Source organism: Leifsonia sp. NPDC080035 (assembly GCF_040050925.1).
Lineage (GTDB): Bacteria > Actinomycetota > Actinomycetes > Actinomycetales > Microbacteriaceae > Leifsonia.
Genome location: NZ_CP157390.1, coordinates 3,087,794 through 3,144,485, shown reverse-complemented (window position 1 = coordinate 3,144,485; position 56,692 = coordinate 3,087,794). Strand labels below are relative to the sequence as shown.

53 protein-coding genes and 1 tRNA gene (2 of these 54 cut by a window edge) are annotated in these 56,692 nt (G+C 70.6%); 29 read left to right on the top strand and 25 right to left on the bottom strand.

Annotated elements, in window-relative coordinates; genetic code table 11:
• The 7 genes from AAME72_RS15215 to otsA form a co-directional block, all read right to left on the bottom strand.
• On the bottom strand, positions 1-210 hold the 5' end (the start) of the coding sequence (locus tag AAME72_RS15215; protein ID WP_348787393.1) for a copper homeostasis protein CutC. 534 nt of this gene lie to the left of the window's left edge; only the first 210 of its 744 coding nucleotides appear in the window; the start codon lies at positions 208-210; its stop codon lies off the left edge, out of view.
• Positions 211-297: 87 nt separating this feature from the next.
• Complete coding sequence (gene ilvC / locus AAME72_RS15210) at positions 298-1,326, bottom strand: ketol-acid reductoisomerase (RefSeq protein WP_348787392.1); 1,029 nt, start codon at positions 1,324-1,326, stop codon at positions 298-300.
• Positions 1,327-1,377: 51 nt separating this feature from the next.
• Positions 1,378-1,887 carry an acetolactate synthase small subunit gene (gene ilvN, locus AAME72_RS15205; RefSeq protein WP_348787391.1) on the bottom strand — a complete coding sequence of 170 codons (510 nt, stop codon included), beginning with the start codon at positions 1,885-1,887 and terminating at the stop codon, positions 1,378-1,380.
• Positions 1,888-1,891: 4 nt separating this feature from the next.
• Positions 1,892-3,697: an acetolactate synthase large subunit gene (locus AAME72_RS15200; protein WP_348787390.1), complete on the bottom strand. Its 1,806-nt coding sequence runs from the start codon at positions 3,695-3,697 to the stop codon at positions 1,892-1,894.
• Positions 3,698-3,754: 57 nt separating this feature from the next.
• Positions 3,755-5,449, bottom strand: a complete 1,695-nt coding sequence (gene ilvD, locus AAME72_RS15195; RefSeq protein ID WP_348787389.1) for a dihydroxy-acid dehydratase — start codon at positions 5,447-5,449, stop codon at positions 3,755-3,757.
• Positions 5,450-5,514: 65 nt separating this feature from the next.
• Positions 5,515-6,321: a trehalose-phosphatase gene (gene otsB, locus AAME72_RS15190; RefSeq protein WP_348787388.1), complete on the bottom strand. Its 807-nt coding sequence runs from the start codon at positions 6,319-6,321 to the stop codon at positions 5,515-5,517.
• A 17-nt stretch (positions 6,322-6,338) separates the two neighbouring features.
• Entirely contained in the window at positions 6,339-7,817 is a 1,479-nt protein-coding gene (gene otsA, locus AAME72_RS15185) for an alpha,alpha-trehalose-phosphate synthase (UDP-forming) (protein ID WP_348787387.1), read from the bottom strand.
• A gap of 179 nt (positions 7,818-7,996) precedes the next feature.
• Here otsA and AAME72_RS15180 point away from each other — a divergent pair, with 179 nt between their 5' ends.
• On the top strand, positions 7,997-8,794 hold the full coding sequence (locus AAME72_RS15180) for a sugar phosphate isomerase/epimerase (RefSeq protein ID WP_348790147.1): 798 nt from the start codon (positions 7,997-7,999) through the stop codon (positions 8,792-8,794).
• Between the two features lie 28 nt (positions 8,795-8,822).
• Here AAME72_RS15180 and AAME72_RS15175 read toward each other — a convergent pair whose 3' ends face one another.
• Positions 8,823-9,704, bottom strand: a complete 882-nt coding sequence (locus AAME72_RS15175; RefSeq protein ID WP_348787386.1) for an SGNH/GDSL hydrolase family protein — start codon at positions 9,702-9,704, stop codon at positions 8,823-8,825.
• Positions 9,705-9,751: 47 nt separating this feature from the next.
• Positions 9,752-10,426 (bottom strand): helix-turn-helix domain-containing protein, encoded by a 675-nt coding sequence (locus AAME72_RS15170; RefSeq protein ID WP_348787385.1) that lies wholly within the window; start codon positions 10,424-10,426, stop codon positions 9,752-9,754.
• Between the two features lie 111 nt (positions 10,427-10,537).
• On the opposite strand from AAME72_RS15170, the gene AAME72_RS15165 reads away from it, so the two are divergent.
• Together AAME72_RS15165 and AAME72_RS15160 are read left to right on the top strand one after the other, a co-directional pair.
• Entirely contained in the window at positions 10,538-13,429 is a 2,892-nt protein-coding gene (locus AAME72_RS15165; protein ID WP_348787384.1) for an MMPL family transporter, read from the top strand.
• Entirely contained in the window at positions 13,426-15,378 is a 1,953-nt protein-coding gene (locus AAME72_RS15160; RefSeq protein WP_348787383.1) for a YhgE/Pip domain-containing protein, read from the top strand. Before AAME72_RS15165 ends, AAME72_RS15160 begins: the two co-directional genes overlap by 4 nt.
• A 6-nt stretch (positions 15,379-15,384) precedes the next feature.
• Here the strand turns inward: AAME72_RS15160 and AAME72_RS15155 are convergent, their stop codons facing one another.
• Positions 15,385-16,554, bottom strand: a complete 1,170-nt coding sequence (locus AAME72_RS15155) for an MFS transporter (protein ID WP_348787382.1) — start codon at positions 16,552-16,554, stop codon at positions 15,385-15,387.
• A 110-nt stretch (positions 16,555-16,664) separates the two neighbouring features.
• Between AAME72_RS15155 and AAME72_RS15150 the strand changes: the two genes are divergently transcribed.
• The gene (locus AAME72_RS15150) at positions 16,665-17,054 is read left to right on the top strand and encodes a hypothetical protein (RefSeq protein WP_348787381.1); all 390 of its coding nucleotides are present in this window, start codon (positions 16,665-16,667) and stop codon (positions 17,052-17,054) included.
• A 63-nt stretch (positions 17,055-17,117) separates the two neighbouring features.
• On the opposite strand, the gene AAME72_RS15145 is transcribed toward AAME72_RS15150, so the two are convergent.
• Entirely contained in the window at positions 17,118-18,272 is a 1,155-nt protein-coding gene (locus AAME72_RS15145; protein ID WP_348787380.1) for an SLC13 family permease, read from the bottom strand.
• A gap of 72 nt (positions 18,273-18,344) precedes the next feature.
• On the opposite strand from AAME72_RS15145, the gene AAME72_RS15140 reads away from it, so the two are divergent.
• Together AAME72_RS15140 and AAME72_RS15135 are read left to right on the top strand one after the other, a co-directional pair.
• Positions 18,345-18,542, top strand: coding sequence for a hypothetical protein (locus AAME72_RS15140; protein ID WP_348787379.1), 198 nt, complete (start codon positions 18,345-18,347; stop codon positions 18,540-18,542).
• 207 nt (positions 18,543-18,749) lie between these two features.
• Positions 18,750-19,253 (top strand): hypothetical protein, encoded by a 504-nt coding sequence (locus AAME72_RS15135; RefSeq protein ID WP_348787378.1) that lies wholly within the window; start codon positions 18,750-18,752, stop codon positions 19,251-19,253.
• A gap of 37 nt (positions 19,254-19,290) precedes the next feature.
• Here the strand turns inward: AAME72_RS15135 and AAME72_RS15130 are convergent, their stop codons facing one another.
• Positions 19,291-20,667, bottom strand: coding sequence for a glucose-6-phosphate dehydrogenase (locus tag AAME72_RS15130; protein ID WP_348787377.1), 1,377 nt, complete (start codon positions 20,665-20,667; stop codon positions 19,291-19,293).
• A 29-nt stretch (positions 20,668-20,696) separates the two neighbouring features.
• On the opposite strand from AAME72_RS15130, the gene AAME72_RS15125 reads away from it, so the two are divergent.
• The 3 genes from AAME72_RS15125 to AAME72_RS15115 are packed head-to-tail and all read left to right on the top strand — an operon-like array spanning position 20,697 to position 23,292.
• Entirely contained in the window at positions 20,697-22,502 is a 1,806-nt protein-coding gene (locus AAME72_RS15125; protein WP_348787376.1) for a glycoside hydrolase family 15 protein, read from the top strand.
• On the top strand, positions 22,499-22,789 hold the full coding sequence (clpS, locus tag AAME72_RS15120) for an ATP-dependent Clp protease adapter ClpS (protein WP_348787375.1): 291 nt from the start codon (positions 22,499-22,501) through the stop codon (positions 22,787-22,789). The genes AAME72_RS15125 and clpS overlap by 4 nt, the downstream gene beginning before the upstream one ends.
• The gene (locus AAME72_RS15115) at positions 22,786-23,292 is read left to right on the top strand and encodes a DUF2017 family protein (protein WP_348787374.1); all 507 of its coding nucleotides are present in this window, start codon (positions 22,786-22,788) and stop codon (positions 23,290-23,292) included. Before clpS ends, AAME72_RS15115 begins: the two co-directional genes overlap by 4 nt.
• A 15-nt stretch (positions 23,293-23,307) precedes the next feature.
• Here AAME72_RS15115 and AAME72_RS15110 read toward each other — a convergent pair whose 3' ends face one another.
• Complete coding sequence (locus AAME72_RS15110; protein ID WP_348787373.1) at positions 23,308-24,429, bottom strand: hypothetical protein; 1,122 nt, start codon at positions 24,427-24,429, stop codon at positions 23,308-23,310.
• Between the two features lie 168 nt (positions 24,430-24,597).
• Between AAME72_RS15110 and AAME72_RS15105 the strand changes: the two genes are divergently transcribed.
• From AAME72_RS15105 to AAME72_RS15060, 10 genes are read left to right on the top strand one after another with little or no spacing between them, the layout of a single operon-like run.
• Positions 24,598-26,664 carry a hypothetical protein gene (locus AAME72_RS15105; protein ID WP_348787372.1) on the top strand — a complete coding sequence of 689 codons (2,067 nt, stop codon included), beginning with the start codon at positions 24,598-24,600 and terminating at the stop codon, positions 26,662-26,664.
• Positions 26,661-27,683 carry a LacI family DNA-binding transcriptional regulator gene (locus AAME72_RS15100; RefSeq protein WP_348787371.1) on the top strand — a complete coding sequence of 341 codons (1,023 nt, stop codon included), beginning with the start codon at positions 26,661-26,663 and terminating at the stop codon, positions 27,681-27,683. Before AAME72_RS15105 ends, AAME72_RS15100 begins: the two co-directional genes overlap by 4 nt.
• A gap of 36 nt (positions 27,684-27,719) precedes the next feature.
• A complete protein-coding gene (locus AAME72_RS15095) occupies positions 27,720-29,009 on the top strand; it encodes a sugar ABC transporter substrate-binding protein (RefSeq protein WP_348787370.1) in 1,290 nt (429 codons plus the stop codon).
• A gap of 2 nt (positions 29,010-29,011) precedes the next feature.
• Positions 29,012-29,968, top strand: coding sequence for a sugar ABC transporter permease (locus tag AAME72_RS15090; RefSeq protein ID WP_348787369.1), 957 nt, complete (start codon positions 29,012-29,014; stop codon positions 29,966-29,968).
• Positions 29,968-30,888 carry a carbohydrate ABC transporter permease gene (locus AAME72_RS15085; protein ID WP_348787368.1) on the top strand — a complete coding sequence of 307 codons (921 nt, stop codon included), beginning with the start codon at positions 29,968-29,970 and terminating at the stop codon, positions 30,886-30,888. Before AAME72_RS15090 ends, AAME72_RS15085 begins: the two co-directional genes overlap by 1 nt.
• 22 nt (positions 30,889-30,910) lie before the next feature.
• Positions 30,911-31,930, top strand: coding sequence for a hypothetical protein (locus tag AAME72_RS15080; protein ID WP_348787367.1), 1,020 nt, complete (start codon positions 30,911-30,913; stop codon positions 31,928-31,930).
• 35 nt (positions 31,931-31,965) lie between these two features.
• Positions 31,966-32,994, top strand: a complete 1,029-nt coding sequence (locus AAME72_RS15075) for a glycosidase (protein WP_348790146.1) — start codon at positions 31,966-31,968, stop codon at positions 32,992-32,994.
• A gap of 53 nt (positions 32,995-33,047) precedes the next feature.
• The gene (locus tag AAME72_RS15070; protein WP_348787366.1) at positions 33,048-33,386 is read left to right on the top strand and encodes a YciI family protein; all 339 of its coding nucleotides are present in this window, start codon (positions 33,048-33,050) and stop codon (positions 33,384-33,386) included.
• Positions 33,387-33,393: 7 nt separating this feature from the next.
• The gene (locus AAME72_RS15065; RefSeq protein ID WP_348787365.1) at positions 33,394-34,674 is read left to right on the top strand and encodes a sigma-70 family RNA polymerase sigma factor; all 1,281 of its coding nucleotides are present in this window, start codon (positions 33,394-33,396) and stop codon (positions 34,672-34,674) included.
• A 40-nt stretch (positions 34,675-34,714) separates the two neighbouring features.
• Complete coding sequence (locus AAME72_RS15060; protein WP_348787364.1) at positions 34,715-35,557, top strand: NAD(P)-dependent oxidoreductase; 843 nt, start codon at positions 34,715-34,717, stop codon at positions 35,555-35,557.
• 25 nt (positions 35,558-35,582) lie between these two features.
• Here AAME72_RS15060 and AAME72_RS15055 read toward each other — a convergent pair whose 3' ends face one another.
• From AAME72_RS15055 to AAME72_RS15025, 7 genes are all read right to left on the bottom strand, one after another.
• Positions 35,583-36,638 carry a Gfo/Idh/MocA family oxidoreductase gene (locus AAME72_RS15055; RefSeq protein ID WP_348787363.1) on the bottom strand — a complete coding sequence of 352 codons (1,056 nt, stop codon included), beginning with the start codon at positions 36,636-36,638 and terminating at the stop codon, positions 35,583-35,585.
• The gene (locus AAME72_RS15050) at positions 36,635-37,660 is read right to left on the bottom strand and encodes a Gfo/Idh/MocA family oxidoreductase (RefSeq protein WP_348787362.1); all 1,026 of its coding nucleotides are present in this window, start codon (positions 37,658-37,660) and stop codon (positions 36,635-36,637) included. The genes AAME72_RS15055 and AAME72_RS15050 overlap by 4 nt, the downstream gene beginning before the upstream one ends.
• A gap of 23 nt (positions 37,661-37,683) precedes the next feature.
• Positions 37,684-38,553 (bottom strand): carbohydrate ABC transporter permease, encoded by an 870-nt coding sequence (locus AAME72_RS15045; protein WP_348787361.1) that lies wholly within the window; start codon positions 38,551-38,553, stop codon positions 37,684-37,686.
• Positions 38,546-39,511: a sugar ABC transporter permease gene (locus AAME72_RS15040; RefSeq protein WP_348787360.1), complete on the bottom strand. Its 966-nt coding sequence runs from the start codon at positions 39,509-39,511 to the stop codon at positions 38,546-38,548. Before AAME72_RS15040 ends, AAME72_RS15045 begins: the two co-directional genes overlap by 8 nt.
• A 2-nt stretch (positions 39,512-39,513) precedes the next feature.
• Positions 39,514-40,779, bottom strand: a complete 1,266-nt coding sequence (locus tag AAME72_RS15035; RefSeq protein ID WP_348787359.1) for a sugar ABC transporter substrate-binding protein — start codon at positions 40,777-40,779, stop codon at positions 39,514-39,516.
• Positions 40,780-40,922: 143 nt separating this feature from the next.
• On the bottom strand, positions 40,923-42,086 hold the full coding sequence (locus AAME72_RS15030) for a Gfo/Idh/MocA family oxidoreductase (protein ID WP_348787358.1): 1,164 nt from the start codon (positions 42,084-42,086) through the stop codon (positions 40,923-40,925).
• Complete coding sequence (locus tag AAME72_RS15025; protein WP_348787357.1) at positions 42,086-43,297, bottom strand: ROK family transcriptional regulator; 1,212 nt, start codon at positions 43,295-43,297, stop codon at positions 42,086-42,088. Before AAME72_RS15025 ends, AAME72_RS15030 begins: the two co-directional genes overlap by 1 nt.
• 228 nt (positions 43,298-43,525) lie before the next feature.
• On the opposite strand from AAME72_RS15025, the gene AAME72_RS15020 reads away from it, so the two are divergent.
• Positions 43,526-44,623, top strand: coding sequence for an AI-2E family transporter (locus AAME72_RS15020; RefSeq protein WP_348787356.1), 1,098 nt, complete (start codon positions 43,526-43,528; stop codon positions 44,621-44,623).
• Positions 44,624-44,767: 144 nt separating this feature from the next.
• Complete coding sequence (locus AAME72_RS15015) at positions 44,768-45,529, top strand: SDR family oxidoreductase (RefSeq protein WP_348787355.1); 762 nt, start codon at positions 44,768-44,770, stop codon at positions 45,527-45,529.
• 61 nt (positions 45,530-45,590) lie between these two features.
• Here the strand turns inward: AAME72_RS15015 and AAME72_RS15010 are convergent, their stop codons facing one another.
• A complete protein-coding gene (locus AAME72_RS15010; protein WP_348787354.1) occupies positions 45,591-45,902 on the bottom strand; it encodes a hypothetical protein in 312 nt (103 codons plus the stop codon).
• A 318-nt stretch (positions 45,903-46,220) separates the two neighbouring features.
• Positions 46,221-46,988 (bottom strand): hypothetical protein, encoded by a 768-nt coding sequence (locus AAME72_RS15005; protein ID WP_348787353.1) that lies wholly within the window; start codon positions 46,986-46,988, stop codon positions 46,221-46,223.
• 352 nt (positions 46,989-47,340) lie between these two features.
• Between AAME72_RS15005 and AAME72_RS15000 the strand changes: the two genes are divergently transcribed.
• Positions 47,341-47,937, top strand: coding sequence for a TetR/AcrR family transcriptional regulator (locus tag AAME72_RS15000; RefSeq protein ID WP_348787352.1), 597 nt, complete (start codon positions 47,341-47,343; stop codon positions 47,935-47,937).
• Positions 47,938-48,011: 74 nt separating this feature from the next.
• On the opposite strand, the gene AAME72_RS14995 is transcribed toward AAME72_RS15000, so the two are convergent.
• A tRNA-Lys gene (locus AAME72_RS14995) sits at positions 48,012-48,087 on the bottom strand.
• 151 nt (positions 48,088-48,238) lie between these two features.
• Here AAME72_RS14995 and AAME72_RS14990 point away from each other — a divergent pair.
• A complete protein-coding gene (locus AAME72_RS14990; RefSeq protein ID WP_348787351.1) occupies positions 48,239-49,033 on the top strand; it encodes an inositol monophosphatase family protein in 795 nt (264 codons plus the stop codon).
• 124 nt (positions 49,034-49,157) lie between these two features.
• On the opposite strand, the gene AAME72_RS14985 is transcribed toward AAME72_RS14990, so the two are convergent.
• Entirely contained in the window at positions 49,158-49,631 is a 474-nt protein-coding gene (locus AAME72_RS14985; RefSeq protein WP_348787350.1) for an SRPBCC family protein, read from the bottom strand.
• Positions 49,632-49,636: 5 nt separating this feature from the next.
• A complete protein-coding gene (locus AAME72_RS14980; protein ID WP_348787349.1) occupies positions 49,637-50,005 on the bottom strand; it encodes a metalloregulator ArsR/SmtB family transcription factor in 369 nt (122 codons plus the stop codon).
• Between the two features lie 137 nt (positions 50,006-50,142).
• Between AAME72_RS14980 and AAME72_RS14975 the strand changes: the two genes are divergently transcribed.
• The 6 genes from AAME72_RS14975 to AAME72_RS14950 form a co-directional block, all read left to right on the top strand.
• Complete coding sequence (locus AAME72_RS14975) at positions 50,143-51,018, top strand: ATP-binding cassette domain-containing protein (RefSeq protein WP_348790145.1); 876 nt, start codon at positions 50,143-50,145, stop codon at positions 51,016-51,018.
• Between the two features lie 2 nt (positions 51,019-51,020).
• Positions 51,021-52,265, top strand: coding sequence for an ABC transporter permease (locus AAME72_RS14970; protein WP_348787348.1), 1,245 nt, complete (start codon positions 51,021-51,023; stop codon positions 52,263-52,265).
• Entirely contained in the window at positions 52,265-53,242 is a 978-nt protein-coding gene (locus AAME72_RS14965) for an NAD(P)H-quinone oxidoreductase (protein ID WP_348787347.1), read from the top strand. The genes AAME72_RS14970 and AAME72_RS14965 overlap by 1 nt, the downstream gene beginning before the upstream one ends.
• A gap of 455 nt (positions 53,243-53,697) precedes the next feature.
• Positions 53,698-54,711 (top strand): adenosine deaminase, encoded by a 1,014-nt coding sequence (locus AAME72_RS14960; protein WP_348787346.1) that lies wholly within the window; start codon positions 53,698-53,700, stop codon positions 54,709-54,711.
• Complete coding sequence (locus tag AAME72_RS14955) at positions 54,699-55,547, top strand: alpha/beta hydrolase (protein WP_348787345.1); 849 nt, start codon at positions 54,699-54,701, stop codon at positions 55,545-55,547. The genes AAME72_RS14960 and AAME72_RS14955 overlap by 13 nt, the downstream gene beginning before the upstream one ends.
• A 141-nt stretch (positions 55,548-55,688) precedes the next feature.
• Positions 55,689-56,692: the 5' portion of an L-lactate permease gene (locus AAME72_RS14950; protein ID WP_348787344.1), read on the top strand. The gene runs 625 nt beyond the window's last position; only the first 1,004 of its 1,629 coding nucleotides appear in the window; it begins with the start codon at positions 55,689-55,691; the stop codon falls past the right edge of the window.

Genomic DNA, 56,692 nt, shown 5'->3' with positions numbered 1-56,692 from the left:
GCCCCCGCGCGGCCGGATGAGCGCGTGCACGAATCCGTCGGCGCCGGCCTCGGCGGCCACGGCGACGGCGGAACGCAGCAGTCCCGCAGACGGCGTCAGACCGCCGAGCCCGAGCGCGGAGCACAGCTCGATGCGCGTCGCCCCCTCGGTGAGCGCCACCCGGGCGCCCGCCACATCCTGAACGGCGATCTCGACGGCGACGGTGCTCACGGCTGCTCCCCTGCTCTGCGGAACGACGAAGGGTGCCGCACGTGGGAACGTGCGGCACCCCAGGCTAGCGCGTGAGACGGGCTGCGCTCAGCGCGCGACCTCGCCGTCCACGTAGTCGTCGTCGTTCGACGCGTTCCACGCGAAGAGCTTGCGCAGCTCGCGGCCGGTGGCCTCGATGGGGTGCTGCTCGCCCTTCTTGCGGAGCTCGAGGAACTCGGGCGCGCCCGCGTCCTGGTCCGCGATGAAGCGCTTAGCGAAGGTGCCGTCCTGGATGTCGGAGAGCACCGCCTTCATGTTCTCCTTCACGTGCGGGTCGATGACGCGCGGGCCGGAGACGTAGTCGCCGTACTCGGCGGTGTCGGAGACGCTCCAGCGCTGCTTGGCGATGCCGCCCTCCCACATCAGGTCCACGATGAGCTTGAGCTCGTGCAGCACCTCGAAGTAGGCGACCTGCGGCTGGTAGCCGGCCTCGGTCAGGGTCTCGAAGCCGTACTGGACGAGCTGCGAGACGCCACCGCAGAGGACGGCCTGCTCGCCGAACAGGTCGGTCTCGGTCTCCTCGGTGAAGGTGGTCTTGATGCCGCCGGCGCGCAGGCCGCCGATGCCCTTGGCGTAGGAGAGGACGAGCGGCCAGGCGTTGCCTGTCGCGTCCTTCTCCACTGCGACGATCACGGGGACGCCGCGGCCGGCCTCGTACTCGCGGCGGACGGTGTGACCGGGGCCCTTGGGGGCGACCATGATCACGTCGACGCCCTCCGGCGCCTCGATGTAGCCGAAGCGGATGTTGAAGCCGTGCCCGAAGACGAGCGCGTTGCCCTCCTCCAGGTTCGCCTGGATGTCGTCCTTGTAGAGGTTCCGCTGCACCTGGTCGGGCGCGAGGATGACGACCACGTCGGCCCACTTCGCGGCCTCGGCGGCGGAGAGGACGCGGAAGCCCGCCTCCTCGGCCTTCGGCTTGGACTTCGAGCCGTCCTTGAGGCCGATGACGACCTCGACGCCCGAGTCGCGGAGGTTCTGCGCGTGCGCGTGACCCTGCGAGCCGTAGCCGATGACGGCGACCTTCTTGCTCTGGATGATCGAGAGGTCCGCGTCGTTGTCGTAGTAGATCTCAGCCACTTGTTGGGTTCTCCTTCTGGGTGTGGTTCGTGGTGCGCCGGATGGATGGCGCTAGTTCTTGAAGACGCGCTCGGTGATGGACTTGCCGCCGCGGCCGATCGCGAGGAGCCCCGACTGGGCCATCTCCTTGATGCCGTACGGCTCGAGCACCTTGAGCAGCGCCTGGGTCTTGCCGCTGTCGCCGGTGACCTCGATCACGAGGGCGTCGGTGGCCACGTCGACGACGCGGGCGCGGAAGAGGTTGACCGCCTCCAGCACCTGGGAGCGGGTGGAGTTGTCGACGCGCACCTTGATCAGCAGGTGCTCGCGCTGGACCGACTGCGCCGGGTCCAGCTCCACGATCTTGATCACGTTGATCAGCTTGTTCAGCTGCTTGGTCACCTGCTCGAGCGGGAGCTCCTCCACGTCCACGACGACCGTGATGCGGGAGAGGCCCTCGACCTCGCTCGTGCCCACCGCGAGCGAGTGGATGTTGAAGCCGCGGCGGGCGAACAGGCCGGCGACGCGGGTCAGCAGACCCGGTTTGTCCTCGACGAGGAGGCTCAGAACGTGCGAACTCACTGGGTTACTCCTCTCCGAAGGCGGGGCTGTGGTCACGGGCGTACTGGACGTAGCTGTTGCTGACGCCCTGCGGCACCATCGGCCACACCATGGCGTCCGCGCTCACGACGAAGTCGATGACGACCGGGCGGTCGTTCGTCTCCAGCGCGAGCTTGATGGCGGCGTCCACCTCCTCCTCCTTCGTGACACGGATGCCGAGGGCGCCGTACGCCTCAGCGAGCGTCACGAAGTCCGGGACCCGCACGGTGTCGTGCCCGGTGTTGAGGTCGGTGTTCGAGTAGCGGCCGTCGTAGAACAGGGTCTGCCACTGCCGCACCATCCCGAGCGACGAGTTGTTGATGATCGCCACCTTGATCGGGATGTTGTTGATCGTGCAGGTGGCGAGCTCCTGGTTCGTCATCTGGAAGCAGCCGTCGCCGTCGATCGCCCAGACCACACGGTCGGGCTGGGCCACCTTGGCGCCCATCGCCGCGGGCACCGAGTAGCCCATCGTCCCGGCGCCGCCGGAGTTGAGCCACGAGTTCGGCCGCTCGTACTTGATGAACTGCGCCGCCCACATCTGGTGCTGGCCGACGCCGGCGGTGTAGATCGCCTCCGGCCCGGTCAGCTCGCCGATGCGCTGGATGATGTGCTGCGGGGCCAGCAGGCCGTCGCTGGTCGGCGTGTAGCCGAGCGGGAACTCCTCGCGGAGGCCGTTCAGGTACGTCCACCACTCCACCAGGTCCGGCTTGCCGGAGCGGGTGGCGTCCTGGAACGCCGCGGTCAGATCGACGATGACGTCCTTGGCATCGCCGACGATGGGGACGTCGGCGACGCGGATCTTGGAGATCTCGGCAGGGTCGACGTCGACGTGCACGATCTTCGCGTTGGGCGCGAACAGCGAGGTGTTGCCGGTGACCCGGTCGTCGAACCGCGCGCCGAGCGACACGATCAGGTCCGACTCCTGCAGCGCGAGGACGGCCGGGACCGTGCCGTGCATCCCCGGCATGCCGAGGTGCTGCTGGTGGGTGTCGGGGAAGGCGCCGCGGGCCATCAGCGTGGTGACGACCGGCGCGCCGGTCGCCTCCGCCAGCTCGAGCAGCTCCTGGGAGGCGCGCGAGCGGATGACGCCGCCGCCCACGTACAGCACCGGCTTCTTGGCGTCGGCGAACAGCTGCGCCGCCGCGAGGATCTGCTTGCCGTGCGCCTTCGTGATCGGCCGGTAGCCCGGCAGGTCCACCTTGGGCGGCCACACGAACGGCACCGAGTTCTGCTGCGCATCCTTGGTGATGTCCACGAGCACCGGGCCGGGCCGGCCGGTGCCGGCGATGTGGTACGCCGCGGCGATGGTCGCCGGGATGTCCTCGGCGTCCTTCACCAGGAAGGAGTGCTTGGTGATCGGCATGGTGATGCCGACGATGTCCGCCTCCTGGAAGGCATCCGTTCCCATGAGCGTCGAGAAGACCTGGCCGGTGATGAACACGACGGGGACGGAGTCCATGTGCGCGTCCATGATCGCCGTGACGAGGTTCGTCGCGCCGGGGCCGGAGGTCGCCATCGCGACGCCGACCTTGTTGGCCGCGACCGCGTAGCCCTCGGCGGCGTGGCCGCCGCCCTGCTCGTGGCGGACGAGGATGTGCCGGATCTTCGACGAGTCCATGATGGCGTCGTAGATCGGCAGGATCGCGCCCCCGGGGAGTCCGAAGACGTCGGTGACGCCGAGGAGCTCGAGGGTGCGGACGACCGACTGGGAGCCGGTCAGGATTTCGGGCGACGCCTTTCCCGGCGTCGCGGACGGCAACACTGTGCTGGGGGTTGCTTCCGAGGACATGCCTATGTCGGTCCCTTACGTACGAAGTGGTCTGATGCTGCTGGATGAGGCGAAGGGCTACCCCGTGACGGCGCCCTCTGCAGCAGAGCGCACGAGCTTGGAGTACTTCGCGAGAACGCCACGGGTATAGCGCGGAGGAAGGGGCGCCCAGCCGTCACGGCGGGCGGTCAGCTCTGACTCGTCGACCAGTAGGTCGAGGGAGCGAGCCGCGATATCGACCCGTATCAGATCACCATCGCGCACGAATGCGATGGGACCTGCGTCCACCGCTTCGGGTGCTATGTGGCCGATGCACAGGCCGGTTGTGCCGCCTGAGAATCGTCCGTCCGTCAATAGTAGTACATCCTTGCCGAGGCCCGCGCCCTTGATGGCAGCGGTGATCGCGAGCATCTCGCGCATCCCCGGGCCGCCCTTCGGGCCCTCGTAACGGATGATCACGACGTCGCCCGCGTTGATGCGGCCCTCGGTGAGGGCGTCCATCGCGGCGCGCTCGCGCTCGAACACGCGGGCGGGGCCCTCGAACACGTCGGCGTCGAAGCCGGCCGTCTTCACCACGGCGCCCTCGGGCGCGAGCGAGCCCTTGAGGATGGTCAGGCCCCCGGTCGGGTGGATGGGGTTGTCGAGCGAGCGCATGACGTTGCCGTCCGGCGCGGGCGGGTTGATCTCCGCCAGGTTCTCCGCGACGGTCTTGCCGGTGACCGTGAGGCAGTCGCCGTGCAGCAGCCCGGCGTCGAGCAGCGCCTTCATCACGACGGGGACGCCGCCGTGCCGGTCGACGTCGTTCATCACGTACTTGCCGAACGGCTTCAGGTCGCCGATGTGCGGGACCTTGTCGCCGATCCGGTTGAAGTCGTCGATCGTCAGCTCGACCTCGGCCTCGTTGGCGATGGCGAGCAGGTGCAGCACGACGTTGGTCGAGCCGCCGAACGCCATGGCGACGGCGATCGCGTTCTCGAACGACTTCTTGGTCAGGATGTCGCGGGCCGTGATGCCCTGCTTGAGCAGGTTGACGACGGCCTCGCCGGAGCGGTGCGCGAAGTAGTCGCGACGGCGGTCCGCCGAGGGCGGAGCGGCCGAGCCGGGGAGGCTCATCCCGAGCGCCTCGGCGACCGAGGCCATCGTGTTCGCGGTGTACATGCCGCCGCACGCCCCCTCGCCGGGGGCGATCGCGCACTCGATGCGCTTGAGGTCCTCTTCGCTCATCTTGCCGGCCTTGCACGCGCCGACCGCCTCGAAGGAGTCGATGATCGTGACGTCCTTCTCGGTGCCGTCGGAGAGCTTCACCCAGCCGGGGGCGATGGAGCCCGCATAGAGGAAGACCGCGGAGAGATCGAGCCGGGCCGCCGCCATCAGCATGCCGGGCAGCGACTTGTCGCAGCCCGCCAGCAGCACGGTCCCGTCCAGGCGCTCTGCCATCATGACGGTCTCGACGGAGTCGGCGATGACCTCGCGGGAGACCAGCGAGAAGTGCATCCCCTCGTGGCCCATCGAGATGCCGTCAGAGACGGAGATGGTGCCGAACTGCAGCGGGTAGCCGCCGCCGGAGTGCACGCCCTCCTTCGCGCCCTGCGCGAGGCGGTCGAGCGAGAGGTTGCAGGGCGTGATCTCGTTCCAGGAGCTGGCGATGCCGATCTGGGGCTTCTCCCAGTCCTCGTCGCCCATCCCGACCGCGCGGAGCATCCCGCGGCTGGTGGTGGCTTCGATCCCGTCCGTGACGACGCGCGAGCGCGGCTTCCAATCGATCTCAGGCATGGGACAACTCTAGGACCCTTTGGATGCCCGTCCGGCAATCCGTCCCTCTCGGGCGGGCGCGCGGGTCAGCGGGCGGCGCGTGCCTCGGCGAGGAGGGTGAGCAGGGTCGCGACGGCGCGCTCGTCGGCGACCCGGTACTGCGCGGCGGTGTCGCCATCGCCCACCTTGATGCCGACGTCTCCGTCGTGGGGGCGCAGCACGGCGAACCCGTCCTCGTCGGTCACGTCGTCGCCGGCGAACAGCACCGCCGTCGCCTCGGTGTACTCGCGCAACCGCTCGATGCCCTCGCCCTTGTTCGCGCCGCGGATCGAGAACTCGATGATGTCCTTCCCGTCGCGGATCGTCAGCTCCCCGCTGACCGACGCGGCGGCCTCGTACGCTCGGGCGACGAGCGCCCGGCCGGCCTCCGGCTCCAGGAGGCGGTAGTGCACGCCGAACCCGACCGGCTTGACCTCGAGCCTGGCGTCCGGCTCCTCCTCGACGAGGGGACGCAGCACCTCGCCGAGCCGGTCGAGCGTCCGCCGCTCGTCCTCGTCGAGGTCGAGCGAGACGCCGTCGCGGCCGAAGCGGACCTCGACACCGTGCGAGCCGATCAGCAGCGCGTCGGCGTCCGCCTCCGTCACCCGCTCCAGACCCGCGAGCGGGCGGCCGGACACGTAGGCGACCCAGGTGCGGGGCAGGCGCTCCAGGCGGTCGAGCGCCGCCTTCGCCTCCGGCAGGGCGCGGGCGTCCTGCGGGGAGTCGACGAAGGGCGCGAGCGTGCCGTCGAAGTCGAGGGCGAGCAGCAGCCGGTCGGCCGCGGCGAGGTCGCGCACCGCCTCCGCCAGGGCGACGGCGGACGCGGAGGGCTGGGGAACGGCGTGGTTCGGCATTGTCGTCGTCTCTCGGCTCAGCGGCGGTTGACCGGCGGGTTCTGCAGCGGGTGGTCGCCGTGGGCGCTGCGGGTAAGCGCATCCAGGAACGCGGCGGACCAGCGCGCGACGTCGTTCGTCAGCACCTTCTTGCGGAGCGCCCGCATCCTGCGCGTGCGGTCGCGCTTGGGCATGCTCACAGCCTGCAGGATGGTGTCCTTCAGCCCCTCGATGTCGTGCGGGTTGATCAGGAGCGCCTGACGCAGTTCGTCGGAGGCGCCGGCGAACTCGCTGAGGACGAGCACGCCGTCCTCGTCGACACGCGTGGCGACGTACTCCTTCGCCACGAGGTTCATCCCGTCGCGGAGGGCCGTGACGAGCATCACGTCGGCCGCCAGGTACAGGGCGACCATCTCCTCGCGCGGATAGCCGTGGTGCAGGTAGGCGATGGCGGTGTGGCCGAGAGTCGCGTAGTCGCCGTTGATGCGGCCGACGGTGAGCTCGATCTCGTCGCGTAGCTGCCGGTACGTCTCGACGCGCTCGCGGCTCGGGCTCGCGACCTGCACGAGCGTGACCTTCTCGACGTCCAGCCGGCCGTCCTGCAGCAGCTCGCCGAACGCCTTCAGCCGGTGGCCGATGCCCTTCGTGTAGTCGAGGCGGTCGACGCCGAGCATGATCGTCTCCGGGTCGCCGAGCTCCTCGCGGATCTCGCGCGCCCTGGCCTGGATCTCGGGCTTGCGCGCGAGCTCCTGGTACTGCTCGGCGTCGATCGAGATGGGGAACGCACGCGCGAGGACCGTGCGCACCAGTCCCCCATGCCGGTTGGTCGTGACGTGGCGGTGCGATCCGGCCTCGGGATCGTCGCTGTCGATCGGCACCTCGATGATGGGGCCGCGGGTCTCGTAGCCCTTGAGGCGACGGACGGCGCGCGAGAAGTTGCCCGCGTCGGCGACTCGCTGGAAGCCGATCACGTCGGCGCCGAGCAGGCCGTCGATGATCTGGCGCCGCCACGGGAGCTGCGAATAGATGCCGTACGGCGGGAACGGGATGTGGTTGAAGAAGCCGATGACGAGGTCCGGCCTGCTCTCCCTGAGCATCGCCGGCACGAGCTGCAGCTGGTAGTCGTGCACCCAGACGACGGCGCCCTTCGCAGCGACCGACGCCGCGGCGTCCGCGAACCGGCGGTTGACCTTCACGTAGCTCTCCCACCACTCCCGGTGGTAGCTCGGCTGCGCGATCACGTCGTGGTAGAGCGGCCACAGCGTGTCGTTCGAGAAGCCCTCGTAGTACTCCTGCAGCTCCTGCTCGCTGAGCGGAACGGGCAGGATGTGGATGCCGTCCGACTCGAACGGCTCGAACGTCTCGTCCGCGACGCCGGCCCAGCCGATCCAGACGCCGTCCTGTGCGCGCATCACCGGCTGCAGGGCCGCGACCAGGCCGCCGGGCGACGGGCGCCAGCTGGCCTCCCCTGACTCGTCGACGACGTGGTCGACGGGGAGCCGGTTGGAGACGATCACGAGATCGTAGGTCTCGGACGGACTGTGGTCGGGCGACGTGCTGATGGTGGGTCAACTCCCTCGATCGAGTGCTTCTGTGCCGGGTACCCGCCACAGTACCAGCGTGGTCCAGGCCCATCCCGGGGCGTTCGCCGCCGGGACACGGCCCGTTCAGAAGCCGTGATTAGAGTGTGGCTGTGATGCGCATGGGCATGGGAACCACCTGCGTCTACCCGCTGGGGCTCGAGGACGCGTTCCGCGTCGCCGCCGAGCTCGGCTTCGACGGCGTCGAGGTGATGGTCACCCGCGACGAGGCGACGCAATCGGCGGCGTCGCTCGCCCGGCTCTCGGAGCGGTACGGCGTTCCCGTGCTCAGCATCCACGCGCCCGTCCTGCTGCTGACCCATTTCGTCTGGGGACGGGATCCGCGGGTGAAGCTGGAGCGCTCGGCCGGGCTCGCGGCCGCCGTCGGCGCGGACACCGTTGTCGTGCATCCGCCGTTCCGCTGGCAGTCCGGGTACGCCGAGGGGTTCCTCGGGATCGTCAAGGAGACGGCCGCGGCGTCCGGGGTGCGGATCGCCGTGGAGAACATGTTCCCGTGGAAGGTCGCCGGCCGCGGGATGGCCGCGTACTCCCCCGGCTGGAACCCGCTGCCGATGGACTGCGACGCGGTGACGCTCGACTTCTCGCACGCCGCGCTGAGCGGCGTCGACGGGCTGGAGCTCGCGACCGCGCTCGGCGACCGCCTGCGTCACGTGCACCTCTGCGACGGTTCCGGCGCCCTCGACGACGCGAGGGTGTTCGACGAGCACCTGGTGCCCGGTCGCGGCAGCCAGCCGGTCGCCGAGGTGCTGCGCCGGCTCGCGGCGACGGGGTGGAGCGGTTCCGTCGTCGCCGAGGTCAACACCCGGAAGGCGCGCAACGACGCCGAACGTCGCGCGATGCTGACCGAGACGCTGGCCTTCGCGCGCGAGCACGCCGCTGCCGCCGCGATCTGAGTCCGACGAACCCGCCCGACGAACCCGCCTACTGAGCGGAGCCCAGCAGCCGGGTCAGCTCCTTCGCGTACTCCCGGTAGCCGGCGGCTGTCGGATGGAACGCATCCTCGCCGCTCACGTTCAGCCAGGGCTTCTTCGTGCCGATGCCGTGGCCCAGGAAGTCGACGCCGACGTACTTCATCGGCGCGCCCTTCGCCCGCTGCTTGTCCACCGCGTCCTTGATCGTCTGGTTGAGACCGATGGTGGCCGCGTTGATGGCCGTCGCGGTGCCGAAGTCCGGGGAGCCGGTGTCGGTGTTGTCGTACATCAGCGCGTACCCGGTCACGACGATTCGGGCGTTCGGCGCTGCCTGAGCGATCGCGCTGTACACGGTCGCGAGCCGGTCGGGCAGCACGTTCAGCAGCGACAGCGCCGAGGAGACGCCGTTCCTGCACGCCACGGCCTTGCCCGCCGCGCAGTCGGAGGCGACCGCAGCGACGCCGAGGTCGTTTCCGCCGATGCTCACCGTGACGAGGTCCGTCCGGTCGTCGAGGGCGATCAGCTGGTGCTTGAGCAGGTCGGAGGTCGTCGCTCCCGCGCACGCCGCGTTCACCACGAAGTCGACGCCGGAGGCCTTGGCGAAGTCGGCGGGATAGCTGTAGTTGCTCAGCCGGCACTTGCCGGTCTCGTCCCCCGCGCCCATCCCCGCTGCGAACGAGTCGCCGAGGGCGACGTAGCGTGTGGACGACGTCAGCGGCTCGCGCGGGAACGGGTCGGGCGTCGGTGTCGGGCTCGGTGTCGCCGCCTGCGCCTGCGGCTGCGGTGTCGAAGCGGGCGCTCCGCCGCCGGAGGCACAGCCCGTGACGGCGAGCGCGAGCGCAGCCGCGCCCAGCAGGGCGGCGAGGGCTCTCGGGTGGGCTCTACGTCGCATCCGCACGAGCGTACCCGCGTGGGCTTGGCGTTCGATCACATTCCGCTTCAGATGCGCTCCGTGAGTGCGAGCAGGATCGCTGGCACGGACTCTGAGAGCCGCTCCGCGAACGGCCGCTCGTCCCCGGAGAGCAGCGCCCTGGCCTCACCGTTCGCGCACAGCTCCGCGATCACCCGCACCGCCTCCGACGGCTCGATGGTGAACCGGCGCCGGGCGCTGGCGAGCGCCGCGACCACGATCTCGGTCAGGTCGTCGAAGAAGCCGTCCTGGTAGTGCAGGAACTCGGCGGAGATCGAGGGGTCGCGGAGCGCCAGCAGCAGGAACTCCGACTGGACGAGCCACCAGCGCCGGTCGTCGGACTGCAGCTCAAGGATGCGCGTGATGGTCTGCAGCACCTCGGCGTCGCCGAGTTCGCCGCCTCCGGTTCCCACCAGCGGTCGCAGGAACTGCTCGACGCCGGTGTTCAGCTGCTCGATGCGCATCGCCTTCTCGCGCTCCATGAGCGCGAAGAACAGCTCCTCCTTGCTGGAGAAGTTGGAGTAGAACGCGCCGCGGGTGAAGCCGGCCGCCTCCGTGATCATCTCCACGCTGGCGGCACGCACACCGTGTTCAGCGAACACGTCGAACGCCGCGTCGAGCAGCCGCGCACGGGTCTTCTGACGACGTGCGGACTCGACGGGAGCGTCCTGGCCCGCCGCATCTCTGAGAGCTGTGCTGTCCAAGCTGAAACCTTCCTGAGTCGAGTTCCGGATACATAAGTGTATCGGATACAGTCGAGCATCGGATACAACGGTGTATCGAAATTCCCTGGTCACCTATCCACTGGAGAACGCGTGTCCTCGCTCCTCTATTCGATCGGCCGCTGGGCCTTCCGCGCCCGCAAGCTGGTCCTCGCCCTGTGGCTCATGCTGCTCGTCCTCCTCGGTGGAGGCGCCGTCGCCTTCAACCAGGGCACCGACGACTCGTTCAGCATCCCCGGCACCGAGTCCCAGGAGGCGCTCGACACGCTGAGCCGCACCTTCCCGCAGGTGAGCGGGACCAGCGCGCAGATCGTCGTGGTGGCACCGAAGGGCGGCACGGTCGACGACGCGGACGTGAAGACCCCCGTCGAGGACGCCGTCGAGTCCATCGCGAAGGTGGACGGCGTCTCCGGCACGACCTCGCCGTACAGCACGAGGGTGAAGAATCTGATCTCCGACGACCGTTCTGCGGCGATCGTGCAGGTGCAGCTGAAGGGCCAGCAGACGACGGTCACCCCCGAGACGAAGACCGCCCTCAAGGACGCCGGGGCCGACCTGGAAAAGGCCCTCCCGTCCGGCTCCCAGGTCGCGGTGGGCGGCCAGGTCTTCTCGCAGAGCCTGCCGAGCCTGTCGGCGACCGAGCTGATCGGCGTCGGCATCGCCCTGATCGTGCTCATCGTCACGTTCGGCTCCATCATCGCGGCCGGGATGCCGCTGGCGACCGCCCTGCTCGGGGTGGGCCTTTCGATGGCGCTCATCTTCCTCGCCACCCTCTTCGGGTCGATCTCGCAGACGACGCCGATGCTCGCCCTGATGCTGGGGCTCGCCGTCGGCATCGACTACTCGCTGTTCATCATCTCGCGGCATCAGAGCCAGTTGAAGGCGGGCGTCGATCCGGAGGAGTCCGCCGCGCGGGCGGTGGCGACAGCGGGCTCCGCCGTGCTGTTCGCGGGGATCACGGTCATCATCGCGCTCGCCGGCCTGGCGGTGGCCAACATCCCGTTCCTCACCACCATGGGACTCGCCGCCTCGGTGGCCGTCGCGGTCGCGGTGCTGGTCGCGCTCACCCTGACGCCCGCGTTCCTCGGCTTCGCGGGCGCCAGGATCACCCCGGGCCGGCGCGCTGCCCGGCGTGCGGCCGCGGCGAGCGCCGCCGGCGACCGGGCGCAGGAGTCCGGATCGGCGCAGGACGCCTCCCCCGCACCCACTCCGACCCCCTCATCGCCCTCCCTCGCCCACGCGGCGACCGCGGAGATCCCGAGGGGACCGTTCCGCACCTGGGTGCGTGCCGTCACGCGCTTCCCCATCGTCACCATCGTCGCGGTGGTCGTCGCGCTCGGGATCGCCGCTCTTCCCGCGCTGCAGCTGCGGCTCGCGCTTCCCGATGCGGGCACGCACCCGAAGTCCGACCCGGCCCGCATCGCCTACGACCTGGTGTCCGAGCACTTCGGCCCCGGCTACAACGGACCGCTCATCGTGACCGGCTCGATCATCTCCAGCACCGACCCGGTCGGGCTGATGGAGAAGATCGGCTCCGAGATCGCCGACCTGCCCGGCGTCGCCGCGGTGCCGCTCGCCACGCCGAACCAGAACGCGGACACCGGCATCGTGCAGGTCATCCCGACGACCGCGCCAGACGACCCGAAGACCGCGGATCTGGTGTCCGAGCTGCGGGCGAAACACCAGCACTTCCTCGACGAGTACGGCGTCGACCTCAAGGTGACCGGGACGACCGCCGCCCAGATCGACGTGTCCACCCGGCTCGGCGGCGCGCTGCTGCCGTTCGGCATCCTGGTCGTCGGCCTGTCGCTCGTGCTGCTGACGATGGTGTTCCGCTCGATCGCCGTTCCCATCAAGGCGGCTCTCGGCTACCTGCTCTCGGTGGGGGTCGCGTTCGGCGCCGTCACCGCCGTGTTCGAGTGGGGCTGGCTGGCCGACGCGCTGCACGTGGACAAGACCGGACCGGTGATCAGCTTCATGCCGATCATCCTGATGGGCGTGCTGTTCGGCCTGGCGATGGACTACGAGGTGTTCCTGGTCAGCCGCATCCGTGAGGACTACGTGCACGGCCGTGACGCCCGCCGCGCGGTCCAGAGCGGGTTCGTCGGCTCGGCGAAGGTGGTCACCGCGGCCGCGATCATCATGATCTCGGTGTTCGCCGCCTTCGTGCCCGAGGGCGACACCTCGATCAAGCCGATCGCGCTCGGCCTCGCCGTCGGCGTCTTCGTGGACGCGTTCATCGTGCGGATGACGCTCGTGCCCGCGGTGCTCCAACTGCTCGGCGAGAAGGCGTGGTGGATGCCGCGGTGGCTCGACCGCATCCTCCCGTCCTTCGACGTCGAGGGCGACGGCCTGCAGAAGGAACTGGAGCTGGCGGACTGGCCGGAACCGGGCGGCGCCTTCGTGGCCGCCGCCGACGGGCTGTCCGTCGGCACGCGACGCCGCTCCCTTCTGCACGACGTCTCGTTCCGGCTCCGCGACGGCGAGGCCCTCGTCGTCCACGGCCCCGACCGCACCGCGGCCCTGGCGCTGCTCATGGCGGCCACGGGACGCACAAAGGCGACCGCGGGCACGATGAAGGTCGCGGGCTTCGTGCTCCCGACCCGCAGCGCCGCCGTCCGTTCGCGCACCGCAGTGGTCCGGCTGGACGCGGCCGAGACGCCCGTCGACGACGTGCGCCGCGCGCTCGCCGACCGGCCGCAGCTCCTGGCGCTGGATGCGGTGGACGCGGTCACCGATCCCGTCGAGCGCCGGCGGATCCGCGCCGCACTCTCCGGCGCCCTCGCGTCCGCGCACGACGCCGGTCGCCCGTTCGCGCTCGTGGTGAGCTGCGTCGACCCGTCGGGGCTCGACGATCTGCTGCCGGAGAGCGTGGAGCCGAACGACATCCACCTGGGCGCCGAGCCGGCCGGTGCGACGCACGCCGCCACCCGCGACCACACCGATCTGCCCGCCGCACACCTCGAGAAGGCGAACGCCCGATGACCACCCCGAACCTCCGCCGTCCCCGCTCGCTGTTCTCGCTGGAGCGGATGCGCTCGGACAAGCGCATCACCTGGCTGACGATCGCGGGCCTCATCCTGGTGCCCCTCGTGATCGGCGGCCTGCTGGTCTGGGCGCTGTGGAATCCGACGGAGCGCCTCGGCGACGTCAAGGCCGCCGTGGTGAACCTCGACCAGCCCGTGAAGCTCAACGGCCAGACGGTCCCGCTCGGCCGCCAGATGGCGGCGGGCCTGCTCGACAGCGAGCACGACAACTACTCCTGGGTGCTCACCGACCAGAAGGATGCGAACAAGGGAATCGCGGACGGCAGCTACGTGGCCGTCGTGACGATCCCGGAGAACTTCTCGAAGGCGGCGACCTCCACCGCCGGATCGGCGGACGCCGCCCACCAGGCGACGATCGACGTGCGCACCAGCCAGAAGTCGAAGCTCGTCGACCCGGCGATCAGCCAGGCGGTGACGACGACCGCGACGGCGGTGCTCAACAAGCAGCTCACCTCCACGTATCTGCAGAACGTCTACGTCGGCTTCAACACGCTGCACGACCAGATCGGCCAGGCGGCGACGGGAGCCACGAAGCTGTCCGACGGGCTGGCGAAGCTCTCCGGCGGAACGCAACAGCTCGCGGCGGGTGCGCCCCAGCTGGCATCCGGCGCCGACCAGCTCGCGAGCGGGCTCGGACAGCTGTCCGACGGCGCATCCGGGCTGTCGAGCGGGCTCGGGCAGCTGTCGGGAGGGGCCCAGTCGCTGGCCGATGGGCTCGGCCAGTTGCAGCAGAACACCGAACAACTGCCCGCCCAGACGGCCGCGCTGAACACCGGGATGCAGACCCTCACCTCGAACCTTTCGACGGCGACAAACGGGATCAACTCCGCCATGGCGCTCTGCGCGGCGCCGACCAGCGCCGAGATGGGCGAGCTCTGCGCGAAGATCAACGACCAGCTCACGGCCCTCAACACGGCGAACGTCGTTGGCGGCAAACTCGCCCCCGGCGTGAAATCGCTGGCGTCGGGCATGCCCGCACTGTCGGGAGGCATCGCCCAGTCCGTCTCCGGCGCGCAGCAGCTCGCCGCCGGCACCGCCCAGTCGGCCTCCGGAGCCGACCAGCTCGCCTCCGGCGTGCAGCAGTCAGCGGACGGCGCATCCCAGTACGCCGCGGGCGTGCACACGTTCGCGGACAACATCCCCGCGCTCGCCTCCGGCACCCAGCAGTCGGCCGCCGGCGCCGCCTCCCTCGCCTCCGGCCTCGACAAGGCCGTCGCGCAGCTGCCGAGCTACGACAGCGGCGAGCGCACCAACCTCGCCTCCGTCGCGTCGGAGCCGGTCACGCAGAAAGCCTCAGGGAACACCGCGTTCGGCACCTCCAGCATCCCGCTGTTCGCATCGGTCGCGCTCTGGCTCGGCGCGCTGGCGACGTTCCTCGTGCTGCAGGCGATCTCGCGGCGCGCGCTGCTGACCTCGCGCGCCGCCGGACTCATCGCTCTGGACGGGTTCCTCCCCGCCGCCGCGCTCGGCGCCGTGCAGGGCATCCTCGTCGCGGCTATCATGCAGCCCGCGATGCAGCTCGACGTCGGCGGCTGGTTCGGGTTCGCGGGGGTGGCGGTCGCGGTCGGCGTCGCATTCGCGGCGGTCAACCACGGGCTCGTCGCCCTGCTCGGCGGGATCGGGAGGTTCCTCTCGATGCTGGTGGTGGTCGTCACGCTCGCATCCGGGATCGTCTCAACGGCCCCCGGGTTCTTCGACGGTGTGCTCGCCTGGCTGCCAACCTCCCCGGCGATCACGGCGCTGCAGGGCGCCGTGGACGGGACGACCGGCGTCTGGCGCGGCCTCGGCGGCCTCCTGCTCTGGGCGGCGCTCGGCTTCGGTCTCGCGCTGCTCGGGATCGCCAGGCGGCGGATCGTCACCGCATCCCAGCTGCTCCCGGCCGAGTGAGCGCGCTCAGACCGTCGCGGCGCGAACGGCCCGAATCGCAGGCACGGTGGCCGCAATCGTTCCGGCTCCGGCGAGCATCAGGGCGAACGCGGCGCCCGCGACCGCGACGAGCGGCCCGGCCGCGGCGGTACCCGCCATGGTGGCCCCGTTGTTCAGTGCGATGACCGCAGCAAAGGCACGCCCGCGCGCTCCCGGTTCGACGGAGCTCACCACGAGCGAACGAATGGCGATCGATTGCAGCGCGTTCGCCACCCCGACGAAGAAGAGCCCGGTGACGGCCATCGGGATACTCGGCCAGACACCGAGGGCGAGCAGGGCGACTCCCATCAGGATGCCGCCGGCGACGAGTGCAGCGGGCTGCCTCCGCGCGGGGAGCAGGGGTGCGAGCACGGCGGCGGAAACGAGCCTGCCGATGGCCTGGACGCTCACCAGAACCCCGTAGACGAACGCCGGGGCCGCAAGAACCACCGTTGTGTACGACACCTCTGCAACGGTGATGATCGACGTGAACACGATCGCGACGGCAAGTGCGAGCGAAGCCGTGGCGAGGGTCCGGTTTCCGGCCAGCGCGGCGGGGCCCACGCGAATCTGATGAAACCAGGACGGGCCCGTCGACGTCCGGTCGGCCGGCGGATGCCGCCGGACGCCGAGCGCGAGCACGACCAGGCCGAGGGCTGCGAAGCTGGCGGCGTCCACGAGAAGCACCGCCTGTACGCCGAGCACACCGACGAGGAACCCCGCAAGCGCGGGACCGGCCAGGGCCCCGACGCTGCGGAACGCGTCCACACGTGCGTAGCCGGCAGCCGGGTTCGCCCCTGGCCGCTGCGTCTCGGGGACAAGCAGCAGCAATGCCGGCGCGTCGATCGCGGACACCACGCTCCCGGCCGCCAGAAACACGAGGATCCACACCACATCGGGGGCGAAAGCGAGCGCAATCCCAGTGGCGCAGCGGAGCGAAAGAGTCGCGATCAGAAGGCGGCTCGTCTCCACCCTGTCGAGGATCGGCGCGACGACAGGTCCGAGCAGGACGCTCGGCAGGATTCCGATCAGCACCAGCATCGACACGACATAGCTGCCGCCCGGGCGTCCCTGCAGAGCGAGCATCAGAGCGACGACCGTCAGCGTGTCTCCGACCGCGGAAAGTCCGCTCGCCGACGCGAGGATGTTGAGGCGCACGCGTCCCCCAAATTGGATCTGTATTTAATACTCTTGTATGTCAGACATGAGTCACCTTACTCTTGGTTCGCCTCGGACAGAGATGTCCGACGCGAGAGAAAGGAAGTCTGATGATGGGAATTACCGCTCGCGGGCCACGACTGCATGCGATCGCCGGAGACGCCGAAGGACGCATCGCCGGTCGCACCCAGGTAGCGCAGTCGGATGTGACGCTGGAACTGGCAACCGATGCTGCGATCGACAAGTGCCTGCGCGCTCTCGACGCTTCCGACCTGCGCCTTGCGACCCAGCCGGGCAAGTACGACTGGAAGTTCGCCTGGATCGATCCGAACTCGAGCGGCGAAGGCGGCCGGGTACGTTTCGGCGTTGCCTGGTACGACGAAGCCTTCTTCGCCGAGAAGAGGGACGTGTATCTCGACGTCAAGCACCTACGGATGCTGGCAGGATTCGGCGTCGATGAGGGCTCGGTCACGGTCGAGCACTTCGCGCGCGTCGACTGACAGGCGAGCGAGGAACGGATCGCGAGGCCCGGTCACCGAGTCGGTGCCGGGCCTCCGACGCGCTCAGACGGTCGCGGCCAGCGCGAGAGTAGCGAGTACCACGGTGACGGGCGCGACCACGGCGCCGAGCAGGATGTAGCGGCGCCAGCGGATCTCCACGTCGAAGGACGTGAGCCGCTGGTGCCAGAGGAGCGTCGCGAGCGAGGCCCACGGCGTGATCAGCGGCCCGGCGTTCACACCGATCAGGAGCGCCGCGAGACGCACCGGGCTCCCCGCCGCAGGCTCCAGCGCGAGGTACGCGGGGAGGTTGTCGACGGCGTTCGCGCCGACCATCCCGGTGACCGACAGCCGCAGCAGTGCCAGCGGATCCTCCCCGGTGCCCGACACCCGCGCGAGCAGGGCGCCCAGCCCGTTCGCGTGCAGCGCCTCGATGAACAGGAACAGCCCGGCGGCCAGCAGCACCAGCTGCCACGGCACGAGCCCGAACCGCAGCACATCCCGTCGACGCACCGCGAACACCACGAGCAGGAGGACGGCGGCCGCGCACGCCGGGATCCACACCGGCAGCCCGGAGACCAGCAGCGGCAGCAGAGCGACCACCACGGCTGCGCTCACCCAGAACAGCACCGGATCGCCGATCGGCTCCTCCTCGCCGGTGGAGTACCGCACGAGCAGCGACCGGCGCGCCACCAGGAACACGACGACCATCGGCACGATCATCGCCACGATCGCCGGCGCCGCCATCAGCGCCGCGAAGGCGCCGGGCGACGGATCGCCCATCGCGTGCTGGGCCAGCAGGTTCGTGAGGTTCGAGACGGGGAGCAGCAGGGAGCCGGCGTTCGCCATCCACACGGTCGTCAGCGCGAACGGCAGCGGGTTCAGCCCGGCGTGCCTCGCCAGAACGATGACGACGGGGGTGAGCAGCACGGCGGTCGTGTCGAGCGAGAGGAAGACGGTGCTCGCGGCGGCGAGGACGACAACGAGCAGCCACAGCAGCCACGCGCGGCCGCGGCCCCAGCGGGCGGTCAGCTGGGCGACCTGCGTGAACACCCCGGCCTCGGCCGCGAGCTCTGTCACGACCGTCACGCCGACGACGAACAGCAGAATCGGCCAGACGCGGTCCCAGAGGGTCATCGCGTCGGTCAGCAGCAGAAGCCCGGTCGCGACGGCGACCAGCCCGAGGACGAGGAGCACCGCGCCGATGATGGCGGTCTTCATGCGCCTCCTCTTCTCCTCCGCGCCCGACGCGCCCAGGGAAGCGTACGCTACGGGACGAGGGAAAGGACGCGGATGCGCAAGTTCATCTTCAACGGCGCCATCATCAGTGCGGCGATCGGGCTCTGGACGACGATCCAGACCACCAAGAGCGGCCCGCGGGACTGGAAGGTCCCGCTGATGTGGATCAGCGCGGCCATCTCACTCGTGATCGCGGTCGGCACCGTCGTCCAGGAGTCCCGCGAGGCGGAGGACCGCCAGCTCGGCAAGTAGCGCACCCCCTCGTTCTTCGCCCGTCGAGGGGCACGTCGTTGTCGCTTTTCGGGCTCGAAAGCGACGACAACGTGCCCCTCGGCGGCGCAGGGGAGGTTTTCGGGGCCGGATCGGCGGAATTCCGCTGATCGTGCGGCGTGTCCGCGCGATTCGGCGTGTCTCGCACACGACACTGGGAGAGACATCCGAATCGGAAGGGGTTGCGCCATGTTTGGTCGTAGGCGGCACGCCGCCGCCGAGGTTCCGGCGGCGCCGGTTCCTCAGCTGACGGACGCACAGATCCTCGAGCTCGTGCACCGCAAGGTCGCGGAGCTCATCGGAGAGAACGGCGAGTGGACGGTCAACCGCCGCTCCGCCGACGACACCGACGCCATCTTCCATTCGATCCTCGCCCAGTCGGTCGCGGTCGACATCACCGCCGCCATCGTCGAGGCGCGCCGCCGTGTGCAGGCGGGCGAGGCCATCGACGCCGCTGCCGGCGCCCCGGCAGCCGCCGTGGCCTCCGAGCCGCAGCACCTCGCCCCCGAGACCGCGCCGGCGCACCTCGCCGAGCCCGCGGCCGAGGCGCCCGAGGAGACCCCGGAGACCGCACCCGAGGAGCCCGCCGCCTTCGGCTGGGAGCCGGCGCCGATCACCGTCTGGACGGACCTGCGCAAGCCGGTCACCGGCGAGATCCCGGCGGTCGAGCACGTGGAGCGCCCCGCCGCCTGACCACCGACCCGTCGGGGCCGGATGACCGTCGCGGGGCTCAGCCGAGCGGCGGCCAGGAGGCCGGACCCTCCGACCCCGCGCGGTAGCTCTGCAGCGGCACCTCGTCCTTCGCCCACTCCGTCAGCACGGGCGCGACGATCCGCCAGCACTCCACGGCCGTGTCCGCCCGCACCGAGAGCGACGGGTCGCCGTCGAGGATGCCCTCCAGGACCTCGCCGTACGCGTTCAGCTCGCCGGGGCCGAACTCCGCCGTCATGGCGATCCGGTCGATCTCGTGCGGGTCGCCCGGCCCGTTGACATTGAGCTCCAGCGACATCGCGTCCGGAGCGAGCATGATCCGCAGCTTGGTCGGCTCCCTCGTGCCCTTGAGCCCGACCGGGATGTGCCGGGCCGGCTTGAACGTGATGACGACCTCGCGGCGCCGCGTCCCGAGCGCCTTGCCCGACCGCAGGGTGAACGGGACGCCCGCCCAGCGCCAGGTGTCGATCTGCACCGTCATCTCGGCGAGCGTCTCGGTGTGCCGTGCGGGGTCGACGCCCGGCTCCTTCGCGTACGAGGGCAGCTTCCTGCCCTCGATCTCGCCCGCCGTGTACCGCGCGCGCCTGCTCGACTCCTTCGGGCTCCCCCGCCACACCCGCGTCGCCCGCAGCACGGTCGCCTTCGCGTCGCGCAGGTCCATCGCGTCCAGCGACGATGGCGGCTCCATCGCGAGCACGGCGAGCACCTGCAGCAGGTGGCTCTGGATCATGTCGATGAGGGCGCCGGCGGTGTCGTAATAGCGGGCGCGATCCTCCAGCCCCAGGGTCTCGTCGTAGACGATGTCGACCCGCTCGATGTGGTCGCTGTTCCACAGCGGTTCCAGGATGCTGTTGGCGAAGCGCAGGCCGATCATGTTCAGCACCGTCGACCGACCGAGGAAGTGGTCGATGCGGTGGATGCGCTCCTCCGGCACGAGCTTCGCCAGCTGCGCGTTCAGTGCGATCGCGCTGCGCTTGTCGGTGCCGAACGGCTTCTCCAGGGCGAGCGTGAGCCCGGCCGGCCGATCGATCTTCTCCAGCGCGGCGCAGGCCTTCGCGGTGATAGCGGGCGGCAGCGCGAAGTAGAGAGCCGGGGCGCCCTCACACGCGGCGAGGACGCGCGCGAGGTCGTCCGGGTCCGTCACATCCGCCCGGAGATACGTCGTGCTCTTCAGCAGCGCGTCCACCGTGCGGCCCTTCGAGCCGGTGGTCGCGAAGCTCGCGCGCACCACGGAACGCCAGTGCGCATCCGTCCAGTCCTCGACACCCGCGCCGACGAGACGGAAGCGTCGCTCGGGGTGATTCGTGAGCAGCTGGCCGACGGCCGGGAGGAGGAGTCTGGACGACAGATCGCCGCTCGCTCCGAGAATCACCAGAGTGCCAACGGACTGCGTCATGCCCATCACAGTACGGCCATACTGGAATCATGTCGCTCCCCATCGAGGATTACGCCCTGATCAGTGACTGCTTCACGGGCGCCCTCGTCGGATCGGACGGAAGCATCGACTGGCTGTGCCTGCCGCGCTATGACGCGCCGTCCACGTTCGGCGCGCTGCTGGGCACGGAGGACCACGGGCGCTGGCTGCTCGCGCCGGCCGACGCCACCGCCACGAGCACGCGGCACTACGAGCGCGACACGATGATCCTCGTCACCCGCTGGCGGACCGCCGACGGCGAGGTCGAGGTCGTCGACGCCATGCCGATGGGCGACCACCGGGCCGACCTGGTGCGCAGGGTGCGGGGCGTCAGCGGCCGGGTGACGATGCGGCAGGATCTGCGCATCCGCTTCGGGTATGCCACCGCGATCCCCTGGGTGCGGAAGGACACCGCGGAGAGGCCGCCGGCGCTGGTGGCGGTCGCGGGCCCGGACGGGCTCGTCGTCCGCGGGCCGGCGCTCACGGCGTCCGACCACTCGCACGACGGCACCTTCACCGTGGCCGCGGGTCAGACCGTCGACCTGTCGATGACCTGGTTCCCCTCGCACCGGTCCGCCCCCGCGGCCGTGGACGTCGAGAAAGCGCTGGCGCAGACCCGGTCGTGGTGGACGGACTGGGCGTCCGGCTGCGACCATGAGGGCCCGTACCGCGAGCAGGTGGTGCGCTCGCTGCTCCTGCTGCGGGCTCTGACGCACCTGGAGACCGGCGGCATCGTCGCCGCGGCGACCACGTCCCTGCCCGAGGCGTTCGGCGGCGAGCGCAACTGGGACTACCGCTACGTCTGGCTGCGGGACGCCTCGCTCACCATCGCAGTGCTGCTCTCGCACGGCTACGCCGACTATGTGGACCACTGGCGCGACTGGCTGCTGCGCGCGATCGCCGGCGATCCCGCCGACGTGCAGATCATGTACGGGCTGGCCGGGGAGCGCGACCTGACCGAGCGCGAGATCGTCAGCCTGCCGGGGTACCAGGGCGCACGGCCGGTCCGCATCGGCAACGACGCGTCCACCCAGTTCCAGGCGGACGTCATCGGCGAGGTGATGCTCGCCCTGGACCGCGGTCGTGCGGCCGGGGTGCCGGAGACGCGGTTCTCGTGGGCGCTGCAACGGGCGCTGATGGGCTACCTGGAGGACAGCTGGCGCAACCCCGATCACGGCATCTGGGAGATCCGCGGCGAACCGAAGGCGTTCACGCACTCGCGCGCGCTCGTCTGGGCGGCGTTCGACTGCGCCATCCGCGGCGTCGAGGAGTACGGGCTCAGCGGGCCGGTGGAGCGCTGGCGCCGGCTGCAGGCGGAGATCCGCGCGGATCTGGAGGCCAACGGCTTCGACGAGCACCGCGGCACCTACGTCCAGACGTACGGGAGCAGGGACCTCGACGCCTCACTGCTGCTGCTCCCCCAGGTCGGCTACTGCGCCTTCGACGACCCGAGGATGCTCGGCACCGTGCGCGCGATCGAAGAGGACTTGATGCAGGACGGCCTGGTGCTGCGCTACCGCACGGACACCGGCGTCGACGGCCTTCCGCCCGGCGAGCACCCGTTCCTCGCGTGCTCGTTCTGGCTCGCCGAGCAGTACGCCCGCTCGCACCGGGTCGAGGACGCCGAGCGGCTCATGGACCGCCTGCTCGGCCTCGCCAACGACGTCGGCATGCTCTCGGAGGAATACGACATCGAGGGCAGGTCGCAGGCGGGCAACACACCGCAGGCGCTGACGCATCTCGCCCTCGTCCGGGCCGCCGACGCGATCACGGAGGTGCGCGCCGCCCAGGCGACCGCGGAGGTCCCCGCCGGATGACCGACGCCCGAACGCTGGAGGAAACCGGGCTCGGCGAGAGCCTGGAGCTGGGCTCGCCGTGGGTCACCATCGTCTGGAACGACCCGGTGAACCTGATGTCGTACGTCACGCACGTGTTCCAGACCTACTTCGGGTACCCCCGCGCGGAGGCGGAACGGCTGATGATGCTCGTGCACACCGAGGGCAAGGCGGTGGTGGCGACCGGCACCCGCGAGGAGATGGAGCGCCACGTGGAGGCGATGCACGACTACGGGCTGTGGGCGACGCTGACGAGGGCCGACGCGTGAGGCCATTCCGTCTCGCCAAGGACGGCACGCTGCGCGCACGCTTCGGCCGGGACGAGGTGGACCTGCTCGTGCACCTCTCCGGCGAGGCCGGCGCCATCGCCACCGCGGCGGCCGAGGGCGCGGGGGTCGCGGGGTTCGACCCCGCCGTACTGCGGCTGCTCCCCGACGCCTACCCCGACGACCCGGAGGCGTCCGCCGAGTTCCGCCGGTTCACCGCCGCCGGTCTCGCCGAACGCAAGGCGCTGAACGCGCGCGTGGTGGCCGAGAGCCTGGCCCGCGACGGCAGCAAGGGCGCGGTAGAGGTGCGGCTCGATGCGGCGCAGGCCGGGGCGTGGCTGCGGACCCTCACGGACATCCGGCTCGTGCTCGCTGCGCGGCTGGGGATCGTCCAGGACGGCGACGAGGGCGACATCCACGACGAGTCGTCCGCCCTGCAGCGGGCGGTCTACGACTGGCTCGCGGGCGTGCAGGAGTCGCTCGTGCTGGCGCTCGACGCGCGCTGAGCGCTCCCCCGCGGCTCAGACGGGGAAGCGCACGGCGGCGGCGACCGGGCCGCCGCCCGGCACGTCCTCGGCGCGGAGCGCGTAGATGCGCGCCTTCGAGGCCAGCGACCGGCGCAGGATCTCGTCGGTGACGCCGTAATATCCGGGGGCGTCGTCGGGCGCGAAGACGATCGTGCCCGACTCGTCGTCGATCGAGCCCGGCACCCGGGCGTCGATGTCGAACACCAGTGCCTCGACGGCGCCGAACGTCGCGGCGCGGGCGATGTCGCTCATGTCGACGAGCGCCGTCCCGGCCGCGATCCGCGTCTCGAACGTATCCTTCAGCGTCGCGACCTTGCCCGCGTAGAGGTTGTCGAGCACACGCCGGGCGGCCGCCGCGAGCTCCTCCTCCGTCTTGTCCTCCGGGTTCCCCTGGATGGTCTCCTCGACCAGGTGCGGGTAGTCGCTCGCGCCGCGGAAGATCCCGGTGAGCGGCTCGGCCGCGGCCAGGATGAGCGGCTCCGTCGAGTTCGCGAGCAGCGGGTGCAGCGCGCGCTCGATGGCTTGCACGTACTCGAGCATCCGGACCTTCTGGCCCTCCGAGCCCTGGATGCGGCCCTCGGCCGAGCGGCCGCTGATCGTCGTGAGTCCGACGGCCGATGCGACGTCGCGCGGCATCCCGTCCACGTCCACGATGACCGCGGGCGCCTCGGGGTCGACCTTGATCAGCCGGACGGAGTTCTGGGCGAGCGCGAGGATGAACGCCGACTGCGGGAAGGTGACCGCGCGCAGCAGCGGCTTGACGTAGAACCGGTCGGCGACCTCGCACACGCTGGTCAGCCGGTTGGGCAGGCGGAAGGTCTCCGCGAGCTCGCCGTCGAGGAACACGGCCAGGGAGCGCGACTGGTACCGCCAGAAGTCCCTGTCCTCCAGGATGCTCTCGCCCTCCGACTGGACGGCGGCGATCCTCGCGCGGGGCACCCCGAGCGATTCGAGCGACTTCACCGCCTGCGCCAGGTGGTTCTTCAGCTCGATCCGTGCCCGATCCGCCTCCGGCGGCGTGGTGCCGGTCGGCAGGTAGATGCTGACGCATCCCGGTTCGCGGAAGGCGGCGATCCTCTCGATGTCGGCCTTGGTCGGAATGTCCTTGTACTCCACTGTTCCTCCTCGGTCGCGAGTGTCCGGCACGGCGCTGTCCGGTCCGCCCCAGTCTTCCCTCGGCCCCAGACGTCCACAAGACCCTCTGTTGACAAGCTCGGAAACCGCGCCTACCGTGCCGCCTAAACCGGTTTAGACGACTCGGTTCTCACGACTCAAGGGAACGCAATGATGCGGACACGAATCCTCTCAGCTCTCGCGGGCGCCGCACTCCTCATCGGGGCTGTCGCCGTCCCTGCGGCCGATGCCGCCGCCGCCCCGGCGGCGCCCGCGAGCGCGACCAGCGCCTCCAGCGCGCCGAAGCTCACGAACCTCGCCCACCTCGACTTCCTGCTCGACGACGCGCCGCTGCCGCCGGGCGTCGCCGGGCACAGCACCTACCGACAGCAGAGCGAGCCCACCGCCCGGGCGCCCTGGGTGTACGCGAACCGAAACGCCGACGGATCCTTCACCCGCGTCGGCGGCGGCCCGATCACGGACGCGGCGAAGGGCTGGTACGCCCAGGGCGCCTTCGACGCCGACGACATCTCCCGCGCCGCGGTCGTCTACCTGCGCGACTGGAAGCAGAACGGCACCGCGGCGAGCCGCGACAGCGCCTACGAGCTGCTGCGCTCCCTCACCTACCTGCAGACCGACTCCGGCCCGAACGCCGGGAACGTCGTGCTCTGGCAGCAGTCGGACGGCACGCTGAACCCGTCGGCGATCCCGGTCGAGCAGCCGGACCCGAGCGACTCGGCCGAGTCGTTCTGGCTCGCCCGCACGGTCTGGGCGCTCGGCGAGGGCTACGCCGGGTTCCGCGACGCCGATCCCGCGTTCGCCTCGTTCCTGGCGAGCAGGATGTCTCTCGCGCTCGGCGCGCTCGAGCGGCAGTCGCTGTCGAGGTACGGCACGCACGAGGTCGCGAACGGTGTGCGCGTCCCCGGCTGGCTGATCGTCGGCAGCGCGAGCCCCACCGCCGAGGCCGTGCTCGGGCTCAGCGCATACGCCGCTGCGGCCCCGGCAGACGCCCGCGCTCGCGTGGCGCTCTCCCGCTACGCCGAGGGCATCGCGGGCCTCGCCAGCGGCGGCGTGGGCCAGTGGCCGTTCGGCGCGCTGCTCCCCGAGGCCAACTCCCCCACGTTCTGGCACGCCTGGGGCGGGATGCAGCCTGCCGCGCTCACCGCCGCCGCCGTCGTGCTGAAGAACGGCGGACTGCAGAGGGCCGCGAGCACCGACCTGGCGCAGTTCACCGCACAGCTGCTGGCGACCGGCGGCCCGGACAACGGCTGGACGCCGACCCCGGCCGACCGGACCCAGATCGCGTACGGCGTCGACTCCCGCGTCGAAGGACTGGTCGCGGCCGCCGACGCGACCGGAGCGGCCGGGCTCGCCGCCCTCGCCGGCGCGCAGGCCGCGTGGTACTTCGGCGCGAACCCTGCCGGTGTCCCCGTCTACGACCCGGCCACCGGTGTGTGCGTCGACGGCATCGCGGGCGACGGCACGGTCAACCGCAACTGCGGCGCCGAGTCGGTCATCCACACCGAGCTCAGCATGCTCGCGCTGGATGCGCATCCCACGATCGCCCGCGCCGCCACCGCGCTCACCCGCACCACCGCCACGGACGGCCTGCGCGTCGTCGAAGCGGAGTCCGGGACGGTGACCGGATCCCCGGCCGTTGTGACGCCGCCGTCGGCCTGGACCGGATCGGCGAACTGGTCAGGCGGGGAGTACGTCGCGGCAGCGACCGGCGACACCGTCACCCTGACGCTGCCCGCCGGCCACCCGGCCGCACGCATCCTGCCGATCGCCGACCTCGGCCCCGGCGGCTCCGGCAGCACCGCGTGGACGGCCCGCGTCGGCCGTGTCGCCCTCCCCCTGGGCAGCTCGCAGAACGTGCGCGCCGGGGCCGTGCAGGGTATCGGTCCGAGCCCGGTGTTCCTGCTCCCTCAGACGCTGCCCGTCCCGGTTCCGGCCGGCGCCACGACGGTGACGGCGCGGGTGTCCGGCGCGACGCACCTCGACGCCGTCCTCGTCCAGCCGCTCGTCTCGCACCTGGGCCTCCGCGGAGCCGGCGGCCTCGACGTGTACGTCAACGGCACGAAGGCACCGCTTCCCCAGAAGCTCGGACTGACCGGCCGCGTCCTCGTGACGAGTTACGACTCGGCCGGCCGGCAGGTCGGGCCGGCCAGGACGGTCGAGGGTCACGCGGCGGTGCTCGTGCTGCCGGGCGGCTTCACCACGGCGGTGACGCGGTGAGCGCTGCCGGGGTCACCATCAACGACGTCGCCCGCGCGGCCGGCGTGAGCAAGGGGCTCGTCTCGCTCGCGCTCAACGGCCGGCGCGGGGTCGCCGAGGACACGCGCGAGCGCATCCTGACAGCCGCCCGCGACCTCGGCTGGACGCCGAACCCCGGGGCCAGGGGCCTGAGCACCCGCCGGGCCTACGCGCTCGGGCTCATCCTGCGCCGAGCGGCGCGGACCATCGAAGTCGACCCCTTCTTCGCCGCGTTCATCGCGGGCGTGGAGACCGTGCTCTCCGAGCGAGGTCAGGTGCTCGTGCTGACGGTGGTCCCCGACCGGGCGGCGGAGGAGCGCGCGTACGAGCGGCTCGCCGCCGACAAACGCGTCGACGGCTTCCTGCTCACCGACCTGCTCGCCGACGACGCCCGGATCGGCCTCATCCAGCGGCTCGGATCCCAGGCGGTCTCGCTGGGCGCCCCCGCCGACGGCAGCCCGTTCCCTGTGATCTCGCGGGACTACGACTCCGGCATCGACGACCTCGTCGCCCACCTGGTCGAGCTCGGTCACCGGCGCATCGCCCACGTCTCCGGCGACGAGAGGATGCTCCACGGCCTCCGGCGACGCGAGCGCTTCGAGCGCGCGACGGAGCGGGCGGGCATCGAGCCCGTCATCCTGCACACCGACTTCTCGCCCGAACAGGGCGCGGAGGCGACCAAGGCGCTGCTGGACTCCGCGGCGCCGCCGACCGCCATCGTGTACGGCAACGACCCGATGGCCATCGCCGGGATGGGCGTCGCGCACGAGCGCGGCCTGCGCCTCCCCGACGACCTGTCGGTCACCGGGCTGGACGGCTCGCAGATCGGCACCTACATCTATCCCTCCCTCACCACCCTCGACAACGACCCCGCAGGCTGGGGCGTCGCCGCCGCCACCGCACTGCTGCGCCTGGTGGAGGACGGCGTCGCAGCCGACGTCGCGCTGCACCCCGCGCGGCTGGTGGTGCGCGCGTCCACCGCGCCACCCACCGCCCGCTGACCCCGCTCCTGCACCCCCATCCACGAAAGAGGAATCATGCGCACCCGCAGAATCGCCCTATCCCTCATCACCGCCGGCATCGTCGCCGGCACCCTCGCCGCGTGCGGCTCCAGCGGCGGCGGTCAGTCCGACGCCATGAAGGCGCACGGGCCGATCACCATCTGGTACTCGAACAACCCGCAGGAGGTGCAGTGGGGCAAGGCCATGGTCTCCTCCTGGAACTCCGCGCACCCCAAGGAGCAGATCAAGGCGCAGGAGGTGCCGGCCGGCAAGAGCACCGAGGAGGTCATCGGCGCGGCGATCACCGCGGGCACCACGCCGTGCCTGGTGTTCAACAACCTGCCTGCGGCCACCGGTCAGTGGCAGAAGCAGGGCGGCCTCGTCGACCTCTCGAAGTTCCCCGACGGCGCGAAGTACATTCAGGACCGCAGCGGCAAGGCTGCGGACCAGTACAAGTCCTCCGACGGCGACTTCTACCAGATGCCGTGGAAACAGAACCCGGTGATGATCTTCTACAACAAGGCCATCTTCCAGAAGGCCGGCCTCGACCCGAACAGCCCCGACCTGTCCACCTACGACAAGTTCATCGCCGCCGCCCAGAAGATCAAGTCCTCGGGGGCTGCGCCGTACGCGATCTTCCCGGCTCCGACGAGCGAGTTCTTCCAGCCGAACTTCGACTACCTTCCGCTGCTCGCCGCCGAGACGGGCGGCAAGACGTTCATCGAGGACGGCAAGTCGATCATCACGGACCAGGAATCGCTCGACGTCGCGAACTTCTGGAAGACGATCTACGCCGACAACCTCGCCGGTAAGGAGCAGTACCAGGGCGACGCGTTCGCGGACGGCAAGTCCGCGATGGCGATCGTGGGGCCGTGGGCCATCGCGGTCTACGACAAGGTGCAGTGGGGCTCCGTGCCCGTCCCGACCAAGGACGGCAAGCCGGCCGACCAGATCTACACCTTCCCGGACGCGAAGAACATCGGCATGTACACCTCGTGCAAGAACCAGGGCACGGCGTGGGATGTCGTGAAGTTCGCGACCAGCAAGGAGCAGGACGGCAAGCTGCTCGACGTGACCGGCCAGATGCCGATCCGCAGCGACGTCTCCAGCGTGTACGCGAGCTACTTCGACTCGCACCCCGCCTACAAGGAGTTCGGCGCGCAGAGCGAGCGCACGGCCGACGACCCGACCGGCGTGAACACGATCGCCCAGCTGCAGGCTCTCCGCGACGCCTACTCGAAGGCCGTCATCAACGGCACCGGCAGCGTGGAGTCCGCGTTCAAGGCCGCGTCCGACAAGATCGATTCGCTCCAGAAGCAGAAGTAGCCATGAGCACGATCTCCGCTCCCCCGGCGGCGGGCACCACGCCCGCCGCCGGGACGGCCCCGCGCCGGCGGCCGCCGCTGATGCAGCGGGTCCTGGGCAAGAATCCGCTCGGCTGGCTGTTCGGCGCTCCGTACCTGATCTTCGTCCTGGTGATCTTCGCGTACCCGTTGGGTTACGCGGTCTACATGTCGTTCTTCGACTACTTCTTCGCCGCACCGGGCGCGAACGTCAGCCAGCCGTTCGTCGGGTTCGACAACTACGTCCAGGTGGTCACCGACCCCGCGGTGCTCCAGTCGTTCGCCAACGTCGGCATCTTCCTGATCATCAACGTGCCGCTCACGGTGGTGCTCTCGCTGGTGCTCGCCAGCGGGCTGAACAGCATCACCCGGTTCCGCACCTTCCTGCGGATGAGCTACTACGTCCCGTACGTCACCGCGAGCGTCGCGATCATCGGCGTCTGGCTGTTCCTGTTCAGCGGCGACGGCCTGATCAACCAGATCCTGGGGCCGCTCGCGCCGAACCCGTCGTGGTTCGTGAACCCGTGGCTGGCGATGCCGACGATCGCGATCTACGTGACCTGGAAGCAGCTCGGCCTGTACATCCTGCTCTACCTCGCGGCGCTGCAGAACGTGCCGCGCGAGCTCTACGAGTCGGCGTCGACCGACGGGGCGGGGCGGGTGCGCCAGTTCTTCTCGGTCACCGTTCCTGGCGTGCGCCCCGCGACCGTGCTGGTGCTGCTGCTCTCCACCATCACCGGTGCCAACCTGTTCACCGAGCCCTATCTGCTCACCGGAGGCGGCGGTCCCGACGGGCACTCGACTTCGCCGGTGCTCCTCATCTACCAGCAGGGCATCCAGCAGGGTCACCCCGGCTACGCCGCCGCGATCGGCGTCGTGCTCGTGATCCTGGTGCTGATCATCGGCTGGCTGCAGAACCGATTCGCGGGAGGACGCGACTGATGACCACGATCAAGAATGTCCCGGTGGCGGACGGGCGGAAGGCGCCGCGCGAGCGCCGGCGCCGCGACCTCGCCTCCTCCGCACGGCTGAGCCGGCCGCAGGCGATCCTGCAGGGGATCGTGCTGACGCTCGGCGCCATCGCCTTCCTGTTCCCCTTCTACTACATGCTGGTCGGGTCGCTGCAGACGGCGCCCGACACCTCCGTCGCGGGCGCCTTCCCGAACCCCGCGAACCTGACGCTGCACAACTACGCGGCGATCAACGACCGCATCAACCTGTGGTCGGGGCTCGCGAACTCGGGGATCTTCACCGGCGGCGTGCTGCTGTGCACGGTCGTGTTCGGCGTGCTGGCGGGGTACGCGCTGTCGATCCTGCAGTGGCGGGGCCGTGGCGTGACCTTCGCGCTCGCGCTGCTGGTGCAGACCATCCCGTTCCAGCTGCTGATGATCCCGCTGTACGTGCTCATCGCGCGCAACTACGGGCTCGCAGACAACTACCTCGGGATGATCCTGCCGTTCGCGATCAACTCGGCGGCCGTGCTCATCTTCCGGCAGTACTTCCTGCAGCTGCCGCGAGAACTGTTCGACGCCGCCAGGGTGGACGGCGCCGGCGAGTTCACCCTGCTCTGGCGGGTCGCGCTCCCGCTCGTGCGTCCGGCCCTGGTGACGGTGATCCTGCTGACCTTCATCGGCCCGTGGAACGAGTTCCTCTGGCCGTTCCTGATCACGAAGGAGGCGAGCATGCAGCCCCTGGCCGTCTCGCTCGCCAACTACATCAGCACGGTCGCCGCCTCCACCGCGAACCCGTTCGGCGCCATCCTCGCCGGAGCCGTTGTGCTCGCGGCACCCGTCGTCGTGCTGTTCATCGTGTTCCAGCGCTACTTCACCTCGACCGACATCGGCTCGTCCGTCAAGGGCTGAGCCGCCGCACGCAAGGAGACCCGTGGATTTCGCCGCCGCCGTCGACCAGGACGACCTGCGCACCAGCTACCGGGAGGCGCTCGAGCACAGCAGTGCGCTCACCGACACAATCTCGACAGACCAGTTCTCCGCGCACTACGACGACCCGCCTCCCTGGGCGATCGGGCCGTTCGCGCGCGACGAGTCGCTGACCTTCCGCCTGGAGGGTCAGTGGGAGGACCCGACCGGGATCGGATGGACCAGCTCGTCCATCTTCAACCCCACCATGATCGAGCGGGACGGGGAGCTGCACCTGTTCTACCGAGCGTCGCCGCGCAAGGAGTCGACGGCGAGCAGGATCGGCCACGCCGTGCGCACGGACGGCGTCTGGCGCGACGACCCGGCCAACCCGGTCGTCTACCCGACCCTCGCCAACGAGGTCCTCGGCTGCGAGGACCCGAAGGTCTACGAGGCGGACGGCCGCTACGTGCTGTTCTATAACGCCATCCGCCGCACCGAGGCGGGAGACGTGGCGTGCGACATCATGTGCGCGGACTCCGACGACCTGCGGTCGTGGCGCAAGCGCGGCCTCGCGGTCCCGCTGGAGGTCTCGAAGGACTGGGCGAAGGGCGCGGTCGTCCCCAGGGACGAGCACGGCCGCGCGGTGCGGATCGGCGGCGAGTACCTGATGTTCCTGTCCGAGGGCTGCGGAGGGCGGCCGATGGTCGGCCACTCCGACGACCTGCTCGACTGGCGATTCGAGGAGCAGCCGTATCTCGACCTCTCGGCGCTGCCCGGCACGCTCTACGAGGTCGCCTGTGCCGCCGTCGACGGCGACGACCTCGTGCTCGACTTCTTCTACGCCGACGAGCACGGCGACTTCGCCGCCGCCCAGGCGCACTACCGGGCGGACGTCCCGTTCACCCAGCTCGGCATCCATCCCGGCGGCTCGCTCGCCTGGGGCGGCCTGCAGCGCATCGACGGCCGCTGGGCCTTCGCCCAGGGCTGGGATGCGCCACACGATTCCCGCGAACTCTACGTCTACAAGGAGGTCACCGAGTGACGTTCCCCTACCGCCTCAGCCGTGCCGGCGTCGTGATGACCCCGGCCGCCGACGAACCGCTCGAAGCCGAGGGCGTGCTCAACCCCGCCTCCGGCCGCGGGCCGGACGGCGGGCTCTACCTGCTGCCCCGGCTCGTCGCCGCCGGCAACGTCTCCCGCGTCGGGCTGGCGCGCGTCCTGATCGAGGACGGCGTCCCCGTCGGCGTCGAGCGCGAGGGTGTCGTCCTCGAACCCGACCGCGCGTTCGAGCGCGGCGCGAACAACGCGGGCGTCGAGGATCCACGGATCACCACCGTCCCCGCCCTCGGCCTGCACGTGATGACGTACGTGGCGTACGGTCCGCTCGGTCCGCGCACCGCGGTCGCCGTCTCGCGGGACCTGCGCGATTGGCAGCGCCTCGGCCCGGTCACGTTCGAGTACGACGACGCCACCGGCGTCGACCTCGGGCTGTTCCACAACAAGGACACCGTGTTCTTCCCGGAGCCGGTCACCGCCCCGGACGGCACGCCGAGCCTCGCGGTGCTGCACCGCCCGGTGTGGGATCTGGAGGGGGTGCGGCCGGGCGAGGGCGAGCATCCCCCGGAGGCACTGGCCGAGAAGCGGCCGAGCATCTGGATCGCGTTCATCCCGCTCGACGCCGTCCGCGCCGACGTCCGGGAGCTGACCCGCTGGCGCGCGAACCGGTTCCTCGCCGGTCCCGAGTTCCCGTTCGAGGAGCTGAAGATCGGCGCCGGTCCCGCGCCCGTCCGGGTGCCGGAGGGCTGGCTGCTGCTGCATCACGGGGTCACCGGCCGCCTGGAGCCGGGCATCGCCCAGCAGCAGAACGTGAACTACGCGGCCGGAGCGATGATCCTGGACGCCGACGAGCCGTGGCGCGTCCTCCAGCGGACCCCGGAGCCGCTGCTCGCCGCGGAGACGGAGGAGGAGCGCAGCGGGATCGTCCCGAACGTGGTCTTCCCCACCGCGATCGAGCGCGTGGACGGCGTCGACTGGGTCTTCTACGGCATGGCCGACTCGAAGATCGGTGTCGCACGTCTGGAGCGGAGGAACGAATCCGGGGCATGATGTCGAGAACTCCCCTCGCCGTTCGTGTGGACGGTGAGAGAGAAGGAGACACCATGACCCAGTACCTGCTCAGCGTCTACCAGCCGGACGGACCCGTCCCGGAGCCGGAGGCCCTGGCCGCGATCGGCCGCGACCTCGACGCCCTCAACACCGAGATGCGCGCCGCCGGGGCGTGGGTGTTCTCGAACGGGCTGCTCCCGCCGTCGTCCGCCACCGTGCTGCGCCCGCGCGGTGACGACGTCGTCGTGACGGACGGACCGTTCGCGGAGGGCAAGGAGCACCTCGGCGGCTTCACCATCGTCGATGTGCCAGACCTGGATGCGGCGATGGCGTGGGGACGCAGGCTCGCCGTCGCCACCACCCTGCCGATCGAGGTCAGGCCGTTCGCCTGAGCCGGCCGTGGACGAGCGCGTGAACGAGGGCGCACCGAAGGCGCCGGGCGCACCGGGGGCGCCGGAGGCCCCCGCGGCCGTCGCCGACGTCTTCCGCGCCGAGTACGGCCGCGCCGTCTCGGTGCTGTACCGCGCCCTCGGTGACCTCGACCGGGCCGAGGACGCGGTGCAGGAGGCGTTCGCCATCGCGGCCGGTCGCTGGCCGACCGACGGGGTTCCGCCCGCCCCCGCCGGCTGGATCATCGTCACCGCCCGGCGGCGCGCGATCGACCGGCTGCGCCGCGAGTCGGTCGGCCGTGAGCGGGAGGCGCAGGCGACGCGGCTGCTCGCCCTCGACGCCGGCGACCCGCAGCCCGCCGACGATGGCCCCATCGGCGACGACCGCCTCCGGCTCATCTTCACCTGCTGCCACCCGGCGCTCGCCCCGAACGCCAGGGTCGCGCTGACACTGCGCCTGCTCGGCGGCCTCAGCACCGCCGAGATCGCGCGCGCCTTCCTCGTCCCCGAGCCGACGCTGGCGCAGCGGATCTCCCGGGCGAAGGCGAAGATCCGGGATGCGCGCATCCCGTACCGCATCCCCTCCGCACCCGACCTGCCGGAACGGCTGGACTCCGTGCTGGCGGTCGTGTACCTGATCTTCAGCGAGGGCTACACGGCGTCGGCCGGCGACCGGCTCGTGCGCGACGAACTGTGCGCCGAGGCCCTGCGCCTCGCTCGCCTGCTTGCCGCACTGCTGCCCGACGAGGAGGAGGTGCAGGGACTGCTGGCGCTGCTGCTGCTCGTGGACGCCCGCCGCCCGGCCCGGCTCGGCGCCGACGGCGGGATGGTCGCGCTGCCCGACCAGGACCGCACGCTCTGGGACGCGGACAGAATCGCCGAGGGCCACGCGATCGTGCGCCGCTGCCTCGCCCGCGGCCGGCCGGGGCGCTACCAGCTGCAGGCGGCCATCCAGGCGGTGCACGACGACGGCGCCACGGCCGACGCGACGGACTGGCGGCAGATCGTCGCGCTCTACGACCAGCTGCTGCGGGTGCAGCCGACCCCGGTCGTCGCGCTCAACCGGGCCGTCGCCGTGGCCGAGGTCGCCGGACCCGCGGCGGGGCTCGCCGAGACCGAGCCGCTGCGCGAGGCGCTCGAGGACTTCTACGTGCTGCACGGCGTGCGCGCCGGGCTGTTGCGGCGGATCGGCAGGACGGCGGACGCCGCCGCCGAGTACGACGCGGCCCTGCGACTCTGCGAGAACGCTGCGGAGCGTGCCTTCCTGGAGCGCGAACGCGCGGAGTGCTGACCCCTTCCGGAGTCCGGCGTCCCGGTGGAGAGTGGGCGCCATGGACATCACATTCCTCGGGCTCGGCCGGATGGGCCGCGAGCTCGTTCCCCACCTGATCGACGCCGGCCACCGGGTCACCGCGTGGAACCGCTCCCCCGGGCCGACCGAGGCGATCGGCCGCCGTGGGGCGCGCATCGCCGGGACGGCGGCCGAGGCGGTGGACGGCGCGGAAGCCGTCGTCAGCGTGCTGTTCGGCCCGGAGACGGTGCGCGAGGTCATCGTGGACGGGTCGCTGCCGTGGCGTCCCGGCGCGCTCTGGATCGACGTGACGACCGTCTCGCCCGAGGACGCGACCGCGTTCGCCGACTTCGCGGCGGAGGCGGGCATCCGCTACGTGCACTCCCCCGTCGTCGGGTCGCTCGCGCCCGCACGGGCCGGCGCGCTCGCCGTGCTGATCGGCGGCGAACACGACGCGGCCCGCGAGGCGCGGCGGCTGGTGGCGCTCTGGGCCGACCCGGACAAGCTGCGCACCTTCGATGCGGCGCCCAAGGCCGCCGCATCCAAGCTCGTCGCGAACCTCGCCCTCGCCGTGTCGATGGAGGCGCTCGCGGAGGCGCTGCGGCTCGGCCGTTCCGCCGGTCTCGACGGCGACGAGGTGCTTCAGACGCTGTCGCTCACCGCGATCGCCCCGATGGCCGCGATGAAGGGCCGGCTGGTGACGGCAGGCGAGTTCGACGACGCGCAGTTCTCCGCCGCCGCCCTCGCGAAGGACACGCGGCTCATGCTGGCGACCTCCGACACGCCGCTTCCCGCGGTCGCGCTGGTCGCCGCCGAGCTGCAGCGCGCCGTCGAGGCGGGCGACGGCGAGAAGGACTTCTCGATCATCGCCCGCGACCGCTGAGCGACGGCGCGCCGGAGTCGTCGGCTCAGCCGCGCGGGACGACCACCTCGCCGGTCGCGGCGGACCGGCGCGCCGCATCCACGACCTGCAACGTCCGGAGGCCGACCCGGCCGTCGGGCCGCGCCGGACGTCCCGAGCGCACGGCGTCCACGAACTCGGCGATCATCGCCGCGTCGAGGTCGTCCCCGGTCGGCTCCCACACCGGTCCGTCAGCCGTCTGCCCGGCGACGTGCGGCGCGAAGGGTGCGATCGTCACCGAGCCGCGGGTTCCGGTCACCTGCAGCGTGAGGCCGCCCCAGGTCGCGGCCGCATCCGGCACGCTCCACGAGCAGTCGATCGTCGCGATCACCCCGCTGCCGTAGACCGCGGTCACGAGCCCGCCGGTCTCGACCGTCGCCTCCGGGTGCAGGATGCGGTTGGACACCGCGTGCACGGTCGCCGGCTGCTCGGCGAGCAGCTCGTCCAGCAGGTCGGCGCAGTGCACGACGTGGTCGACGAGCGCCCCGCCTCCGGACAGCGCCGCATCCGTGAACCAGGCGCGATCGGAGGGCAGCTTGCCGTTGTTCGTCCCCTTGACGGCGAGCAGGGTGCCGAGCTGTCCTGCTCGCACGCGCTGCACCAGGTCGGCGAACGCGGGCGCGAAGCGCACCGGGTACGCGGTCATCAGCGTCACACCGGCGCGGTCGGCCGCCGCCAGCATCGCCTCGGCGTCCTCGACCGTCGTCGCCAGCGGCTTCTCGCACAGGATGTGCGCGCCGGCGGCCGCGGCCGCCTCCACCAGCGCTCGGTGCCGCACGTTCTCGGCGGTGACGATCACCGCGTCCGGACCCCAGGCGAGCGCCTCCTCGTAGCTGTCGAGGTAGCGGACGCCGAGCGCGTCCGCCAGCTCGCGTCCGCGCGGAGCGTCGTCCGGAGCGGCGGCGCCGTCGGGGTCGGCGACGACCAGGTCGATGTCGGCGCGGCCGGCAAGCGCACGGCAGTAGCCGATGGCGTGGGTGTGCGCGAACGACAGCACGGCCACCTTCAGCGGCCGGTCGGCGGGGATGCTCATGGTCTCCTTCTCGGTCTCTGCGCCGGTCATGCGCCGACCGCCTCTGCGGTCACGGGTGCGGGGAGGACGGCGGCGGCGAGATCCAGCTCGACGGGCGCACCCGTTCGCAGCGACTCCATGGCCGCCTCGGCGACGGCGACCGCGCGGATGCCGTCCTCGGCGGTGACGCGCGCATCCCGACCCTCCGCGATCGCCGCGACGTAGTCGCGCAGCTGGGCGGTGTACGGGCTCTCGGCGTGGGTGGGCGGCGGCAGGTAGCCCTCGCCGTCCTGCGCGGCCGGGATGTCGAGCCGGCTGGGCGCGTCGAAGGAGTCGATGGCGAGCGTGCCCGCAGCGCCCGCGATGTCCGCGCTGGTGCGGAACACCATCCCGCGCGGACCCCAGCTGCCCTGCACGTGGCTGAGCGCCCCGCTCGCGTGCGTGAGCACGACGTGCGCGGTGACCGCGTCCGGCGCCGCGGCGTCCGCCGCCCGCCGGCTCTGCACCGCGTAGACGCGGACGACATCCCCGGCCAGCCACAGCGCCTGGTCGAGGTCGTGGATCATCTGGTCGCGCACGATGCCGCCGCCCGCCGCCTCGTCGTGGAACCAGCCGGCCCGCGGCGCCTCGCCGCCGCGCACGAACCGCAGCACGGCGGGATCCCCGATCCGGCCGGCCGCGACCTGGCGCTGCACCTGCGCGTACTCCGGGAAGTAGCGGACGACGTGGGCCGGGAACAGGCGCACCCCGGCCTCGCGCGCCGCGTCCACCACGGCGCGCGCCTCCTCGGCGGTGCCCGCGAGCGGCTTCTCGCACACGACGTGCCGCCCCGCGGCGATCGCCGCCAGCGCGAGCGGGCCGTGGCTGGGCGTCGGGGTGACGATGTCGACGATGTCGCTCGCCGCGATCAGCGCGTCGAGGTCGGGGGCCACCGCGAAGCCGTACTGCTCCGCGAGCGCGTCTGCGCCCTCGTGCGAGTACACGGACACGGCGGCGCCGAGCGCCCGCCAGCCGTCCGCGTGGACGCGGCTGATCCCGCCGGCCCCGATCAGGCCGACTCGAAGGGTGTTCACGTGATGTGCCTTTCTGGGGGTCGTCACTTCATGCCGGAGAAGGCGATGCCGTCGATGACGCGCCTCTGCATGATGAGGAAGAGGATGAGGACGGGCGCCATCGCCAGCAGGCTGGCCGCCAGCAGCAGCGGGTAGTCCGGGATGGAGCGCTGGCTGGTGAGCGTCGCGATTCCGGGGGCGAGCGGCATCTGCGTGGAGTCCGTCGCCACGATCAGCGGCCAGAGCAGGTCGTTCCAGGAGGCGAGCACCGTGATGATCGCGAGCGCCGAGAGCCCGGGCTTGGCCAGCGGCAGCATCACTTTCCAGAAGATCTGGAACTGGTTCGCGCCGTCCAGCCGCGCCGCCTCGGCGAGCTCGTCCGGCAGCCCGAGGAAGAACTGCCGCATCAGGAAGGTGCCGAACGCGCTGAAGATGCCGGGGGCCGCGATGCCGGCGATGGTGTTCAGCCAACCGAGGCCCTGCACGATCTGGTACTGCGGCAGCAGGTAGACCTGCGGCGGCACCATCAGGATGACGAGCACCAGCGCGAAGATGGTCCGCCGGAACGGGAACTCCATCCGCGCGAACGCGTAGCCCGCCATGGAGCAGAGCAGCAGCTGTCCCACCGTGCGGATGACCGTCACCGCGACGGACACCCAGAGCTGGTTGAGGAACGGCAGCTGGTCGAACACGTGCGCGAAGTTCTCGAAGTGGAGCTCCCCCGGCCAGACGGTCGGCGGGACGGAGGTGACCTGCGCGTTGGTGGCGAGCGACATCAGGATCTGCCACACGAACGGGAAGATCATCAGCACCGAGGCGACGATCAGCACCACGTGGGTCAGGCCGTTGCGGCTGCGTGCGCTCCCGGCACGGGGGTTCGCGGTTCGTGGACGCGCGGCGACGGAGCTAGACATAGTTCACCCACCTCTTCTGCATGCGGAACTGGAGCATCGTGAACGCGCCGACGAGCACGAGGATCGCCACGCCGACCGCGGCGGCGTAGCCGTTGTCCCCGGTCTGCTGGTGCGCGAAGAACAGGTAGACCAGCGACTGGGTCTGGTTGATCGCCGGGTTCTGCGTCCCCATCAGCGCGTAGAGCAGGTCGAACAGCTGGAACCCGGTGATCACCGTCATGACCGAGACGAAGAAGATCGAGGGGGTCAGCAGGGGCACCGTGATCGAGAAGAACTGCCGCGTGCGGCTCGCGCCGTCCAGCGACGACGCCTCGTACATCTCCGGCGGGATGCTCTTCATGCCGGCGGAGAGCACGATCAGGTTGAAGCCGAGCGAGATCCACATCCCGACGATGCCGACCGCGATCAGCGCGACCCACTCGGTGCTCAGCCAGTTGGGGCCCTTGATGCCGACCAGCGACAGCGCGTAGTTGATGACGCCGAAGTCGCCGTTGAAGATGATGCGCCACACCATCGCCACCGCCGCGGGCATCGCGACGTACGGCAGGAAGAACGCCGTCCTGTACGCGGCGGCGAAGCGCAGCCCCGGCCGGTTGATCAGCGAGGCGAAGAACACCGCGACCGGGATGCCGACGAGCAGGATGCCGACATAGATCAGGGTGTTGAGGATGGACCGCCAGAAATCGGGATCCGCCAGCATCTGCTGGTAGTTCGTCAGGCCGCTCCAGGTCGCGCCGCCGAAGACGCCCCACGTGGTGAAGCTGAAGTAGGCGTTGCGGAAGATCGGCCAGATGTAGAACACCAGGACGCCGAACAGCAGCGGGCCGACGAACAGCACGGCCCAGAGCCAGTCGTTGCGGCGCCGGCCGCGCTTCGTGCCCCGCGGCGCTCGCGCGCCCGGGGTGGCGGGCGCCGCCTGCGCGGCGCCCGCTCCCTTCGTGATCGTCTCCGTCGACATCGTCACTCTTTGGCGAGGTCCGCGTTCATCTGCTTGGCCAGCTCCTTGGCGACCTCGTCGACCGGCTTCTTGCCGCTGAACGCGTCGGGCAGCAGGTCGTTCTCGGCCTTGTTCCACGCCGCCGTGTTCTTGGAGATGGGGTACGGGTAGGCGTAGTCGGCCGCCGCCTTCTCGAAGATGTTCAGGTCCCACGGCGCCGTGTCGACGAACGCCTGCTGGGTGCCGTTGAACGCGGGGTTCGCGGCGCCCATCGTGGCCTGCGTCTCGGCGGCCTCCTTGCCCGCCAGGTAGGTCTGGAAGGCGATCGCCGCTGACTTGTTCTTGGAGTCCTTCGCGACGACGTTCGCCAGACCGTGGATGACCGTCGCCTGACGCTCGTCCTTCGGCAGCGGTGCGAGCGCGATCGTGCTCTTGATCGGCGAGGCGAGCAGCTCGGAGTTGAGCCAGGTGCCCGACCAGATCATGGCCGACTTGGAGTTGATGAACCACTGGTCCTGCGGGGTGTCCGACAGCTGCGACGGCGTCGGCGAGGAGCCGTCCGCGACCAGGTCGCGGATGAACTGCAGACCCTTGATGGACTTCGGGTCGTCGTAGCCGGACTTCTTGCCGTCGTCGGAGATGATCGAGCCGCCGGCCTGCAGGATGGTGTTGTAGTACATCTCCTGGCCCCCGGAGAGGCCGCTGGTCACGCCGTAGACGCCCTGCGCCTTCAGCTTGTCGGAGATCTGCTTCGCCTTCTGGTGGAACTCGTCCCACGTCCAGTCGGCGGTCGGGTAGGCGACGCCCGCCTTGTCGAAGATCGCCTTGTTGTAGTAGACGCCGATCGTGTCGAAGTCCTTGGGGGCGCCGTACTGCTTGCCGTCCCAGCTGTAGAGGTCGTCGAGCGCCGTCGGGTAGTTCGACGGCTTGATGCCGGAGCCGATCGGCTCGAGCATCCCGTTCGACGCATACAGCTGGAAGTTGGGTCCGTTCATCCAGAACACGTCGGGCAGCGTCTTCGACGAGCCCTGCGTCTGCAGCTTGGTGAAGTAGTTCTGGTAGGGCGTGATCTGAGTGGTGACTTTGATCTTCGGGTACTCCTTGTTGAAGTCCTTGATCAGGGCCTCCATCGCCGGCTTCTGGTTCACGTCCCAGAACGCGTAGGAGATGCTGGCCGAGAGGTTATGATCGGCAGCGGCATCCGAACTGGTACCGGTGTTGGATGAGCAGCCGGCGAGTACGACCGCGGAGGCGACGGCGGCCGCGGCCGCGAGCAGGGCTTTTCGCATTGGTTCTCCTTCGAAATGTGGGGGTGTTTCGGTGCCTCCCGGGCCGGCGACTTGCCCTCGCCGGTCCGGGGTGTGGTGCGTCGTGCTGTGGTGCTGTCGTGCAGTGGTGCTGAGCCCCCGGGCGATCCGGGAGCGGGCCGCCGCTACAAGCGGGCGGCGACCGCCTCGTCCACGCCGGAGACCACGTGGGGCCGGGATCCGTCGCGGAGCGATTCCGTGGCCGCCACAGCGGCGGCCACCGCGTTGCGCGCTGCCACCGCGGACGTCGTCGTCGCGGTGCCGTCGCGCACGAAGCGCACGAACTCGGCCACGGTGGCCACGTCCGCGTCCCCGTGTCCTCCGTCGTCGCCGAGCACGGTGTACTCGGCGTCGCCGTGGGGGTCGTAGGTCGTCCGGCGGTTCCAGACGCGCACGATGGCGCCGTCCGTGTCGCCGAAGTTCTCCAGGCGCCCCTCCGTGCCGATCACGGTGTAGTTGCGCCAGTAGTCGGGGGTGTAGTGGCACTGCTGGTACGAGGCGAACACCCCGTTGTCCAGCCGCATGCTCACCATCGAGATGTCCTCGACGTCGATCACCGGGTTCAGCTCGGTTTGGCTAAGCGGCGGCCAGGCGTCCATCGAGAACCAGTCCGGCATCGTGCGGTCGGAATTGTCGCGACGGTCGTCGATGTCGCCGTAGAGGGTGAGGCCGCCCATCCCGGTCACCAGCTCCGCATATCCACCGGCGAGCCAGTGGATGATGTCGATGTCGTGCGCGCCCTTCTGCAGCAGCAGGCCGTTCGACTTGGCGCGCTCGGCGTGCCAGTCCTTGAAGTAGTAGTCGCCACCGTTGCCGACGAAGTGCCGACACCAGACCGCCTTGACCTCGCCGATCTCGCCGCGCTGGATGATGTCGCGCATCATGCGCACGACGCCCATGTGCCGCATGTTGTGGCCGACGTAGAGCCGGGTGCCGGACTCGGCCGCGGCCGCGAGGATGGCGTCGGCGTCGTCCACATCGATGGCGAGCGGCTTCTCCAGGTAGACCGCGATCCCGGCGCGGAGCAGGTCGACGGCGATCCCCGCGTGCGTGTGGTCGGGCGAGGTGACGAAGGCCGCGTCGATCTCGTCGCCGCCCGCGATCAGCTCGCGGTGGCCGGCGAAGAGCCGCGTCGTGCCGAACCGCTCCGCGGCCCGGTCGCGCGCGGCGGCGCTCGGGTCGGCGACGGCGACGATTGAGCCGTCCCCGCTCCGGACGGCGTGCTCCGCGATCTCCGAGCGCGCACCCGCGCCGATCACCGCGAGCCGCAGCGGCCGTTCTGCTGTCATCACCTGGTTCCTTCCGTGGTCCTGTTCTCGGCCAGGGCACGCGCGCTGGCGATGTCGATGTCCGGTTCCGGCATGTCCGGCACGAGGTAGAGGCGTTCCATCGCCTGGCCGGACGCGTGCGCGAGCGCGCCGAGGACGACGGACTCCGCGCCCAGCTCCGACTGGATGATCGAGGGCCGCACCGGCACTCGGATCTCTCTCATCACCGCGGCGCGCAGCGGGCGCAGCAGCTCCTCGCCCGCCCGGGACAGGCCGCCGCCGACCACGACGACATCGGGGTCCACCGCCATCGTGACGGTGGCCATGCCGGTGGCGAGGCCGGCGACGAAGAGCTCGATCTCCGCGATCGCGGCCGCGTCGCCCTCCGCCGCGATGCGGAACACCTCCTCCGCTGTCTCCGCGGACGTCCAGCGCAGCTGCCCTGACTCGTCGACCTGCATCGAGAAGACGATCTCGCCGATCTCTCCGGCGGCGTTGTGGCGCCCGCGCCGGAGCTTCCCGTCGATGATGAGCCCCATCGAGACGCGGTGGCCGGCGAAGAAGTAGGCGACGTCGTCGACGAGACGGGCGGCGCCCATCCGGTGCTCGGCGAGCGCTGCGAGGCGCATGTCGTTCTCGACGGCGACGGGGCAGCCGAACTCGTCGTGCAGGCGGCCGGCGATGTCGACGCCCTCCCAGTCGGGGAAGTTGCGCGAGACGATCAGCCGCCCGTCCGATCCGACCATGCCGGAGACGGCGACGGCCATGCCGGAGAGCCGGGAGAGCCGCGCCAGGTCGATGCCCGCCTCGGCGAGGCAGTCGTGCACCGACTGGGTGACGACCTCGAGCCGGCCCATGCCGACGAAGTCGCGCCCGACCTCGCGCTCGTACCAGGCCACGATGCGGCCGGCGAGGTCGGCGACGACCACCCGGACCGTGTGGATGCCGACGTCGACGCCGATGAGGAAGCCGGCGTCCGCGATGAACTCGAAGATGCGGGCGGGACGCCCGGCCCCGCGACCGCCGAGCGTCTGCTCGTCGACCATGCCGACGATCCCGCGTTCCCGCAGCGCCGGCAGGGACGCCTCGACGGTGGGACGCGACAGACCGGTCCGCTCCGCGAGCTGCGCCACCGTCGCCCGGCCACCGTCGCGCAGGGCGACCGCGACGCGCGCGCCGCTGAGGTTCGCCTGGCGCACATCGTGCGCCGCGCCGGTGTCGCCAGGGAGCATGCGGGACTTCTCCGTCCGTTTACAAAGAAAGTGGGTTTTGTAATTGCTGGGGACAGTAGAGCACAGCGCCTATCCACGGGTCAAGGAATTCGTCGATACAAACAAACCGGGTTGCGTATTTGGGTCCCCACTGACCGGTCGGCCTCGCGTGCGCGCGTCGCTCTTGTCCCCCGCGACAGCGCCCAATACGCTCGGCGTGACGTCCGATCGACCGGCAGGAGGCCCGTCATGCGGTTCACCCACCCTCCACGCCGCGGCCCGGCCGGCGACCGGCAGCCCGCCCCGCTCCTGAAGCGGAGCCCGCTCCTGTTCGGCTACGTCGTCACGCTCGGCATCCTCGGCGCGGTCGTCACCGGGTTCCTGCTCTACGGGCTGCGCTCGATCATCTTCTCCGTGTTCCTCGCCGCGTTCGCAACGGTCGGCCTCGACCCGCTCATCCGCTGGTTCCAGCGGCACGGGATGAAGCGCGCCTGGGCGATCGTGACCGTGATCCTTCTCATCCTCGGCCTGCTCGTCGGGATCATCTGGGTGGTCGTCCCGCTGATCGTCAACCAGATCGCGTTCCTCGCGACGGCGGTGCCGCAGGAGATCGAGGCGCTCTACCGTCAGGGCTGGTTCGACACGGCCGACGCGTACAGCAACGGCGTGCTCGGCCAGGCGCTGTCGTGGATCTCCGACCAGGTGAAGGACCCGCAGACTTGGGCGAACATCGGCCAGGGACTCGTCGGCTTCGGCCTCTCGGTGCTGAACGCCGTCACGACCGGCTTCTTCATCGCGATCCTCACGATCTACTTCATCGCGTCCTACGACACCACCAAGCAGTCGCTCTACCGCCTGGTGCGCCGCTCGCACCGCGCCCGCTTCGAGGGCTACTCGGAGCGCATCCTGGAGAACTTCGGCAAGTACCTGAGCGGGATGGTCATCCTCGCCTTCATCAACGCGGTGTACAGCCTCATCCTGCTGCTGGCGACCGGGGTCCCCGGCGCGTTCCTGATCGCCCTCGCCGCGTTCTTCATCACGCTCATCCCGCTGATCGGCACCGTGCTCACGACCGCCGTGATGACGGTGCTCGCGCTCATCCACTCCCCCGTCAGCGGCGTCGTGGTGCTGATCTTCATGCTGATCTACATGCAGGTGGAGGCGTACATCCTCACCCCCAAGGTGATGGGCAAGGCGGTGCAGGTGCCCGGTTCGGTGGTGCTGATCTCGGCCCTCGCCGGCTCGACGCTCTTCGGCCTGCCCGGCGCCCTCGTCGCCATCCCGATCTCGGCCGGGATCATCCTGATCATCAAGGAGATCGTGATGCCGCGGAAGGAGCTGCGCTAGCGGCGCCCGTCCCTCACGCCGGTGAGAGGTGAGTGAATGCCCTTACCGACGCACCGACACCGGCATCTACTCACCATTCGGCGCGACCATGGAAGCGGTCAGCCTCACGGTGATCCGCCCGCCGGCCGCGCGTAGAGTGGCCGCGTGACGACGAGGATCGCGCTCATCACCGGGGCGAACAAGGGAATCGGCTACGAGACCGCGCGGCGGCTGGCGGAGCTGGGCATGACGGTCCTGATCGGCGCGCGGGACGAGCAGCGCGGCCGTGAGGCCGAGGCGTCACTGCGCGAGCTCGGCGCGGACGCCCGGTTCGTGCCGCTCGACGTGACCGACGCCGCCTCGATCGCCCGCGCGGCGGAGTGGATCGACGCCGAGTTCGGCCGGCTGGACGTGCTGGTCAACAACGCGGGGACGGCGACCGTGTCCCGGCAGAGGGCGCTCGCCAGCGAGACGTCCCTCGATGACATGCGCGCGGTGTACGAGGTGAACGTGTTCGGGCTGGTCGCGGTGACGAACGCGATGCTGCCGCTGCTGCGCCGGGCGGAAGCGGCGCGCATCGTCAATGTCTCCAGCGAGGTCGGCTCCATCGGCTCGCAGTCCGACCCGGAGAGCCCGCTGTACGCGATGCCGGCGTCGGCGCAGTACCCGTCGTCGAAGGCGGCGGTGAACATGCTCACCGCCATGTACGCCAGGGAGCTGCGGGACACCCCGATCAAGGTCAACGCCGCCAACCCCGGCTTCACCGACACCGACTTCAACGACCACCGCGGCATCCGCTCGGTCCAGGACGGCGCCGAGCCGAGCGTCCACCTGGCGACCCTCCCCGCCGACGGGCCGTCCGGCATCCTCTGGGGCCACCTCTGGCGCTCCGACCGCGAGGGCGGCTACGGCGTCCTGCCCTGGTAGGCGGCCGCTCGGTGCGCGCCGAGGGAACGATTCTTTGGGCCCGCACCCGGCGTGGCGCCGGCTACGGGGTGTACGTGTCTCCGACGCTGTACTCGTCGTAGGTCTGGCGGCTCACGTCGATGGTGTTGGCCCTTCGCCCGGTCATGATGTCGAACTGCCAGTCGTCGGGGACGTCTACACACGAGGGTCCGCCGCAGTCCTCGTGACTCGGGATGAACGTCTTCGCCGTGATGATCGTGGTGTTCGGTGCGGTGTCGTCGAGGGGCTGGTGGGTTGCCGCAGCGAAGATCACTGCGGCGACGTATGCGGCGGCGACCACCCCGATGGCCGCCCACCTCCAGCGACGCCCGCCGACGGCGACCGATCCACGCATTGTTCTCCACGATCTGTGTTTGGCGCATTCGACGCGGGCTCCCCGTGGTGGTGATGCCAGCGAAATGCTACCGGCTTCACGAGTTCACGAGCACGGGCTCTCGCCGTGTCGGACGACTACCAGTCGGAGGGGAGGCTCAAGTGATTGTCGTGGGACGTCATCGAATAGAGCGTGAGGCTCACGCCATGCTCGACGAGTGCCCGGGCGACCCCGACCGGAACCTCGACAGTGTTCTCTCGGTCGCCGGTCACCACCAGAGCATTGCGCACTGCTTCCGTTCTCTGCGGGAGCCCGCACGCCCGCGACCCGCGCGGCGCCTCAGCCGCCGTAGCTCGAATGGATGACCATGGCGGTCCCGTTCGCCGTGCAGATCTGGCCGGCGAGCGTTTCCGCCGCCGTGAAGTCCCCGAGCGGCGCGTGCAGGACTCCGCCGGGATGGTCCCCCGCACCCGTCAGCCACCCCGCGATCGACGGAAGGACGGTGCCGAGCAGGCCGGCCGAGGCAGGGTGCTTCTCCGCCGCGTTCGCGAGACGTTCGATGTCGGCCTTCGCCGCCGCCGTCCGCTCGGTCCACTGCGCGTCCGACACGTCGCCGTGGTCGTGACCCTGGTCGGCGTTCCAGTACGCTTCCTGGACCGTGGCGAGCGTGGCGCACTGCTTCGCGGTCGCACGGTCGGGAGCGAACGGCGCCGTGCTGAAATTCATCGTCGCCGCCAGCCGGGTCCCATCCGGAACCACCAGATCGACGATCAGTCGTGTGCCCGCCGCGATCGAATGGATGTCGAAGTCGAAGCTCTGTGCGCCTCCGCAGGTCCCTTCGCGCCTGTCCATGTCCGCGCTCGGCCCGACGGAGTACAGGCCGTAGGTGCAGCTGAAGTCGATGTGCAGCGAGCGCGCTCCCGCCGGGACGGTGAGCGTCGGCGACGTGCGACCCGTGTGATAGACCTGCGCGGTCGGCCAGCCGGCGGTGGAGACCGCCGGGTGCGTCGTTGGCCGCGACTGCACCGCGGTGCATCCGGCAGCAGCGCCGATCAACACCGCCGAGAGGGCCGCAGCAAGGATCCGTGCCGTTGTCGTCCGGCTCATCCGCCGCCCTCCCGTCATCCGTCGGCCGCCGGACCGCTGTGGCCGGCTCCATCGGAGAGGGCGGCGCCCCCGCGCCGCCCTCTCCATCGCCCCTGCCTCACCGGTGAACCTGTTCCCCACGGCTCCCGACTCGCTGACGCGACGTTCACATACTAAAATCCCTGCGGGCGAGATGCCATGATTTCGAAACCCTTACTCGCTGAAGGATTCTTCATCAGCCTCGACCGAAAGACCATATGGTCTGGACGAGGATCCGTGGCTCGTGCCCAGCCGACGCCCACACGCGCCGCCGGTCGCGTCGCGATATCCTTCAGCGGAGCGGCATCGCTCCCGTCCAGGAAGGGTCCGTCGCATGGCAGAGCGCGCTCGGCAGGCCCTCGAGACCCGCGAGACGATCCTCGACGCAGCCGCCACCGAGTTCGCACGCTACGGGTTCAGTGGTGCCAGGCTCGACCGCATCATCGCCGCCACCGGCTTCACCAAGGGCGCCGTCTACTTCCACTTCGAGTCGAAGAAGGCGATGGCGGACGCCGTCCTGTCCGGGCGTTTCGACGCGTGGCCGGCACTCGTGGAGGATGTTCGCGACCAGGGCGGACGCGGGCTCTCCGGGATGCGCCTGCTCGCGTGGCGGGTGACGAGGACGATGGCCACCAACATCCGCACCCGTGCCGCGATGCGGCTCAGCCAGGAGCTCCGACTCGTCCCTCAGGGCATCAACCCGTACGACGCGTGGGCGGAACGCTTCGTCCCATTCCTCGATGAAGCCGTCGACGACGGCGACGCCCCCGACTCCCTCGACCGGGCGCGGGCCGCGAAGACGATCGTCAACTGCCTGTTCGGGGTCCTCTCGGTGGCCATCGACTCCGGGACGGAGGAGCAGGTCGACGCGGAGCTGGAGGCGCTGTGGAGGCTCATCACGCCGGGCCTCCGCACGGGCGGCGCCGGCTAGGGGTCACGCGTGATCGCGAACGCGAACCACAAAGGCCCCCGACCTGGTGGATGCCAGGTCAGAGGCCTTTTCTGTGGTGCGCCCCCAGGGACTTGAACCCTGAACCCATTGATTAAGAGTCAATTGCTCTGCCGATTGAGCTAGAGGCGCATTCGATCCGGTTACCCGAACCGAGGCTCAACATTAGCATCCGATCGGGGCCGCTCGCCAATCGAGCGCGTCCTGCGCGTCGTCCCGGGCGTGTCCGGGCCGCCGGGCCGCGCGCAACCGGCCGTTCACCGGGCCTCGCTAGGCTCGTAGCGTGACCGACACCCCCGCATCCTTCGCCGACGACCTCGACCTCGCGCTCCGGCTCGCCGATCGCGCCGACGAGATCTCGAGCGCCCGCTTCCGCTCACGCGACCTGCACGTGGACACGAAGCCCGACCGCACGCACGTCACCGAGGCCGACCTGGCCGTGGAGCGCGCGCTGCGGGAGGAGCTGGCGTCCGAGCGGCCGGAGGACGGCATCCTCGGCGAGGAGTACGGCACGGAGGGCGACGCCCACCGCCAGTGGATCATCGACCCGATCGACGGCACCGCCAACTACCTTCGCGGCGTCCCGGTGTGGGGCACGCTCATCGCCCTCGCCGTGGACGGCGTCCAGGTCGTCGGCGTGGTCAGCTCGCCCGCCCTCGGCAAGCGCTGGTGGGCGGCGACGGGGGCCGGCGCGTGGACGAGGGATGCGGCAGGCGCCGAGCCGCGCCCCCTGCGCGTCTCCGGCGTCGCCGACCTGGAGCACGCGTCGATCAGCTTCCAGAGCATCGCGCAGTGGGACGAGGCCGGCTACCTCGACCGGCTCATCGCCCTGACCCGCAGCGTCTGGCGCGACCGTGCCTACGGTGACATGTGGTCGTACATGCTGCTGGCCGAGGGCGTGCTGGATGCGGTCGGCGAGTTCGGCGTGAAGACCTACGACCTCGCGGCGCTCATCCCGATCGTCGAGGAGGCCGGCGGCGTGTTCACCTCGGTGACCGGCACCCCCGGCCCCGGCAACGGGTCATCGCTGGCCTCCAACGGCCTGCTGCACCCGGCGCTCCTCGACGCGCTGGCGTAGCGCCGCCGGGTAGCGCCGCGACATTTGGTGCAAATATCGATTGCACGCGCGGCATAGCCACGATTTGGCACAAATGTCGCCGAGGCCGAGGAGGGCCGAGGAGAGCCGAGCCGAGCCGACGCGGTCACGCCCCGGCGAGCACCTCGTCGAGCCGCTCGTAGCCCTCGACGACGCCGCGCTCCATGCCGGAGGCGACCATGCCGTCGCGCGCCTCCACCGTCGGGTAGACGGCGTGGGCGCGCACGCGCGTGCGACCGCCCTCCAGCGGTTCGAACGTGACGGACTCGATGCTCACCACGTCCGGCACGCCCTCGAACTCGAACGTCTGGATGGCGAACTCGTTGTCCCGTACGACGTGGAAGACGCCGTTGAACCGGTACTCGGACGAGCCGTCCCTGTGCGTGTAGCGGTAGCGCCCTCCGGTGCGGAAGTCGTACTCCTCCACGTCCATCTCGTAGCCGCGCGGGCCCAGCCAGCGCTGCACGAGCTCCGGCTCCTTGTATGCACGGAAGACGGTCTCGACGGGGTGGTCGAACTCCCGCTCGATGTCGGTGAATGGCAGCCCCTCGGGGGCGGTGATGGTGACGGCGTTGCTCATTGTTCTCACTCCTTCGTGTCGGTGCGCCCGTCGCCGGGACCGTCGAGCTTCTCGAGCACGGCGTCGAGCGTGCGGAACCGCTGCTCGTGGACGAGGCGGTACCGGTCGATCCAGCCGGTCAGCTCCTCGAGAGCCGTCGGCGCGAGGTGGACGGGGCGGCGCTGGGCCTCCCTGGTGCGGGTGACGAGACCGGCCTCCTCCAGCACGTGGATGTGCCGGGAGACGGCCTGCGTCGTGATCGCGAACGGCTCGGCGAGCTCGTTCACGGTGGCGGGGCCGCGGCTCAGGCGGGCGATCATCGCCCGGCGCACCGGGTCGGCGAGGGCCCGGAACGCCCTGTCGAGCCGGTCCTGTGTCGCCGCGTCCTCATCCATGTGCAACCTTTGCATTGTTCAACACTTTCGTTTAATAGCATAGGGGCGCGTCGGCCTCTGCGCAAGAGGCCGTTCCCCCTAGGCTCGACCGTGTGAGCGACTCCACCGAACCCCTCGTCCACATCGCCGATTTCCGGATGGACTTCGGCCGCACGACCGTGATCCGCGACCTCTCCTTCGACATCGCGCGCGGTGAGACGTTCGGCTTCCTCGGCAGCAACGGCTCCGGTAAGACCACGACCATCCGTGCTCTGCTCGGCATCTACCAGCCGACCGCGGGCGTGCTGCACATCGACGGCACGGTCTTCACGCCCGAGGTCGGCGAGCGTCTCGGCTACCTTCCGGAGGAGCGCGGGCTGTACAAGAAGGAGTCTGTCATCGACGTGATGGTCTACTTCGGCAAGCTGAAGGGCCTCGGCAAGGAGCAGGCGCGCCGCTGGTCGCGCGAGTACCTGGAGCGCGTCGGGCTCGGCGACAAGGAGAAGGTGCGCCTCGACAAGCTCTCCGGCGGCCAGCAGCAGAAGGTGCAGCTCGGGGTGACGATCATGAACCAGCCGGAGCTGCTCATCCTCGACGAGCCGACCAAGGGCTTCGACCCGGTCAACCGGCGCCTGCTGATGGACATCATCGACGACCAGAAGCGCGCGGGCTCCACGGTGATGATGGTGACGCACCAGATGGAGGAGGTCGAGCGGCTCTGCGACCGCGTCATCCTCCTGAAGGACGGCGTCTCCCGCGCCTACGGCACCGTCTCCGAGGTGCAGGAGCAGTTCGGCGGCACGATCATCCGCGTGGAACACGACGGCGTGATCCCCTCCTCCCCCGACTACCGCATCGCGAGCGACGCCGGCGGCCGCGCCGAGCTGGAGGTCGCGAACGACGCCGACACCGCCGCCATCCTGCGCGGGCTGATCGGTGCCGGCCTCGACATCACCCGCTTCGCTCCCACCCGCAAATCCCTCGACGACATCTTCGTCGAGGTGTACGGCTCCGAGAGCCGCGAGGAGGACTGACCATGGCCCGCCACAACCTCTCCACCGTCATATCGTTCGAGTTCCTGAGGACCGTCTCCAAGCGGCGGTTCTGGGCCGTGACGCTCATCCTCCCCATCCTCGTGTTCGGTCTCGGCGGCCTGATCATCGCTTCAAACGTCTCGACCGCGAACACCGCCGATCAGCAGAAGAACGCGCGCTTCGAGTTCCTGTACGCCGACGCCTCCGGCCTCATCGACCCGGCGATCGCCCGCGAGTACGGCGGCGAGAAGGTCGAGAGCAGCTCCGAGGGCGTCGAGGAGGTGCAGATCGGCGGCACCGAGGCGTTCTTCGACTACCCGGCGAACCCCGCGAAGGAGACGGTGCGCGTCTACGGCGCCGACGCCGGCCTGTTCCAGAACAGCCGCTACTCCGCCGTCGCCGAGTCGCTGCTGTCCACGAGCGTGGAGAAGTCGCTCGACCGGCCGGTGGATGTCGCCATCCTCCGCGGCGAGGTGGACACGGCGACGACGACGTTCAAGGACGGGAAGGTCGCTCCCGGCTTCGAGGCGATCCTGCCCGCGCTGATCTTCCTCGCCGCGTTCTTCATCGTGATCGTGTTCCTCGGCAACCAGATGCTGAACTCCACGCTCGAGGAGAAGGAGAACCGCGTCACGGAGATGATCCTGACCACGATCAACCCGACGAACCTGCTGATCGGCAAGGTGATCTCGCTGTTCGCCATCGGGATCATCCAGATCGCGGTGTTCGCCCTGCCGATGCTGATCGGCTTCCTGTTCTTCCGGGATCAGCTCAACATCCCGAGCCTCGACCTCAGCGGGCTGGTCTTCGACCCGCAGAAGATGATCGTCGGCGCGCTGATCCTGATCGGCGGCTTCGCCCTCTTCACCGGGACGCTCGTCGCCGTGGGCGCGGTGATGCCGACGGCGAAGGATGCGGCGCCGGTGTTCTCCGTTGTGATCTTCGCCGTGGTGATCCCGCTGTACGCGTCCGGCTTCGCGGTCAGCTCGCCGCAGGCGCCGATCGTGCAGATCCTCGCCTACTTCCCGTACACCGCGCCGATCACGGCGCTCATCCTGAACGCGTTCGGCTCGCTGCCGCTCTGGCAGGCGATCATCATCATCGTCGAGCTGTTCGTGCTCGCGGCGATCGTGTTGCGGCTCGCGGCGCGGCTGTTCCGGTACGGCTCGATCGAGTACTCCAGCAAGGTGAAGATCCGGGATGTGCTGAGCAGGCGTCCCGCCGCCGAGCGGACCGGGATGCGCTGATGCGCGCCGTGACCGTTCCCGCCCCGGGCGGACCGGACGCGCTCACGCTCTCCGACGTCCCCGAACCGCAGCCGGCGGAGCGCGAGGTGCGCATCAGGGTCACGGCGGCCGGCGTCAACGGCGCCGACCTCAGCCAGCGCCGCGGGTACTACCCCTCCCCCGCCGGCGCGCCCGCCTGGCCGGGGCTCGAGGTCTCCGGGGTCGTGGACGCGGTCGGCGACGCCGTCTCCGACTGGTCGGTCGGCGAGCGGGTGTGCGCGCTCCTGCCCGGCGGCGGCTACGCGGAGCAGGTGACCGTGGACCAGGGACTCGTGCTGCCCGTGCCGGACTCCGTCGACCTCGTGGAGGCGGCCGGGCTCCCGGAGGTGACCGCGACGGTGTGGTCGAACGTGGTCGACCTGGGCGGCCTCCGCGCCGGGGAGACGCTCCTCGTCCACGGCGGCAGCAGCGGCATCGGCAGCATGGCGATCCAGCTGGCCCGCGCGTTCGGCGCGAGCGTCATCGCGACGGCGGGCAGCCGGGAGAAGGCCGATTTCTGCCGGCGACTCGGCGCCGACGCCGCCGTCGACTACCGCACAGACGACTTCGTCGCCGCCGCGCTGGCGGCGACCGGCGGACGCGGCGTGGACGTCGTCCTCGACATCGTCGGCGGCGCCTACATCCCCCGCGACCTGGAGGCGCTCGCGACCGGCGGCAGGATCATGTCGATCGCGGTCAGGGACAGGACCCTCGCCGCGGTGGACATGGGGATGCTGATGAGCAAGCGTGCGCGCATCCAGGGCACGACGCTCCGGGCGCGCCCGCTCGCCGAACGCACCGCGATCATCGCGGCCGTGCGGGAGCACGTCTGGCCCCTGATCGCGGACGGCACCGTCCGCCCGGTCATCGACGCGGTGTTCCCGCTCGAGGACGCCGCGCAGGCTCACCGGCGGATGGAGTCCTCCGCGCACCTCGGGAAGATCCTGCTGCGCGTCTGACCGACGCGGCGTACAGGGCGGCCGCGCCTGCGGCCCCGATCGCGTAGGCGACCAGGTCGCTCCACTGGAAGGTCGACCCGAGCACGAGCTCGGCTCCCGGAACCGCTGCCGACAGCACCGCGGGGACGCCCGTCAATTGGAGCACCTCTACCGTCGCGCACACGGCGAAGCCGATCGCCCCCGCCCACCGTGCGGCCAAGCGCGGAGCGAGGAGCGCCACGAGCGTCACCATCAGGACCGCGTACAGGGCGTCCCCGGCGAAGGCGCCGGCCCAGCCGTCCACGGTCTTGTGGACGGTCAGCCCAGCGACCACGATGAGGACGGCCGCCGTGAGCAGGGCTGTGCGGCGCCTCACGATCCCGGTCATCCTCCGACGCTAACCAGCGGGCGACCGCACGCGCGTCATCCGCGGGGAGGATTGCGTGCGCCGCCCGGCCGGGTGGGAGGATCGATGCATGACCGCCCAGCCGTCCGATTCCGCCCTGTATGCCCTGCCCAAGGCCGAGCTGCACCTGCACATCGAGGGGACGCTCGAGCCCGAGCTCGCGTTCGAGCTCGCCGCCCGCAACGGCGTCTCACTCCCCTACGACTCGGTGGAGCAGCTGGCCGAGCAGTACGAGTTCTCCGACCTGCAGTCCTTCCTCGACCTCTACTACGCGACCATGGACGTCCTGCGCACCGAGGACGACTTCGCCGAGCTCACCCGCCGCTACCTGCGCACCGCGTCCGAGCAGGGCGTCCGGCACGCCGAGCTCTTCTTCGACCCGCAGGCGCACGTCGAGCGCGGCATCCCGATCGAGGCGGTCGTCGACGGCATCTCCGGCGCCATCGCCGAGGGCGAGCGCGACCTCGGTATCAGCGGCGGGCTCATCCTCTGCTTCCTGCGCGATCAGCCGGTGGAGTCGGCGGACGCCATCCTGAGCGCCGCCCTGACCCGGCCTGACCGGCTGCTCGGGGTCGGGCTCGACTCCGCGGAGGTGGGCTACCCGCCGGAGCTGTTCCGGGACGTGTTCGCCCGCGCGAGGGATGCCGGCCTGCACGCGGTCGCGCACGCCGGCGAGGAGGGTCCGCCCGCCTACATCGTCCAGGCGCTCGATGTCCTGGGGGTGGAGCGCATCGACCACGGCATCCGGGCGATCGAGGACCCGGCGCTGCTGGACCGGCTGGCCGAGGAGGCCGTGCCGTTGACGGTCTGCCCGCTCTCGAACGTGCGCCTGCGCACCGTCCCCGAGCTGGCCGCTCATCCCCTGCACCGGCTGGAGGAGGCGGGAGTCCTCGTGACGATCAACTCCGACGACCCCGCCTACTTCGGCGGCTACATCGGTGAGAACTACACGGCCGTCCGCGACGCACTCGGCCTCACGGCAGACCAGGCGGAGCGGTACGCGCGCACCTCCATCCACGCCTCCTTCGCCTCCACCGCGCGCAAGGCCGAGCTGCAGCAGGCGGTGGACGCGTGGCGGGGCTGACCGGATCGGGGCCCACCACGCCGGCGTCGATCACGCGGCCCGACGGCCGTTCCGTGCGCTTCTTCGACACCGGAGGGCCGGATGACGCCCCGGTGCTGGTGTGGCACCACGGGACGCCGCAGACCGGCGCGGTCATCGCGCCGATCGCCGAGGCGGCCGGTCGCCGCGGTGTGCGGGTCGTGTCCGTCGCGCGCCCCGGCTACCCCGGCTCCGATGCCCTTCCGGGCCGCACGGTGGCCGACGCGGCCGCCGACGTCATCGCCGTGCTCGACGCCCTCGGCGTCGACCGGTTCGTGACCGCGGGCGCCTCCGGCGGCGGTCCGCACGCGCTGGCCTGCGCCGCGCTCGCACCGCGCAGGGTGACCGCCGTTGTCGCCCTCGCCGGCATCGCGCCGTTCTGGGGCTCGCCGGACTGGTTCGCCGGGATGACCGACCCGGGTGGCCTCCAGGCCGCGCTCGCCGGGCCGGCGGCGCGCACCGCCCACGCCGCCACCGCGGAGTTCGACCCCGATTCCTTCACGCAGCGCGACTATGCGGAGCTGGAGGGTGTGTGGCGCGCCCTCGGCCAGGACGCCGGAGCGGGCGCGGCCGAGGGGCACCAGGGCGAGATCGACGACGACCTCGCCTACGTGGCCCCGTGGGGCGTCGAGCTCGGCTCGGTCACGGTCCCCACCCTTCTGGTGCAGGGCGGCCGCGACCGCGTCGTCCCCGCCACCCACGCCGGCTGGATGCTGGAGCGCCTCCCGCAGGCAGAGCTGTGGCTGCGGCCGCACGAGGGCCACGTCTCCGTGCTCACCGCCCTCGCCCCGGCGCTGGAGTGGGCCTTCGGGCAGTGACGCCGGAGAGCGCAGCGACACCGTAGAACGGCGGGTCTTGCGGAATCCCTGAGAGCGGGAGCAGTATTCACCTGTTGCTGCGGCCGGCCAGGCGGCCGCGGTTCCCGCCTTGCGCGACGGGACGGCGCTATTGGGGGTCGCATGAATACGGCGCAACTACCGACGGACCTGCTGCACTGGGTGCTCGCCGTTCTGCCGATCGTGGCGCTGCTCGTCTTCCTCGTCCCCCTGCGCTGGCGCGCGCCGGAGGCGGCGCCGATCGCGATGTTCATCGCCGCGCTCGTGGCGGTCTTCGCCTTCCGCACGCCGTGGGACACCCTCGCCATCGCGTCCGCGAAGGGCGTGTGGGATGCGGTGTTCATCCTCTATGTCATCTGGCCGGCCCTGCTGCTCTACCAGGTGACGAAGCAGGCCGGAGCGTACGACGCCCTCCGGCGCGGGATCTCGCGGTTCAGCCGCAACGAGCTGTTCATCATCCTCGCGCTCTCCTGGGTGTTCGCGTCGTTCCTGCAGGGCATCGCCGGTTTCGGCGCTCCTGTCGCCGTCGTCGTCCCGCTGCTGATCGCCATCGGCGTGAAGCCGGTGTACGCGGTCGCGATGGGCGTGCTCGCCCACGCCTGGGCGCGCTTCTTCGGCACCCTCGGCGTCGGCTGGCTGGCGACGGTGCAGGTCGCCGACCTGGACGACCTGGTGAAGGCGGCGTTCCAGTCGGCCCTGCTGATCCTGATCCCGACCTACCTCGGCGGGTTCCTGGTCGTGTGGTTCTACGGGCGCTGGGCGGCGATCCGGCACGCGTGGCCGATCGTGCTGATCCTCGGCACGATCCTCGGTGTCGGTCAGATGCTGGCGACGCTGTTCAGCCCGGAGCTCTCGACGTTCCTCGCCGCCGCTGTCGCCCTGGTCGCGCTGTACCCGCTCTCGCGGTGGCGTCGCTACGGGGAGCCGATCCGCAACGTCCCGGTGCGGCCCGCGATGGTCGAGCGCCCGGTGGAGGACGCCGGCGACGAGCGTCCGCCCGTGATGAGCCTGCTGATGTCGTTCCTGCCGTACATCATCCTGCCGATCGTGACGCTGAGCGTGCTGCTCATCCCGCCGATCAACGACACCCTTCGGCAGTTCCGGGTCGGCCTCCCGTTTCCCGCGGT

What these genes read in the sequence shown, in the direction of transcription:
- AAME72_RS15200 (WP_348787390.1), bottom strand. Translation starts at nt 3,697, where the DNA reads ATGTCCTCGGAAGCAACCCCCAGCACAGTGTTGCCGTCCGCGACGCCG.
- AAME72_RS14960 (WP_348787346.1), top strand. Translation starts at nt 53,698, where the DNA reads ATGACCGCCCAGCCGTCCGATTCCGCCCTGTATGCCCTGCCCAAGGCC.
- AAME72_RS15020 (WP_348787356.1), top strand. Translation starts at nt 43,526, where the DNA reads ATGCGGTTCACCCACCCTCCACGCCGCGGCCCGGCCGGCGACCGGCAG.
- AAME72_RS15045 (WP_348787361.1), bottom strand. Translation starts at nt 38,553, where the DNA reads ATGTCTAGCTCCGTCGCCGCGCGTCCACGAACCGCGAACCCCCGTGCC.
- AAME72_RS15055 (WP_348787363.1), bottom strand. Translation starts at nt 36,638, where the DNA reads ATGACCGGCGCAGAGACCGAGAAGGAGACCATGAGCATCCCCGCCGAC.
- AAME72_RS15140 (WP_348787379.1), top strand. Translation starts at nt 18,345, where the DNA reads ATGCGCAAGTTCATCTTCAACGGCGCCATCATCAGTGCGGCGATCGGG.
- AAME72_RS15040 (WP_348787360.1), bottom strand. Translation starts at nt 39,511, where the DNA reads ATGTCGACGGAGACGATCACGAAGGGAGCGGGCGCCGCGCAGGCGGCG.
- AAME72_RS14980 (WP_348787349.1), bottom strand. Translation starts at nt 50,005, where the DNA reads ATGGATGAGGACGCGGCGACACAGGACCGGCTCGACAGGGCGTTCCGG.
- AAME72_RS15085 (WP_348787368.1), top strand. Translation starts at nt 29,968, where the DNA reads ATGACCACGATCAAGAATGTCCCGGTGGCGGACGGGCGGAAGGCGCCG.
- otsB (WP_348787388.1), bottom strand. Translation starts at nt 6,321, where the DNA reads ATGCCGAACCACGCCGTTCCCCAGCCCTCCGCGTCCGCCGTCGCCCTG.
- AAME72_RS14985 (WP_348787350.1), bottom strand. Translation starts at nt 49,631, where the DNA reads ATGAGCAACGCCGTCACCATCACCGCCCCCGAGGGGCTGCCATTCACC.
- clpS (WP_348787375.1), top strand. Translation starts at nt 22,499, where the DNA reads ATGACCGACGCCCGAACGCTGGAGGAAACCGGGCTCGGCGAGAGCCTG.
- AAME72_RS15095 (WP_348787370.1), top strand. Translation starts at nt 27,720, where the DNA reads ATGCGCACCCGCAGAATCGCCCTATCCCTCATCACCGCCGGCATCGTC.
- AAME72_RS15130 (WP_348787377.1), bottom strand. Translation starts at nt 20,667, where the DNA reads ATGACGCAGTCCGTTGGCACTCTGGTGATTCTCGGAGCGAGCGGCGAT.
- AAME72_RS15160 (WP_348787383.1), top strand. Translation starts at nt 13,426, where the DNA reads ATGACCACCCCGAACCTCCGCCGTCCCCGCTCGCTGTTCTCGCTGGAG.
- AAME72_RS15030 (WP_348787358.1), bottom strand. Translation starts at nt 42,086, where the DNA reads ATGACAGCAGAACGGCCGCTGCGGCTCGCGGTGATCGGCGCGGGTGCG.
- AAME72_RS15035 (WP_348787359.1), bottom strand. Translation starts at nt 40,779, where the DNA reads ATGCGAAAAGCCCTGCTCGCGGCCGCGGCCGCCGTCGCCTCCGCGGTC.
- AAME72_RS15125 (WP_348787376.1), top strand. Translation starts at nt 20,697, where the DNA reads ATGTCGCTCCCCATCGAGGATTACGCCCTGATCAGTGACTGCTTCACG.
- AAME72_RS15180 (WP_348790147.1), top strand. Translation starts at nt 7,997, where the DNA reads ATGCGCATGGGCATGGGAACCACCTGCGTCTACCCGCTGGGGCTCGAG.
- ilvD (WP_348787389.1), bottom strand. Translation starts at nt 5,449, where the DNA reads ATGCCTGAGATCGATTGGAAGCCGCGCTCGCGCGTCGTCACGGACGGG.
- AAME72_RS14975 (WP_348790145.1), top strand. Translation starts at nt 50,143, where the DNA reads ATGGACTTCGGCCGCACGACCGTGATCCGCGACCTCTCCTTCGACATC.
- AAME72_RS15135 (WP_348787378.1), top strand. Translation starts at nt 18,750, where the DNA reads ATGTTTGGTCGTAGGCGGCACGCCGCCGCCGAGGTTCCGGCGGCGCCG.
- AAME72_RS15090 (WP_348787369.1), top strand. Translation starts at nt 29,012, where the DNA reads ATGAGCACGATCTCCGCTCCCCCGGCGGCGGGCACCACGCCCGCCGCC.
- AAME72_RS15075 (WP_348790146.1), top strand. Translation starts at nt 31,966, where the DNA reads ATGACCCCGGCCGCCGACGAACCGCTCGAAGCCGAGGGCGTGCTCAAC.
- AAME72_RS14970 (WP_348787348.1), top strand. Translation starts at nt 51,021, where the DNA reads ATGGCCCGCCACAACCTCTCCACCGTCATATCGTTCGAGTTCCTGAGG.
- AAME72_RS15175 (WP_348787386.1), bottom strand. Translation starts at nt 9,704, where the DNA reads ATGCGACGTAGAGCCCACCCGAGAGCCCTCGCCGCCCTGCTGGGCGCG.
- AAME72_RS15005 (WP_348787353.1), bottom strand. Translation starts at nt 46,988, where the DNA reads ATGAGCCGGACGACAACGGCACGGATCCTTGCTGCGGCCCTCTCGGCG.
- AAME72_RS14965 (WP_348787347.1), top strand. Translation starts at nt 52,265, where the DNA reads ATGCGCGCCGTGACCGTTCCCGCCCCGGGCGGACCGGACGCGCTCACG.
- AAME72_RS15000 (WP_348787352.1), top strand. Translation starts at nt 47,341, where the DNA reads ATGGCAGAGCGCGCTCGGCAGGCCCTCGAGACCCGCGAGACGATCCTC.
- AAME72_RS15010 (WP_348787354.1), bottom strand. Translation starts at nt 45,902, where the DNA reads ATGCGTGGATCGGTCGCCGTCGGCGGGCGTCGCTGGAGGTGGGCGGCC.
- AAME72_RS15025 (WP_348787357.1), bottom strand. Translation starts at nt 43,297, where the DNA reads ATGCTCCCTGGCGACACCGGCGCGGCGCACGATGTGCGCCAGGCGAAC.
- AAME72_RS15060 (WP_348787364.1), top strand. Translation starts at nt 34,715, where the DNA reads ATGGACATCACATTCCTCGGGCTCGGCCGGATGGGCCGCGAGCTCGTT.
- AAME72_RS15070 (WP_348787366.1), top strand. Translation starts at nt 33,048, where the DNA reads ATGACCCAGTACCTGCTCAGCGTCTACCAGCCGGACGGACCCGTCCCG.
- AAME72_RS15145 (WP_348787380.1), bottom strand. Translation starts at nt 18,272, where the DNA reads ATGAAGACCGCCATCATCGGCGCGGTGCTCCTCGTCCTCGGGCTGGTC.
- AAME72_RS15105 (WP_348787372.1), top strand. Translation starts at nt 24,598, where the DNA reads ATGATGCGGACACGAATCCTCTCAGCTCTCGCGGGCGCCGCACTCCTC.
- AAME72_RS15150 (WP_348787381.1), top strand. Translation starts at nt 16,665, where the DNA reads ATGATGGGAATTACCGCTCGCGGGCCACGACTGCATGCGATCGCCGGA.